This is a genomic window from Enterobacter soli, from assembly GCF_964208575.1.
GTDB lineage: Bacteria > Pseudomonadota > Gammaproteobacteria > Enterobacterales > Enterobacteriaceae > Enterobacter > Enterobacter soli_A.
In genome coordinates, this window is record NZ_CAXOFU010000010.1 from 1 (window position 1) to 57671 (window position 57671).

Sequence of the window (57671 nt, forward strand, 5' to 3'; positions counted from 1 at the left end):
ACTTTGATAAGAACCGCAACGCTAGAAATAGCTTGCGGTTTTTTTGTTTATTCATCCCCTTCCCTCTGCGTAACGCAGTCTGTTAGTCCAGACTTTGACCTTCATGTGAAGGCTCTCAATAGCACTTAATATATTCCCCAAAGAAAAGCCAAAACCAGGCAACAATAATCACTCCAGCTGGAAGTAATTCCCTGAAATCCCGTCGTTTTCTTAAAGCGTTCGCAAAGTGAAAAATGAAAGGGGTGATAAGCAAAAATGAAAAAGGTACCGTAACATCTCTCATGCTCTCTGTGTTTTCATCAGAGATAACGTCACAAACGTGATGAACAGCATCGTCACCGAACGTATCAACATCATCCAGAAAAGCCAGAAACCAAATAACAATAAAGCTAAATACATAATAAAAATAATATATTGGTTTAAGGAATTTATATTTATCTTTCATATCACATCCCCATGATTTTACGAACACGCTCGGCTCGTTTGATAATGGCAAGCCCATAAGATATATAATCTCGCTCAGGAGCGTGCTCTTTAGCTGACATGGCTTTAATAAAATCCTCTTTTTTTCGTTGAATCCCACGATTGTAACGGGAGCCGACTAAAATTGTTTGCTCCTGATTGAGATTTGCAGGGTCAGCTTTTGGATAATCAAATAAAATAAGATCTTTTAGATGTAAAGCAACCACCTTGATGTTAAAGTCATCACTCTGTAGACAACGGCTTAACTGTACCTGTAATTCTCTGGTAAGATTTTTAGGATCCACACCCAAAGATTCTGCCGCTGCCCGAATTTGTATTGCAATGATGCCAATAGAAACTCTGTTAGAGAAATCATTATTCACTTTCAAAGAATCAACAGCCTGCCTGAACGTCAAAATAAATGTTTTTAGCCGGTCCGGTTTGCCGCCGGCCTCCTGCCAGGCTACCCCGGCTAACAGTAAAGGATGGATTCCCGCTTCTTTAGCATATTTTATAATCGTGTCTTTATGGAATTTAAGATACGAATCTTTGTACAAATATAAATACGATTGGCCTTTATACTCTGCAGGATTGTCTTGCATCAGCCTCCAGACTAAAATATCAGCGCCGTTCCATCGTGGAAAAGAAGAAACTGTTGGTATACAAAACGGATTTTCCCTATTCATAACTAAATCCTTATAAATTCCATTTAATTATATAAGTTTCAAAATATTAAATTGGCAAGAATAGTAAAACAAACCTCAATCCATTAAATCGATGAATGAAACGCGCGTTTAATATCACTATGAAATATAAAAATAAGATTTTTGAAAAGTGTTTTTCCCTCAAGAATCAAAATCGTTCTTAGACAATTGTATTGCACTGCAGAAAAAAACATTTCAATATTGAAAAGATACTGCGTTGAGCAATTGTAGTGAAATATTATTTTTCTTTCCAGACACAGACTTGCAGCGAAAAGTCTTCTTTCGGATTATTCGATTTACGGAGCTTTTCTTTCACGAGATAATTTAAAATATTATCTTTCCCCAAAGAATAGCTTCTTATCCTACCCGGGGCGTTAGCCATCACTATGCTGACTAACGCCCCGGCCATCGCTTCTACCCTCTTCTGGCAAGCGTTGCGCCGTCTGAGAAATACGCCTTAATCCCCGCCAGAATGGACTCAGCCACTTCCTGCTGGAATTTCGCGGTCTTGAGCTTGCGCTCCTCTTCCACGTTACTGATAAACGCGGTTTCGACAAGAATGGACGGAATATCTGGCGCTTTGAGCACCGCAAAACCGGCCTGCTCAACGCTGTTTTTATGCAGCTTGTTGACGTTGCCGAGCTTGCCCAGCACCGCTTTACCAAATTTCAGGCTGTCGGTGATCGTCAGAGACTGCACCATATCGAACATGGTGTGATCGACATAGCGATCGCCGCTTTTACTGACGCCACCAATCAAATCCGAGGCGTTCTGCGTGTCTGCCAGATAGCGCGCCGCGGTACTCGTCGCCCCTTTGGTTGACAGGGCAAACACGGACGAACCGCTCGGCTGGCGGCTGGTAAAGGCGTCGGCGTGGATAGAGACGAACAGGTCCGCGCGCTGTTTTTGCGCTTTTGCTACGCGCACCTTCAGCGGGATGAAGATATCTTCGTTGCGCGTCATATAGGCGCGCATGTTGCCTTCTCTGTCGATAAGGGCCTTCAGGCGGCGGGCAATTTGCAGCACCACGTCTTTTTCTCGGGTGCGGTATTTCCCTACGGCACCGGAGTCCTCCCCGCCGTGCCCCGGATCGAGCATGATCACGATCGGGCGATCGCGCCCCGCTTTACCCGGCTTAGGGCCGCTTTGCGCAGGTGGAACCTGACGCTGAAGATCCCCTTTGTTGTAATCCTCAAGCAGCGCCAGCAGCGGATCCTGAATATCCGTCGCGTTCGACGGATAGAGATCCATCACCAGGCGCTCCTTAAAGGCGGCAACGGGCGCAAGGGCAAACAGCTGCGGCTTAACGTTCTGCTTAAGCTCAAACACCATACGCACGGTTTGCGGATCGAACTGCCCCACCCGGGCAGATTTGATAAAGGGATCGTCGCCGCGGATCTGCGCGCTCATGCCTTTCAGGACGGAGTTGAGGTTAACACCTTCGAGATCCACCACGACGCGTTCCGGGTTGCTCAGGGCAAACTGTTTGTATTTAAGCACCTGATTGGACTCTACCGTCACGCGTGTATAGGTCGACGACGGCCAGACGCGCACCGCCACTACCTGACTGATAGCAGCAAACGCAACCTGACTGACGCTGAGCAACCACATCGCCCCGGCCCCTTGTAGCAAGCGGCGGCGGCTTATTGCTGATTTGGATCCCGACATGCTTCTCCCGAGCAAGAAATCAAATTGATAATCAAAAATGCCAAATTGACCGAAAACTTTAACGAATGACGCATAAACTGTCATCTATAAAAGGGTAAACATTCATACGTTAACGCACAGATTACTTATTAATTTCTGTGGTTCGCAGAAAATTTAGGCTTGCACGCGCGGCATTAATCGAATAAAAATACAGAAATTACGAATAAACATTCATTAAGGGTTGTGCCATGGTGAAGGAACGTAGAACCGAACTGGTCCAGGGATTCCGCCATTCTGTTCCCTATATCAACGCCCACCGGGGAAAAACGTTTGTCATCATGCTCGGCGGCGAAGCCATTGAGCATGAAAACTTTTCCAGTATCGTCAACGACATCGGATTACTGCACAGCCTGGGCATTCGTCTGGTGGTCGTGTATGGCGCGCGCCCGCAGATTGATGCCAATCTCGAAGCGCATCACCACGAGCCGATCTATCACAAAAACACCCGCGTGACGGATGCTAAAACCCTTGAGCTGGTCAAGCAGGCCGCCGGGCTGCTGCAGCTGGACATCACCGCTCGCCTGTCAATGAGCCTCAACAACACGCCGCTACAGGGTGCGCATATCAACGTTGTCAGCGGCAACTTTATCATCGCGCAGCCGCTCGGCGTGGACGATGGCGTGGATTATTGCCACAGCGGTCGTATTCGTCGTATCGATGAAGAAGCCATCCACCGCCAGCTGGACAGCGGCGCCATTGTCCTGATGGGGCCGGTGGCCGTGTCCGTCACTGGCGAGAGCTTTAACCTCACCTCCGAAGAAATCGCCACGCAGCTGGCTATCAAGCTGAAGGCAGAGAAGATGATTGGCTTTTGCTCCTCCCAGGGCGTGGTCAACGACGAAGGGACGATCGTGCCGGAACTGTTCCCGAACGAAGCGCAGGCCCGCGTTGAAGCTCTGGAAGCCGAGGGCGATTACTACTCTGGCACGGTACGTTTCCTGCGCGGTGCAGTTAAGGCCTGTCGCAGCGGCGTGCGCCGCAGCCACCTCATCAGCTATCAGGAAGACGGTGCTCTGCTACAGGAGCTGTTCTCACGCGACGGTATCGGTACGCAGATTGTGATGGAGAGCGCCGAGCAGATCCGCCGCGCCACCATCAACGATATCGGCGGCATTCTGGAACTTATCCGACCGCTGGAGCAGCAGGGAATTCTGGTACGCCGCTCCCGTGAACAGCTGGAAATGGAGATCGATAAATTCACCATTATCCAGCGCGACAACCTGACCATCGCCTGCGCCGCCCTCTATCCTTTCCCGGAAGAGAAGATTGGCGAGATGGCCTGCGTGGCGGTTCATCCTGACTACCGCAGCTCATCGCGCGGCGAAATGCTGCTTGAGCGTGTGGCAGCCCAGGCGCGGCAGATTGGGCTCAGCAAGCTGTTCGTGCTGACCACGCGCAGCATTCACTGGTTCCAGGAACGCGGCTTTACGCCGGTGGATATCGATTCGCTGCCGGAAAGCAAAAAAGAGATGTACAACTATCAGCGGCGTTCAAAAGTGCTGATGGCCGATCTGGGATAAGGTTCAGCCCTCAACGCGTGAGGGCTGACGCTCAGTGCGCTTCAAATATCGCGCTTAAGCCGCTGCGGCGCTCGGTTCGGGTGGCAATGGCCTGCACCAGAATTCGTTCGTCGGCGTAAAGCGAAAGCCGCTGGCGCGCGCGGGTGATGGCCGTATAGATCAGCTCGCGGGTCACCACCGGGGAGAGCTGCGTCGGCAGGATCAGCGCCGCATGGTTGAATTCCGACCCCTGGGATTTATGCACCGTCATCGCCCACGCCGTTTCATGCTCAGGCAAACGGCTAGGCTGTACCGACTTCACGCTGCCGTCCGGCATCTGGAACCACACGCGAAGCCCCTGCCCGCGATCGAGCGCGATGCCGATATCCCCGTTAAACAGCCCCAGCGCGCTGTCGTTTCGGGAGATCATCACCGGCCGCCCCTCGTACCAGCGCGAGTGCTGCGAACGGGCAATCTTGCGTTTTTGCGCCAGCACCTGCTCCAGCCGTTCGTTCAGACCTGCGACGCCAAACGGCCCCTCACGCAGGGCGCACAGTAGTTGGTACTCGCCAAACGCGGCGATAACCTGCTCCGGCGCGCTTTGCTGCTGCACGCGCGTCAGGAAATGCTGATAACCGTGCAGCGCGTCCTCGAGCATCGCCTGATACTCTTCGCCGCTTTGCAGCGATTTTTTCTCTATGTCGCCAAACGCGCCGCTGAATACCGTGCGCGTTGCCTGGCGATCGCCCCGGTTCACGGCGGCGGCAAGCTGCCCGATACCGGAATCGCTGCCGAAGCGGTAGCTTTTTTGCAGCAGGCACAGGCTGTCTCGAAGCGCCCCTGCGAGCGGATCGTCGTTGCCTTCCAGCGCACATCCGGTCAGGCGCGCCAGCTCCCCGGCGCGCGCCGGGGTGTATCCCAGGCTGGCGTAGGTACAGATATCCCCCAGCACCGCGCCGGCCTCAACGGAAGCAAGCTGGTCGCGATCGCCCAGGAAGATCACCCGCGCGTGCTCGGGCAGCGCCTCAATCAGGCGCGACATCATGGTGAGGTCAATCATCGACGCCTCATCCACCACCAGCACGTCCAGATGCAGCGGGTTGCCGGCATGGTAGCGCAGGCGCTGGCTGCCGGGCTGCGCGCCAAGCAGGCGGTGTAAGGTGCTGGCCTCTTTGGGGAACAGCGCAAGCTGGTCCTCCGTTAGCGGTAGCTTTTGCATCGCGCCGCCCAGGGATTCGGTCAGGCGCGCCGCCGCTTTCCCCGTTGGCGCAGCCAGGCGGATCCGGCACCTTTGCTCGCCCGAAAGCTGGATCAGCGCCGCAAGCAGCTTCGCCACGGTGGTGGTTTTTCCGGTGCCCGGCCCGCCTGAAATTACCGATATCCGTCGCGTCAGCGCCACGGCGGCCGCCACCTTCTGCCAGTCCAGCGCCTCCTGAGAGGCAAAAAGGCTGTCCAGGGTCTGGCGGACTCGGGCCTCGTCGCAGGGAAGCGGCGCGTTGGCCTCGCTAAAGTAGCGGGCGACGGTCAGCTCATAGCGCCAGAGGCGATTAAGATACAGGCGTCCGGCGGTGAGGATTAGCGGCGCCGGGCTTTCGCTACTGCTGACGGCAGGAGAACTGAGCAACGCGCTTTCCCAGTCCAGCGCCTCCCCCAGCAGGGCAAAACAGGCCTGCAGCGCGGCGTGGGTTTTGTCATCGCAGACCAGACGTGAAAGCGGCAGGCAGACGTGCCCCTCTCCCGCGTCTTTGCTCAGCATGGCCGCCGCCAGCATTACCGCGGGCTCTTCGCTGGCAACCATCAGCGCAAATTGCACGTCGAGCTGGCGCAGCTGACGCTGCTCGACGGCCTCAAGCAACAGTTTCTGCATCGTCATGCCAGCTCCTCCGTGCCTGCGGCAAACAGGTCATCCATTTTTTCAATCAGGTCAGCGTCCGGACGCGTCGTGAAAATGCCCGACTGCGGGTTATCGGCATCCACGCCGCGCAGGAACAGATAAATCACGCCGCCAAAGTGAGTGTCGTAGTCGTAATCGGCGATGCGATGCCGCAGATAGCGGTGCAGCGCAAGGGTATAAAGCTGGTACTGCAAATCGTAGCGATGGGACTGCATCGCCGCGGCCATGGCCTGCTGCGTGTAGGCCTCGCTGTTTTCGCCAAGCCAGTTGGATTTGTAGTCCAGGAGGTAATAGCGCCCGCCGTGGCGGAAGATAAGGTCGATAAAGCCTTTCAGCATCCCCTGCACCTGGCGGAAGTTGAGCGGCGGCGTACCGGCGGATAGCGGGTCGTAGGCGCGAGTCAGAGCGTCCAGCGCCTCGGCCTTAAGCGGGCTGGCGATCGGAAGATAAAACTCCATCTCAACCTGCTTGTCTTTCGCCGTAAGCTGGCTCAGCGAGAGGCCATCCTCCGTCAGCGGAGCCCGTAAAATCGCGCTTAACCACGAGGTCAGCACCGGCTGCCAGACCTCTTCGTAGCCGCCCTTTTGCAGCATCTCCAGCACCCAGTCCGGCGAAACGGGCTGGGTGAAATCCAGCTCCTCGAAGAGGCTGTGTAAAAACGTCCCCGGCGACGCCCCGCGCGGAAACTGGTGCGGCGTAAGCGCGGGTTCATGCGGAATATCGCCTACGCCTGCGGCGTCAACGTCCAGCTTTGGCATCAGATCCTGCGCGATGCTTTGCCCGTGCTGCTGCAGGCCGGAGTAGCTGGTCACGCGCCAGTCGTCCGCGATGGTTCGCGTAATCGTTCGGGCATCCAGATCCGGCTCGCGGTTTTCCGGCATCTCCCAACGCTGGCTGTCCGGCTGTCCTGGGATGTGAAGCGCAACGTGCTCGCTGCACAGGGAGTCAAGGCACTGGCGCAGGCCCGCGGCATCTTTTGGTTCGCCCTGCTGGATTAACCGCCCCACGGCGCTTAAGTGGAAATCGGACTCGCCGGCCTTTTCGCCGCGGCGGCGGAAAAGTGGCGCGACGCCGAGGCTGCAGTGCCAGACGGAGCGGGTTAGCGCCACGTACAGCAGGCGCAAATCTTCCGCGAGGCGCTCGGCTTCGGCAAGCTCCACGCTGGACTCGGCCTGGCTGAGATCGAGCACCGCGTCAAAGGAGTCGCGGTCGTGGTAAAACGCCTGATCCTGCGCGCGGTAATTGGCAATAAAGGGCAGCCAGACCAGCGGGTATTCCAGCCCTTTTGATTTGTGAATGGTGACTATTTGCACCAGATGCTTGTCGCTCTCCAGACGCATCTGCTGGCTTGAGGCGTTACTGTTGGGATCGGCAATATGCTGCGCCAGCCATCGCACCAGCGCATGTTCGCTTTCAAGCTGGGTGCCCGCTTCCTGCAGCAGTTCGCTGATGTGCAAAATATCGGTCAATCGACGCTCGCCGCCCGGGGTGGCAAGCATGTTTTCGGCAACCTGCCGCTGCGTCATGAGCTCGCGCAGCATCGCCATAACGCCGCGTTTTTGCCAGCGCTCGCGGTAGCGCACAAACTCGTCAACGACCCTGTCCCAGGCGACTTCATTATTGTTCAGGGCATCGATATCGCGGGCGTTCAGCCCGAGCATCGAGCTTGCCAGCGCGCTGCGAAGGGTACTTTCCCGCTCGGGTGACAACACGGCCTGCAGCAGCCAGAGCATCTCATGGGCTTCCAGCGTTTCAAAAACGCTGTCGCGATTCGACAGATAGACCGAAGGGATATTGAGTGACGTCAGCGCATCGCGGATCAGCGCCGCTTCCTGACGGCTGCGCACCAGCACCGTGATGTCCGAAGCCTTGACCGGGGCGGACTGCTCCCCTTTCCACAGCAGCGCCTCGCCGCGGGTGCCCGCGCTGAGCCAGTCGCGAATTTGCGCGGCACAGTGCTGCGCCATCGCATTCTGATAATCCGCAATGCCGTAGCCTTCCCCTTCCAGCAGCCAGAAGCTCATGGCGGGCTGCTGTTCACCTTTGAATTCAAAGCGCAGGGAGGCATTTTTAGGCGCGGAGTTAACCGGCAAAAAAGGAATGTCCCGGAACATAAACGCGGCGTCCATTCGCGCAAAGAGCGCATTGACGCTTTCGACCATGCCGGGAGACGAACGCCAGTTGGTGTCGAGGGTGTAGTGCGCGTCGACTTCGCTGCGGGCCTTCATGTAGGTGAAAATATCGGCGCCGCGGAAGGCGTAAATCGCCTGCTTCGGGTCGCCAATCAGCAGCAGCGCCGTGTCGGGCTGCCGGTGCCAGATTCGACGGAAAATGCGGTACTGCTGGGGATCGGTATCCTGAAATTCATCGATCATCGCCACCGGGAAGCGGGTGCGGATGGCGCTTGCCAGCGCTTCACCGTTTTCACTGCGCAGCGCCGCGTCGAGCCGACTCAGCATGTCGTCAAACCCAAGCTCGCCGCGACGGCGTTTTTCACGCGCCACGGTTTCGCGGATCTCCGCCATCGCCCGGACGATCATCAGATCGTTTAGGGTTAAGGGCTGCGCCAGCAGGTTTTCTATCGCGACAAAGAGCGGGTGCTCGGGGACGATGCCATCGGCTTTGGTGCGTTCCGTCAGAAAGCGCTGGGAGAATTTTTCCAGCGCGTCGGGAAGCTGATAGCCCCGGGTCTCTTCCTGTGCCCAGGCGCTGATTTTTTCGATCCACTTTGCCTGATTGCCGCGGTTGAACTTGCGTCTGTCGAGGCCTGAGTTTTCCAGGATAGCATCGATATCCGCGACCGCGTCGTTCCACTGCTGCTTGAGCGCGGCAATCTGCGCGATGATTTTTTCATGGCGCGAGGCGAGCGTTTCGTCAGCCGGAGGCGGGGATTTAATCACCGGCGCTTCGCCCTGCAAATAGCGGTCGATAGCGCGCAGAAGCGCCTCCGGGCCTTTCCATAATGCATGAACGGCTTCGGCGATATCGCGCGGCAGCGGATAGCAGTGGCGGCGCCAGAAGTCGGCGCACGCCTGATACCGCAGCTCAGATTCGTCTTCAATAAGCTGCAGTTCAAACAGCATCCCAGATTCAAACGCATTCAGGCTCAGCATGCGCTGACAGAAGCCGTGGATGGTGAATACGGCAGCCTCATCCATTTGCCGCTCAGCCAGCAGCAGCCACTGCGCCGCCTGCTGCCTGTCGACAATCTCTTCAAGAAGGCGCGCGTAAAGAGGGTTGTCCGTGCTTTCGCGCAGGCAGGCGATGCGCAGCTCGTGAATATTGGAACGAATACGGCCGCGCAGTTCGGCGGTGGCGGCTTCGGTGAAGGTCACCACCAGCAGCTCTTCCACACTCAGCGGGCGTGAAAAAGCCGCGTCTTTCCCGAGCCCCAACAGCAGGCGAAGATAGAGCGCGGCAATAGTGAAGGTTTTTCCCGTTCCCGCTGAGGCTTCAATCAATCGTTCACCCTGTAACGGCAAACGTAAGGGATCAAGGGACTCAGCGGTATCGGTCATTCTTTCTTACTCCAGGGCATAGATTGCTGCAATGCACTGACGCTCTTCCACACTTTCCAGCCTTTCGGGTCAACGTATTCCGCTTTCCCGTTCTGGCTGCCGGAAACCTGGGACAGGATGGCCATTCCCTGCGGTTTAACCACCGCCTGATGGAAGAAATCGGCAACCTTTTGAGGCGTCAGCTGTTTTATCTCGGCCACTACTTTATCACGCGAATCGAAGCGCATATTACCGCGATCGAAATCTTTGCTCAGCTGTGATGCTTCTTCACCCAGCGTCTGCGGTGGCTGCATGACCTGAGCGATAACCGCCTGCTGGATCTGGGCGAACTCTTCCGGCTTCATCGCCCGCAGCTTTGCTTCCGCCTGCGGGAAGAACGCCTGATAGCGTTTCCAGAGATACGCTGGCTGTTTATCGCTGCTTTGCAGCAGGAAACCTAACCCCCACTGACGGCCCACGTTCATTGAGAAGGCAAAGACCGCGTAGCCAAGCTGCTCTTCCGTACGCAACTGATTGTAGAACCACGGCTGCACGATCTGCCCGAGTACCGCGCTCTGGGCGGAGCTGGAGAACTCGTCATAGCCTGTCGGGACAAACACGGCAGCCAGCGCGGAGTCGGTGCTGGTTCCCGGCTTTTCAAAAATCACGTTCTGCTTTTTCTCAACCAGAACGTCCTGATTACGGCACCAGACTTCACCCTTCGATCCCAGCTGGGTACGCACGTTCTGAGCCAGCGTTTTGGCCTGAGCTTCGCTCATGTTGCCGACAATCAGGAACTCCGGCCGGGTGTTGGTTTTCAGTGAATTACGATAGTCCAGCACGTCTTTCAGCGAGATAGACGGCAGAAGCGCACGCCTGTCTTCGCGCTGGAAATAAGGGATTTGCGATACCATCTGCGCCGGCATGATGGCCTGGTCGTAGGCTTTGCCCTTCTCCGCCGAGTCCATCATTTGCGCATACCAGGATTTCGCCTGCTCAAGCTGCTCCTGGGTTGGCGTATAGCTGAAATAGCCTTCAAGCAGCGCCTGGAACAGCTGAGGCAGGCGCTGGGTATAGCCGTTGGCGTTGACCATCAGGCCATTATTCGCGTTGGTTGAGAAGCTAATGCCCCCCACTGCCGCCTGGTTACTGAGCTGGTCCAGCGCAATTCCGGCCAGGTAGTCGTTGAGCGCGAAAAGTACCTGGTTTTTAGCGCTGTCCATCGCTTTTGGATTGCGCAGCACCACGCTGACGTCGGCTTTAGGCTCGCTCGCAAAATAGCGGCTCGGGGCGTAAACGACGCGAAGGGTTGGCTCATCAACGATAAGCTCCGGGTGCGGGTACGCTTTTTCCGGTTTGATCAGCGAGAAGTAATCCGGGATATAGGGGTTCAGCTCGGGCAACTTCAGCGCGATTTCGCCCGCTTTTTTCTGCCAGTCGGCAAAGGTTTGTTCGCTGATTTTATCGACCTGATACGGCGCATCGACGAAATAGGCCGTTTTATTGTGCGGCTCGTTCGGGCTGATGTACCAGATGCGGGCATTCTGCGGGGTCATCATCGCCAGGCGCGCCTTCACCGCGTCGGCATCGTACCGATCGGCAATATTCACCGCGTCCAGCGTATGCGCAACCGGCACGCGGATCATGGTATCCGCCAGCCATTCGACGTAGTCCATGTCACGCGTGATCGACGGATAGCGGAAGTCGAGATCCAGCACGTGGGCCAGCTCGTCGAAATAGCGTTTATCGATGCCCTTATCGCGCAGCAGGGAGAGGTAGCTGAAAATAGCCGCAACCACTTCATCGCGGTTCGCCTGGCCTTTGTCAGTCAGGGTCGCGGAGATAGCCAGCACGCCGCTGTTGCCGTTCACAACCGGGTCGGAATCAGCGCGGATCCCTTCCACCAGCCCCTGATTTTGCAGCCAGTCGGACAGCGTTCCCGGGCTGCGGTTGCCAATCAGATAGGTCACCAGTTCGTCGGTCTTGCTGCGAAACTGCGCCGTGTTGTTGTCAATGCGGAACTCGACGCGCAGCACCTTGCGCGGCATCGCCGGTACGTAGTGGATAACAATCCCTTTCTGCGCGTCGGTCACCACTGGCACGTCAATTTTTGGCAATTCGATGTTTTTATCAGGCACGCGACCAAAGGTCTGGGCGGCCATATTGGCCAGCTCGGGCAGCGGTTTATTGCTGTAGATAACCGCTTTCATCAGGTTGGCTGAGTAGTATTTATCGCGAAACGCGTGCAGGGCATCCAGCACCGGGCTGTTGGGCTTGTCGCTTAAGGTTTCGAGGTTACCGCCCGAGAAACGCGAGCCGGGGTGCGCCGGGTTGATGGTTTCGGCGCTGACCTGCGCCATGCGCATACCGTCACGGGTACGCGCCATGGTCAGTTCGGCATTGACGGCATTGCGTTCGCGATCAGCGTACTTTTTATCCAGCAGCGGCGCGGCAATTGCGTCTGCCAGGCGGTCAACGGCCCCTGCCAGCGCATCGTTTTCTACCTCAAGATAAAATGCGGTGCGGTAAGGCGCGGTACTGGCATTGTGGCTGCCGCCGTGCATTTTCAGGAATTCGGACAGGCTATCCGGCTGCGGGTATTTTTTTGAACCCATCAGCGTCATATGTTCAAGGTAGTGCGCAAGCCCGGGATGGGCTTCAGGATCTTCAAGCGACCCTACCGGCACAACCAGCGCGGAGAGCGATTTCACCGCCTGCGGGTCGGAAACCAGCAGCACGGTCATCCCGTTATCAAGGCGGATCGCCTGATACTGGCGGGTATCTTTTTCGCTCTTACGGATAGTTTCCTGAACGGGTTGCCAACCGGAATCTGCCTGAGTGACGGGAGCCCAAAGGGCGACAAACAAAACGAACGCTTTGAACAAGGTGCTGCCTGGCATTAACGACCTCTTTATCACGGCTACATCATTAACAAACTACGTGCTGGACGCGCCAGCATCTCTTTCTTTAGGTACATCAGTCCGTGATAAGGAGTGCATAATAAATGAACGCCAAAACTTGCGCAATTTTTATACAGCCATCAGGACTGATTAAATCTGAACAACGGTAAAAGATAGCGTTGTGCTTCTTCCGTGATAGCGTCGAAGTATTCTGGCTCAAGCGTTCTCCATAAACGTTGATACCAGACATCTTCTCCTTCGCCGCGGACAATCATGTTCCCTTCGTAGGCCTGCACAAATTTGCTGCGCGCTTTTTGCAGCGTGGCATCGTCCGTTAACATGGCATCATTCTGCGCGTCATAACAGGCTTTTATCCACGCCCCTCCACTTTCTGGGAGGAGAAGGAGCGGTTTGTTCATCCCTTTCAGATAGCCCTCCACGTAGAGTGACAGATACTCCCGCGCCTGTTCGGCCTCCATTGGCGGGAAGCGCCATTCGCCGTCCTTGCGCACGAACAGCCGGCTTTCGCCCTGATTGCCACTAGCACTGTAGACAAGGTGTTCGAGCCAGAGTTGCAAACCTTGTGAAACGCTTAGCATTGAAGGCCGCCAGCGTAAGAGCCCATCCTCCTGCACCTGAGGAAGCCATCCCGTCAGCTGGACGCCGTTACAGTTCAGATCGATTTCAATGCTTTTGCCCGGCTGGCGGCACTCAACCACGCGCTCTGCGAGCGCCTGCATCTCCTGGCACTGCGCATCCCAGGCGATTTCGCCAAAGGCCCCGTACGGCAGCAAACCCGCCGCCCGGTAGCGACGAAATAGCGCGGTGGCATCTTCTTGTTCAACCAGCGCATTCAGCAGCTGCAGATTGAGCTTGTAGCGTTCGAGCCCGTCCAGGGTAAACGGCTCTGAGTCAGGAATTTCGCTCTCTTCGGAACGGAAATTGACCTGCAGCCGCTGCTGGAAGAATGCCCGTACCGGATGGCCCCAGAACCGCTGTAGCTGTTCAAAGGTCAGCGTGTCGCAGACGCGTGGCTCCAGCTCCTGAATAAAATCAGCGTGCGCCGCCCCTTCGTTTTTCGCCGCAGGCAGCCATTCCCGGGCGTAGCTCTGGTGTTCATGCGCGGCGTAGTTCACCGGGTCGAACGGCATACGGGTATGGCAGCAGGTGATATGCGCCTTGACCCGCTTTTCGCTCTCATCGCAGTTGCATGCTTCGTCACCCGGCAGATAGTGACTCTGCCCAATGTAGTCCACCAGCTCCTGCACCAGCACGGACGGGAAGCGCTCGCTGTTATCCTGGATTGAGCGGCCGATATAGCTGATATTGAGCTTATTCTGGGCGGAAATCAGCGCTTCGAGGAACAGGTAACGGTCGTCATCACGACGGCTACGGTCGCCGCGCTTCGGCTGCGGGCTCATCAGATCGAACCCAAGCGGAGGCAGCGCGCGCGGATAGATACCATCGTTCATACCGAGCAGGCACACCACCTTAAAGGGGATCGAGCGCATTGGCATCAAGGTACAGATGTTGATTGGCCCTGCGAGGAAGCGCTGGCTGATACGCTCCTGATCCAGGCGCTGCGTAAGTTCGTCGCGCAGCAGAGAAAGCGGCACCGCGTCGGTATAGTGCGAGCCCACACCCTCTTCCACGATGGCCTGCCACTGCTTCTCTATCAGCGCCATTGCCGCTTCGGTTTCGCTGTCAGGCAGGAAGAAATCATTGAGCATTTCGCGGCAAACCGGCAGCCACGCCTCCAGCGGACGCGGCTGCATCAGCTCGCGCCGCCAGCGGTTAAGCTGCATCAGCAGCGAGGCCAGATGGCCCACCAGCTCGGCAATCAGGCCGCTGGATTCATCGTAGGGCAGCACCTCATTCCACTCGCCCTGGCTGCTTTCCATTGCATAGCCAAGCAGCATACGGGTCAGGCCAAACTGCCAGGTGTGCTGCCCGGTTGGCGGCAGCTCAAACTCCTGAACGTTATCGTCGTCAATGCCCCAGCGAACGCCGGACTCGTTAACCCACTGACGCAGATACCGCAGGCCGTCTTCGTCGATGTCAAAGCGCGCGGCGAGAACGGGAACGTCCAGCAGGGCCAGCACGTCTTCAGAGATAAAGCGGCTGTCCGGTAACGACAGCAGGCTGACAAACGCCTGCAATGCCGGATGAGACTGGCGCGCGCGGCGGTCAGAAATGGCGTAGGGCAGATAACGATCTCCCGTCGCGCTACCGAAGACCGCCTGAATAAACGGACTGTAGCTGTCGATGTCCGCCACCATCACCACGATATCGCGCGGCGTAAGGGTAGGATCGTCCTGCAACATCGCCAGTAAACGGTCGTGGAGGATCTCAACCTCACGCTGCGGGCTGTGGCAGACGTGGATAGCGATACTGCGATCCTCAGGATCGAGCCTGCGTTTGCCGTCGCTACGCTCAAACTCCTGAGCCGTAATGCCCATGACCGCGCGGTTTTCGAGATCCAGAATATCCAGCTGAATGTTGTGCAGAAGGCTGTCCGGCGTGATTTCAGCGAAGGCGTCCACGTCCCCCTCTCCCGACGAGGTGATATCAGAGAGCATGTGGATATAGTCGCGCCCCAGCTTGCCCCAGGAGGCCAGCAGAGGATTGGGCAGGTTCTGAATCCCCTCCTCATCGAAAAGCTGTGAAGCCGTTGCGCTGTCTTTAAACAGCGGAACGGTGCGCTCTTCAAAGAGACGCTTTCTCTGGCGGGTCACCAGCCGCGAAAGCCAGCGCGCGTCCTGAATGTCACCCCAGTAGTGCCGGCAAGGGTTGGTGAACAAAATATGGATATCGATATGTTTGCCCAGTGCTTTCAGGGCATTCAGATAAACGGGCGGTAGCGCGGAGATGCCGCAGATAAACACGCGCGGCGGTAACCCCGCGGGAGGCTCAGAGGCGGCTTCCAGAACAGAGATAAATTTGTCGTAGAGGTTCGCACGGTGCCACTGCGGCTGGCCCAGCGCCTCGGTATGCTCCACCAGCGCTTTCCACAGCGGAGCCTGCCAGACCTGCGCCTCCGGCAGCCCTTCAACCCGTCCCCCCGATTCCCAGCGCGTCAGCCAGTCCGGGCGATAAACCAGATACTGGTCATAGAGGTCGGCAGTACGAGAGGCGAGCTGGAACAGCTTACGCTTGTCGGTATCGTCAGTGAGGTAATGGCGAAGCATGGCGAACTCGTCGCGCGGGAGCATACCCGGCAACAGCGACATCAGCTTCCAGCTCATGCTTTGTTTGTTGAACGCGCTCTGCTTTGGAATGTCCGGCAGCACGCGAACAAACATGTCCCAGATGAAGCTCGCAGGCAGCGGAAACGCAATGTTGGCCGCAATGCCAAACTTCTGCGACAAGGACATCTGCAGCCACTGCGCCATACCGGTACTTTGCACCAGCACCATTTCTGGCTCAAAAGGATCGTCAAGACGCTCTCGCTCAACGATAAATTCCATCAGCGCTTCCAGCACATCCAGACGATTTGAGTGGTAGACCCTTAGCATAAACGCTCCCGACTACTGGCTAACCGGGCAGTGCAGACGTGTCATCTCGCCGCGCTGCCCCAGAGGAGAAATAATAATAGCCGTGATGCTGACACATCCCGACTGCAATGTCTCCACCCGACTCACCTGCCAGCCCGCAGGCAGCGGATGGATATCCATCTGAGATTGATTCCAGGCATGATGCCAGAGCTGACGATACTGGTTGAGCGCGCTAAACCGCAGCGCCAGCGCCCGGTGGTAGCCTGACAACGTCGTGACGATTGCCACCAAAAGCACCATTGCCAGCAGCGCCTCAACCAGGCTAAACCCACGCTGTCTGTTTATGGCAGCTGACATAATGCGTTCTCCTTTAGCGGGCAAAAGTCACTCCAGCCGTGGGGGGAAAAACGTACCCGTCCGTCGATAACGTGTCCTGAACGCCACAGCCGCCGCTCGCCTTTTCCGGCGATGAGCAACACGTTCCCCTCCTCCAGCAATCGCAAACAGACCCGCCACGGCGGTGATGCCTGCCGACACTGAAGCTCAGGCTCCAGCGACCATCGCTGAACTTTTCCCCATTCCAGCGACGACTGTAGCCCCGCCCGTTCTCGCATGGCCTGGCTTTCACTCCTGACCAGAGCGCTGAAGGTTTCAAGCTGCTGATTCAGACCGGCGAGGATCGTGCCGGCAAGCATCAGCACCAGCAGAACCATCGCCAGCGACGACATGCCGCGTTGTCGGTTCACAGGTTAAACCCCGTCACCACATGCCGGGCCAGATAAGCGATTGCTCGTTCGCCCTTTCGTATGGCGGACAGCTCAATGCTGAACTCAGGTGCGAAACCCGCGCGCTCGCGCTTGCTGACCACGAACGTCTGGACGATAAGCCTTTCCGGATCCGTGAGTTTCTCCCACCCTTTGCCTTCGCAGGAGGTTGCTCCGCGCTGCAGCTCCAGCGAGCCCGACTCAAGGCGAAACCCCGTGCTGTCGTTTTCAGCTGCCGTGACATCCCACACGCCATTTCCGTTTGCATCCCATTGCACTATCACGCAGCCTCCCTGCCTGCCGATGACCAGCCCTTGCCCCTGACAGTTGCCCGCGCAGAACCCGGCGCGCTGGATCTGCTTACCCACCGCAAAAAGGCGCTGCCAGATCTCTTCCTCCAGCGCCTGCTTTGCCGATAGCGACAGCACCGCTTTCTCCATGGCGGGCAAGAAGCGCGAGGTGCCAAGCAGCAGAATACTGCTAATTACCATCGCAATAAGCACTTCGGTAAGGGAGAAGCCCTTCTGTTTTAACGGCATGCGTTTCCTCCCGCGGTATTGCACATCCTGATGCGCCCTGCGTTAGAGACCATCACCAGCCACTCTCCGGCGGGGCTATGCACGCGCACGCGCCCGGCCCATGCCGTGTCTCTGAGCCCGAAAAACCCCAGTGAAGGCGTGACGTCGCTGAACGTCACTTCCCGCCACTGAGATTTCAGAACAAACGCGCCGCCTGCATTACAGTGCACTGCTCCGGTACTTGCCAGACACCCGCCAGCCCCGTTTTCAACAAATGAAATTTTATGGTCGCGGTTGTGCCTGTTGGCATCGTTACGCAGGAACACAAGGTAATCACGCACCTGGCTGGCGGTCTGCCATAAGCGCTGCTGCTGTTGCCAGCGGTTCCAGCTGTAAATCCCCGAGGTACTGAGAATGACCACCAGTGAAATGGCGACCAGGGTTTCAATCAGCGTAAAGCCTTTCTCGTTTTTCATGGCCGGAGTGTGACGAAGCCAAAAGGCGCTGGCGAGAGAAAGATGAGCGATTTACGAGGCGCTTTCCAGTGAAGTTATCGCGTTGCAGGGCGTTGCAAAAAAGCTGGATAACGGCTCGAGATACGGGTGAAAGGCGAAAAAAAACCGGCGCTAAGAAGCACCGGCTGTGTCAGGATTTGCCGTATCAGATAGCGACAGGGGCTTTGATTCCCGGATGCGGGTCGTAACCCTCAATCTCGAAATCGTCGAAGCGATAGTCGAAGATAGATTCAGGTTTGCGTTTGATCACCAGCTTCGGCAATGCACGCGGTTCACGGGTCAGCTGAAGATGCGTCTGTTCCATGTGGTTGCTGTACAGGTGGGTATCGCCGCCAGTCCAGACGAAATCGCCCACGTCCAGATCGCACTGCTGAGCCATCATGTGTACCAGCAGCGCATAGCTGGCGATGTTGAACGGCAGGCCGAGGAACACGTCGCAGGAGCGCTGGTAGAGCTGGCAGGAGAGCTTCCCGTCAGCAACGTAGAACTGGAAGAACGCGTGGCAAGGTGCCAGCGCCATTTTATCCAGCTCACCCACGTTCCACGCCGAAACGATAATACGGCGCGAGTCCGGATCGTTTTTCAGCTGGTTCATCACGGTGGTGATTTGGTCAATATGGCGACCGTCTGGCGTTGGCCACGCACGCCACTGTTTACCGTAAACCGGGCCAAGGTTGCCGTTCTCATCTGCCCACTCGTCCCAGATTGAGACATTGTTTTCGTGCAGATAGGCAACGTTGGTATCGCCTTGCAGGAACCAGAGCAGTTCATGAATGATCGAGCGCAGGTGGCAGCGCTTTGTCGTCACCAGAGGGAAGCCTTCTTGCAGATTGAAGCGCATCTGGTGGCCAAAAATGGAGAGCGTACCCGTGCCGGTACGGTCGTTTTTCGGCGTGCCCTCGTCGAGCACTTTTTTCATCAATTCAAGATACTGTTTCATGGTTCCTCAGGAAAATTGTTGCTGTGAGCGACGACGATACGCCCAAATCATCATAATGGCACCCGCGACGATCATCGGGATAGAGAGAATCTGCCCCATGCTGATGTACTGCACCCATTCGCCGGTAAACTGCGCGTCCGGCTGACGGAAGAACTCAACGATGATACGGAAAGCACCGTAGCCGATCAGGAACAGACCGGAGACCGCCCCCATTGGACGAGGTTTGCGGATAAACAGATTCAGGATGATAAACAGCACGACGCCTTCCAGCGCCAGCTCATAGAGCTGAGACATGTGGCGCGGCAGCACGCCGTAGGTGTCGAAGACAGACTGCCACTCAGGGTGTGAAGGCAGCAGCGCCATATCTTCCGCGCGAGAGCCCGGGAAGAGCATGGTAAATGACACGTTCGGGTCAACGCGGCCCCACAGCTCGCCGTTGATAAAGTTGCCCAGACGGCCAGCCCCCAGCCCAAACGGGATCAGTGGCGCAATGAAATCAGAGACCTGGAAGAAGTTGCGTTTGGTGCGCTTGGCGAAAATCACCATCACCAGGATCACGCCAATCAGGCCGCCGTGGAAGGACATACCGCCATCCCAGACGCGGAACAGATAGAGCGGATCGTTCAAGAACACCGGGAAATTGTAGAACAGGACGTAGCCAATACGACCGCCGAGGAAGACGCCGAGGAAGCCCGCGTACAGCAGGTTTTCAACTTCGTTCTTTGTCCAGCCGCTGCCAGGACGGCTGGCGCGACGACCAGCAAGCCACATGGCAAAGATGAAGCCCACCAGATACATCAAACCGTACCAGTGAAGCGCAACAGGTCCAATAGAGAAAATGACCGGATCAAATTCCGGAAAATGCAGATAACCACCGTTCATCTGTCACCACAAGATGTTGTTATTCCGCTGAAAGTGGACAGCGGTAGAAATGCGCCCTTGCCGCTGGCAGGTGCTCCAAAGTTGCGAATCATAGCATAAGCCAGAGGTTGAGGATGCGCCTCAGTTGTAAAAGATGTGTATAGAGTGTTGTGCAGGTTGTTGCCCTCTCCAGCGAGAGGGCAATGCAGAGACTAGCGGCCGCCGCGGATCAGGCCACCCATGCCGCGTCGCTCCATAAAGGCCGCGACCTGATGGCGCACCTCTGTTGCCATCTGCGCATCAAGGCAGCGGGCTGCCAGCTCCCGGGCATCTTCGTGTTCGATATGGCGCAGCAGGTATTTCACGCGCGCCACGGAACGTCCGTTCATGGACAAATGACGGAAGCCAAGGCCGATAAGAATGGCAACGCACATGGAGTCCCCCGCCATTTCACCGCACAGACGCAGGTCAATACCGTACTGGTCAGCTTCGCGGGCAATCAGGGATAGCGCGCGCAGCATAGCGGGATGCAGGCTGTCGTAGATGCTGGCAACCCGGGTGTTGTTGCGATCGACCGCTAAAATGTACTGCGTCAGATCGTTGGTGCCAACGGAGATAAAATCGACGCGATTCGCCAGCTGCGGCAGCATGAAGACCATGGAAGGGACTTCAAGCATCACGCCGATACGCGGTTTGGGAATAGCGTAGCCGATCATCTCTTCCACTTCGCGGCCCGCACGTTCGATCAGGCGCCGGGCTTCATCGATCTCGTCGATGCTGGTGATCATCGGCAGCAGAATGCTGAGGTTGCCCGTTGCCGCATTCGCACGCAGCATGGCGCGCACCTGGATCAGGAAGATCTCCGGCTGATCGAGCGTGATACGAATCCCGCGCCAGCCGAGGCACGGATTCTCTTCGCTGATCGGCATGTACGGCAGCTGTTTATCCGCCCCGACGTCGAGCGTGCGCAGCGTGACGGGCTTGTCGTTGAACATCTGCAGCATGCCCTGATACTGGGCGACCTGCTCTTCTTCCGACGGAAAACCGCTTTGCAGCATGAACGGGATTTCGGTGCGATATAGCCCGATGCCATCGATGCGGCTGCCGAGTTTTTCCTCGTGCTCCGGGCTTAAGCCCGCGTTGAGCATCACTTTGACCCGCTCGCCGCTCTTAAGCTGCGCAGGCAGGTTGACGTCGTCTTCCGCCAGCTTGCTGAGCTCATTCTCTTCGCTGATAAGGCGCTGGTATTCCTGCAGCAGCACCGGCTCAGGATCGACCAGCAGCTCGCCGCGATAGCCGTCCACGACAAGCGTACGCCGATGCAGCACCGAGGGCTGGATATCTGCCCCCATCACGGTTGGAATGCCGAGCGCGCGCACCATGATGGCGGCATGGGAGTTGGCCGCGCCATCGCGTACCACGACGCCCGCAAGTCTGTCCTGAGGCAATTCGGCGAGCGTGGTGGCCGAAAGTTCATCTGCCACCAGCACAAAGCGTTTAGGCCAGGCATTCGCTCCCTGAATGGAATCATCGAGATGGAACAGCAGGCGCTGCCCCAGCGCACGCAGATCGCCCGCGCGCTCTTTCAGATAGCCGTCGGTCAGCGCGGCAAACTGCTCGGCAAATTTTTCGATGACCTTTTTAACGGCCCATTCGGCAACCGAGCCTTTATCCACCTCGGCAAACAGCTCCCGGCGCAACCGCGCATCGGAAAGCAGGTGCGAATAGAGGTCAAAAATGGCGGCGGTCTCTTTCTGCGCGCCCGCGGCAAAGCGTTTGCTGTAGCGGCGAAATTCGTTCGCGGCCTCTTCCAGCGCGGCGGTAAGGCGCTCGCGCTCGAGGGCTTCATCAAGCGTTGAGGCTTCGTAGACCTGCTCCATCAACGGCAGCGTGGCGTCCATCCAGCCTTCGGCGATGGCGACGCCCGGTGAAGCCGGCAGCGCGCGGATCCGCGTATGGCGGTACTGACCAAAAAGGGCGGCGAGCTGAGACTGCGAAAGAATGGCCGCCATTTGGGTGGCGAGCGTGACCAGGAATGACTCTTCGCTTTCATCGTACTGGCGCAGCTCGCGCTGCTGAACCACCAGTACGCCAAGAAGCTGACGACGCTGAATAATCGGAACGCCGAGGAAGGCTTTGAAGCGCTCCTCTTTTACGGAAGGAATGTATTTAAAGCTGGGGTGTTTTTGCGCATCGGCAAGATTTATCGGCTCGGCGAGCCGTCCAACCAGGCCAACGATGCCTTCGTCAAACGCGAGCGTAACGGTGCGTCCGCGCGGTTTTTTCAAACCACGCGTTGCCATCAGGTAATAGCAACGCCGGTCATGATCGGCCAGATACACCGAACAGACCTCGGTTTCCATCGCAAGACAGATGTCAGTAACCAGAATATTCAGCGCCTCGTTGAGGCGAGGCGCACTGGCTACCTTCTCGACTATTTCTCGCAGGCGGGTGAGCATGATTTGCGTTGCTTAACCTCTTTTACGTCGCCAGGCAGGTGCGCTTTGCGGCTTAGGAGGCGTTTCCTGAAGCGACATCACAACACTTGCGAACTCTTTCATCACCCTACGGTAAACATCGCGTTTAAATGACACGACCTGACGAACAGGATACCAATAGCTCACCCAACGCCAGCCATCAAACTCGGGCGTACTGCTGGTTTGCATGTTGATATCTGAATCGTTGCCCACCAACTGCAACAGAAACCACTTCTGTTTCTGGCCGATACAAACCGGCTTTGTGTCCCAACGCACCAAACGTTTCGGTAACTTGTAACGCAACCAGTTGCGGGTTGAAGCCAGGATGCGAACATCTTTCCGGCTTAAACCGACCTCTTCAAACAGCTCCCGGTACATCGCTTGTTCTGGGGACTCCCCTGGATTGATCCCGCCTTGCGGGAACTGCCAGGAGTGCTGACCATATCGCCTGGCCCACATGACCTGACCCTGACGATTACAAATTACAATTCCTACGTTTGGGCGGTAGCCATCGTCATCAATCACCGGACTACCCCAAACTAAACCTTATATATGAATGATTGTTTCACACTCCAGGGAGGCGGTAAACCACTCTCTTACAGGGCTGCAACCTAATAACATTTGAATAACTCACAAATATCAGCCGAGTTATAAACAGATGAGGGGCCGTAACGGCAATTTTATTCACGTTTTCTGTGGATATAGTTGTGAAGAAGTACGGAATTACCCATGAACAACCTCAGCGGACGATGATATCCCCTGAACGGGGTGTAAAAATAAATCTATACTATTCATAACAATAGCGTTATTCACAGGGCATAAAACCGCGATAACGTGACGATCGTCACACCCGAGATCGTCGAGCTGATGAAAGATCGAACAGCGTCGGTTTTATCCACAGATTGTGCCAATAAGTTAGACACAATTTGTGTGAAAATTCGATTTTCGTCGCACGTCAAGGCTGTAAATTGAAACAGTAGTCAGGGTTATTCCCAGTTATCCCACTTTTCTGTGGATAACATGGTGTAAGATCCTGTTTATTGTCAGTGACCAGATTTGAACAACCTGTTTTCTGCGGCAAATTGATTTCGGTATAAATGTCAAAATCACATTAAAATCATGCACATGGCATATTAGTACAGAAAAAGTTAAACTCTATCCACAAGGTGAAAAAACTTAGTTCATTTTTTAATCAAAAGGTTATCCTCATGCAATCGCTCACGCCGCTGCTCTCTCCTCCCTCCAGCGAAGAACAACTCCTGCACCAGGCCCAGCGCCTGGCGGGCTATTCGCTGGGCGAGCTGGCGGCGATGGCGGGCTTGCCCATTCCCAACGATCTGAAACGCGATAAAGGCTGGATCGGTATGCTGCTGGAGCTGTGGCTAGGCGCCAGCGCGGGCAGTAAGCCGGAGCAGGATTTCGCGGCGCTGGGCGTGGAGCTGAAAACGATCCCCGTTGATAGCCTTGGAAAACCGCTGGAAACCACCTTTGTGTGCGTGGCGCCGCTGACGGGCAACACGGGCGTCACCTGGGAAACCAGCCACGTTCGCCACAAGCTCAAGCGCGTTCTGTGGGTTCCCGTTGAAGGTGACAGGCAAATCCCGCTGGCCGCGCGCCGCGTGGGGGCGCCGCTGCTCTGGAGCCCGGATGAAGAGGAAGAGAGGCAGCTTCGCCTGGACTGGGAGGAGCTGATGGACATGATTGTGCTCGGGCAGGTCGAACGGATCACCGCCCGCCACGGCGAAGTTATGCAGCTTCGCCCAAAAGCGGCCAACAGTAAGGCATTAACGGAGGCGATTGGCGCAAAAGGTGAGCCCATTCTGACGCTTCCGCGCGGCTTTTACCTGAAGAAGAATTTCACCGGAGCCCTGCTTGCCCGACATTTCTTACTAAAAACATAGTTTTTTAACGAAATTTGCGCGGTATCAAACATAATCACCTGGTTTTTAAGATTTTACCGCTTTCTCCTTTCGTTATAACAGGTTATTACTACACTATGATTTGATACGAGCCAGGTGAGGATGATAACGATGAAAAAATGGGCGGTGTTGATCTCTGCAGTCGGTTTAGCGTTTGCCGTGTCGGGCTGTAGCAGTGATTATGTGATGTCGACAAAAGATGGACGCATGATCCTGACCGATGGCAAACCCGAAGTTGACGACGATACCGGATTGGTCAGCTATCGCGACCAGGAAGGCAATAAAATGCAGATCAATCGCGACGAAGTTTCTCAGATTATCGAGCGATAAACAGATAAAGGTCAGTGGCTTGCTGGCCTTTTTGATTTTTTTCTTCCCCTTTTGCTTCCCCTCTGCCATGTTTATATTCCTTCGTCGGGGAGTTCCTGACGCCCATTGTAAAGGAAGCCGGCTATGCATTATCACCGTATCCCCCACAGCTCTCTGGAGATAAGCCAACTGGGGTTGGGCACGATGACATTTGGTGAACAAAACAGCGAAGCCGATGCCCATGCACAACTCGACTATGCCGTCAGCCAGGGCATTAACCTGATTGACGTGGCAGAGATGTACCCTGTTCCTCCGCGTCCGGAGACTCAGGGTTTGACCGAAACCTACGTCGGCAACTGGCTGGCGAAACGCGGCAATCGTGAAAAGCTGATTGTCGCCTCCAAGGTAAGCGGCCCTTCACGCAACAACGATGCCGGGATCCGCCCGAATCAGGTGCTGGATCGCAAAAACATCCGCGCCGCGCTCGATGAGAGCCTCAAGCGTCTGCAAACCGACTACCTCGATCTTTATCAGGTTCACTGGCCGCAGCGCCCGACCAACTGCTTCGGCAAGCTCGGCTACAGCTGGACCGACAGCGCACCGGTCGTCACCCTGCTCGAAACCCTGGAAGCGCTGGCCGAGTGTCAGCGTGCGGGTAAAATCCGCTACATCGGCGTGTCGAACGAAACGGCCTTTGGCGTGATGCGCTATCTGCATCTGGCAGACAAGCACGATCTGCCGCGCATCGTCACCATCCAGAACCCGTACAGCCTGCTGAACCGCAGCTACGAAGTGGGCCTGGCGGAAGTGTCGCAGTATGAAGAGGTCGAGCTGCTCGCCTATTCATGCCTGGGCTTTGGCACCCTGACCGGAAAATACCTGAACGGCGCGAAGCCTGCCGGGGCGCGTAACACCCTGTTCAGCCGCTTTACCCGCTACAGCGGCGAGCAGACGCAAAAAGCCGTTGCGGCCTATGTGGATATCGCGAAACGCCACGGTCTCGATCCTGCCCAGATGGCGCTGGCCTTCGTGCGCCGCCAGCCGTTCGTGGCAAGCACCCTGCTGGGCGCGACCACGATGGAGCAGTTGAAAACCAACATTAAGAGCTTCCACCTCAACCTCAGCGAAGAGGTGCTGGCGGAGATTGAGGCGGTGCATCAGGTTTATACCTACCCGGCACCCTGACAGATGCAAAACGGCAACCCAGGTTGCCGTTTTTAATGTTTCGGGCCGCAGATATTATCGACGACGCTGCCAGATCCACAGCCCGGCAATCGCCAGCGCAAATATTCCCCCGAACCCAACGCCAATGCCCACCACGGGCACACCCACCTTCACGGCCAGCGAGTAAAGACCCAGCATCAGCAGCATGGCGGTGTTTTCACCCAGGTTTTGCACCGCAATGGCATTCCCGGAGCCGACGGTCTGCTTACCGCGATCCTGCAGCAGCGCGTTAAGCGGCACCACAAAGAACCCGCCGAGAATACCGATCAGAATAAGCAGGACGTACGCCGGAAGCAGAGCGTGCTGCAAGGCGAAAATAAGCACCCCCAGGCCAATCAAAATCCCCGCAGGCATACAGCGCGCGACGGTGTCCAGCGTGACCAGCTTCGCCGCCGCACCGGCACCCGCAACGATCCCGATCGCCACCATCGCGTTAAGGTAGGTTGGCGTGGCGTTGTCGGTAATGCCAAGCGCCGTGGGCACCCACAGAACCAGCAGGAAGCGCAGCGTCACCCCCGCGCCCCAGAACATGCTGGTGCCCATCAGGGAAAAGCGCGTTTCGCCGTTACGCCACAGCACGCGGCAGGCGTTGAAGAAGCTCGCGGTCATGGGCGTGAAGCGCCAGGATTGCCCCGGTCGGGCTACCGCCAGCCTCGGGATAAACAGGTTCGCCACCACCGCCGCGCCGTAGACCACGGCACACACGCCGAGCGCCGCCAGAACGTGCCAGTCAGCCAGCACGCCGCCCGCCACGGAGCCGAGCAGGATAGCCGCAATGGTGGATGATTCCATCAGGCCGTTGGCTTTCACCAGCTTGTCCCCGGTGGTCAGCTCGCCCAGGATGCCGTACTTCGCCGGAGAGTAGGCTGCGGCGCCGATGCCCACCAGCGTATAGCCGATAAACGGGTTGAAGCCAAAGCAGATGCTCGCCGCGCCCAGCAGCTTCAGGCTGTTGGCGAACATCATCACCCGGCCTTTCGGGAAGCTGTCCGCCACCTGCCCGACAAACGGCGCAAAAATGATGTAAGCACCCACAAACACCATCTGGAGGATCGGCTGGCTCCAGTCGGGATAGAACTCCGCTTTCAGCAGCGCCAGCGTGGCAAACAGCAGCGCGTTATCGCCAAACGCAGAGAGAAACTGGGCGGCAATCACCGCCATCATGCCTTTCGACCAGATTGAGGTGTTAGTGTGCGCTGACTTATGCATTTTGCTGTTCCGCCTCTTCGACCATGCTTTTCAGGGTAACGAAATCGGGCTTGCCGCTGCCCAGTACCGGCAGCTGTTTCAGATAGCGGATATCGCGGGGCACCGCCAGCTCTGGAATGCCGTTCGCGCGCGCATACTGCAGCAGCTGTTCGCGCTTAAGCTCGCCGTCGGTGGTGAACAGCACCAGGGCTTCACCTTTGCTGGCATCGCTTTTCACCACGGTCGCGTGAAGTTTTTCCGCCGACACCGCCGTCGCCAGCTGTTCCACCATCTCCAGCGACACCATCTCGCCGGCAATCTTGGCGAAGCGTTTGGCGCGCCCCTGGATTTGCACAAAGCCCTGCTCGTCGAAGCGAACGATATCGCCCGTGTCGTACCAGCCCGGCTCCATTTCCCCGTCGACGTTTTCCGCCACCGGCGCTTCCAGCACGCCCGGATTTTCCACGCGCAGATACCCGTTCATCACGTTTGGCCCTTTCAGCTGCAAGCGCCCGCCCTCTTCAATGCCCGGCACGGCCATCAGGCGCGCGTCCATTCCCGGCAGAATACGGCCAACGGTGCCCGGTTTTGCCGCCATCGGCACGTTGATGGACACCACCGGCGCGCACTCGGTCACGCCGTAACCTTCAAGGATGCGCAGGCCAAACTTGTCCTGCCAGATCTGACGGGTGCTGTCCTGCAGCTTTTCCGCCCCCGCCACCACGTAGCGCAGGCGGTAGAAGTCGTACGGATTGGCAAAACGCGCATAGTTGCCGAGGAAGGTGGATGTCCCGAACAGCACGGTGCAGTTACGGTCGTACACCAGCTCCGGCACCACGCGGTAATGCAGCGGGCTTGGATAAAGGAACACTTCCGCGCCGGTGAGCAGCGGCGTAAACAGCCCCACGGTCAGGCCGAAGGAGTGGAACAGCGGCAGCGCCGACATAAAGCGGTCGTTGGCGGTAAAATCCGCGATGGTTTTGATCTGCTCGACGTTGGCCAGAATGCTCTTGTGGCTGTGAACCACGCCCTTCGGATTGCCTTCTGAACCGGAGGTAAAGAGGATAATCGCCGCGTCTTCCGGCTGCTGTTTTACCTGTGCCAGGCGCGGAGCCAGCAGGTGCGCGAAGATCCACACCTTGTCGGCGGTGGTCACGTCCGCTTTCAGATCTTCCAGAAATACCCAGCGAACCTGCGTCAGCTGCTCCGGCAGGTGCCACAGCTTGCCCTTATCGAGGAACTGGCGCGAGGTGAAGATAGTGTTGATCTGCGCCGCGGTGATGGCGCTGGTCAGCCCTTTGACGCCCGCGGTGTAGTTCATCATCGCCGGAATACGGCCCCGGCAGACGGCACCGAAAATCACCGCCGCGCTGATCCCCGCGTTGGGCAGCATCAGGCCTATCTTTTCGCCCTGCTTGCTGTATTTCTCCAGAATGCGGGCAACGAACAGCGTCTTGGTCAGCAGCTTGCGGTAGGTGTCCGGGGTGAAATTGACGTCTTCGATGCAGTTTTTCTTCGCGCCGTAGCGGTTCTGCGCCGACAGCAGCGATTCGTAGAGCGTTTCGCGCGGACGGACGGCCATGCGCGCTTCCATCATAATCTGGTGCAGCATCTCCCCGGCGATTTTACGGCGGTCGCGGGCGCGCGGCGCGTCGGGCATCGGCAATGAGGTCGGCGGCAGAATATGCAGGGTAATTTTCGGGAACATGCGCTGCTTCACCAGCCCTTTCAGGCGGCTGGTGTAGTTCAGCTCTGCGCCTTCGATACGCATCGGCACCACGGTGGCCTTTGATTTCGCCGCCACGAATCCCGCGCCGTCGTAGATTTTCATCAGCGAGCCGGTCACCGAAATACGCCCTTCCGGGAAGATCACCACCGGGCGGCCCTGCTCAATCAGGCGCACCAGATGTTTGATCATCATCGGCTTGGTGGGGTCGAGCGGCACGAAATCAATGAATGGCGTAAGCCAGCGCATAAACCACTGCTGGCTGATCGAGGTATACACCGCAAATACCGGACGCACGGGCAGGAAAAGCGCCAGCAGGATGCCGTCAATAAACGAAACGTGGTTTGGTGTAATAAGGACGCGTTCGCCGCTTAGCGCACGGGTATCGCCCGTCACGCGGATGCGAAAGAGAATACGGAAAAGTGTGCGAAAGAACCCAAAAAGCATCTCAACTCCCTTTGCCAGCCAGTGTGGGATAGTCAATAAATGGTGGCAGATTACACGAGAAGTGCAGCAGGAGCGATAGCAAAAACCGGACGAAAAAAAACCTGCGCATCCGCGCAGGTTGGTGCAAGAGAAGAGTACGGGATGCGTACTAAGAATTCTCACCAATCAATACCTCTGGGATCTTGATTGTGGCTTTTCGGCAGTGGCTTCGCCAGCGGGAAAACGCAAGGGAATGAGCCGAAATGCAACCAGGTGTGAATATTCTCTTTTGCTGTTACAGGTTGAACTGTGAGGCAAAAAAAAACCTGCGTATAAACGCAGGTTGGTGTAAATCGTGTTAATCAACCGGAGTTGATTCCACCTATCAATACCTCTGGGATCTCGACTCTAACAATCTCGCGCCGGACTTCGCTATCAGACAATCGCAACAGCCTGAGGCAAAGTGTAACTAAAGGTTCAGATTGACATTATTCCGTCACGCCCGCCCGTGTAACGATTACACGCGCGGGGCATGTTCTGCATCACGTTTGTGGAGGGCCAACACCCCCGCCCCTTGAATGCGCGTTACTTTTCCGCAACACTAGTTGGTGTGTAAACGCTTACCCCTAATAAGAAGGTATTAAATGGCGACAATAAAGGATGTGGCTCGTCTGGCTGGTGTTTCCGTCGCGACCGTCTCGCGCGTGATTAACGACTCCCCCAAAGCCAGTGACGCATCGCGCCAGGCAGTGCAAAGCGCCATGGAAACGCTGAATTACCACCCTAACGCCAACGCCCGCGCCCTTGCGCAGCAGTCGACGGAAACCGTTGGCCTGGTCGTGGGCGATGTCTCCGATCCCTTTTTCGGCGCGATGGTCAAAGCGGTCGAGCAGGTGTCTTACCAGACCGGCAATTTCCTGCTGATCGGCAATGGCTACCATAATGAACAAAAAGAACGCCAGGCCATCGAGCAGCTGATCCGCCACCGCTGCGCCGCGCTGGTGGTTCATGCCAAAATGCTCCCCGATGCCGAGCTTATTCACCTGATGAAGCAAATCCCCGGCATGGTGCTGATTAACCGCATTATTCCCGGCTACGAAAAACGCTGCGTCGCGCTTGATGACCGCTACGGCGCCTGGCTTGCCACCCGCCACCTGATCCAGCAGGGCCATACCCGCATCGGCTACCTTTGCTCAAACCATCCGATTTCAGACGCCGAAGATCGCCTCCAGGGCTACTACGACGCGCTGCGTGAAAACAACCTGCCGTGCAACGATCGTCTGGTGGCCTACGGCGAGCCGGACGAAAGCGGCGGCGAGCAGGCCATGACCGAGCTGTTAGGACGCGGGCGCAACTTTACCGCCGTTGCCAGCTATAACGACTCGATGGCCGCAGGGGCGATGGGGGTGTTGAACGATAACGGGATTGATGTTCCGGCAGAAATTTCGCTGATTGGCTTTGACGATGTGCTGGTGTCTCGCTACGTGCGCCCGCGCCTGACCACCGTGCGCTACCCTATCATCACCATGGCGACTCAGGCGGCAGAGCTGGCGTTAGCCCTGGCAGACAAGCGCCAGCCGCCAGAGATCACGCACGTGTTCAGCCCGACGCTGGTGCGCCGTCACTCCGTTGTGCCGCCCGCAGACGCCGCCAGCGAATAGCGGTACAGATGCACGGTTTTATCCGGGTATTCCAGCGCATCGCCAACGTACTGCCAGCCGTAGCGTTCGTAAAAATCGCGGCAGGCGGACCAGAGATGAAGCTCGCGATAACCGGCCTTCGCCGCGTAGTCCTGAACATAGGCCTGTAGCTGCCCCGCAAGACCCTTTCCGCGCGCGGCATCATCAACGTAGAGCGCCGCCAGCCACGGGCAGAGATCCTGGCGGGTAATCAAATCGCAGCGCCATAACCCCACCGTGCCGAGCAGCGTTTCGCCCTCAACGGCGATAAAGGTCAGCGGCAGCGCGCCGGGCGTCTGGCTGTGGTCAACCACGCTCTGGAAAAACGCGCGCGGCACGCCGTCGCCAAAGGCGGTCCAGATCCAGTCGATAACCTGCCCCGCAAACTGCGGCGCGGCGTAGAGCGGTACAATCTTCACACCAGCTTCCCCTGGAAAACGGGGACGGATTCAAAAAGATAGCCGTCAAAATCCGGCGCGTCTTCGTCGGAAAGCTCCAGCAGGCTCTTTTTCACGTTTTCCAGATGCTGGAACATGGCCTGCCAGGCACCCATCACGTCGCGGCGGCGCAGGGCGGCGAGAATGGTTTGACGGTCGCCCAGCCACTTCAGGCGGTACGCCCGGCTGGCGATATGCACGTTGAACTGCTGCCACAGCGGGCTGCTGTCCATGTGGTGCCAGACGCTCTCGACGGTCGCCAGCAGCATCTGGTTCTGCGTGGCGCCCGCCAGCACCAGGTGGAACATCTTGTTGTTATCCTGGCTGTTATCGTCCGCGGCAATCGCCCGCTGCTCCTGCTCGATAATGCGGCGCAGGTTGTCGATATCCGCGCGGGTCGCCATTTTTGCGGCGAAGGCGGCGATGTTGCTTTCCAGCAGCTGGCGCGCCTGCAAAATTTCGAACGGGCCGACGTCGCTGTTGAGAAAACGCTCTTCTTCGTTTTCATGCTCTTCGGGAATGCGCATCACGTAGACGCCCGACCCCTGGCGAATATCCACCGTGCCCTGAAGCTCCAGCATCAGCAGCGCTTCACGCACGATGGTGCGGCTCACGCCGTAGGTTTCCGCGATATTGCGCTCCGGCGGCAGGCGCGAGCCAACGGGATAATGACCCTGGATAATTTGCGCACGCAAATCCTCGCCAATTTCCTGGTACTGTTTCTTTTCCGGCAGGATGACAGCCTTATCCACGTAACCACCTGTTAATCAGTTAATGCGCAGGCCGGGCGTCCTCCCGGCCAGTTTGTGCGCTATTTTACCAGAAGCCGCGCGGTTTTCGCCTACTTCCATTCATCGTCAATCGAGAGCGTGAGCAGGCGCGCATCGCGTAGCTGCCGGAACCAGGAGGCGGACTTTTTCGCCCGGCGGGCGCGGTTATTTTCCAGATCGATTTCAATGAGCCCGTAGCGGTTCTTAAAGGCGTTCATCGGCGAAACGTTATCGGTGAATGCCCACAGCATGTAGCCGTGACAGTTTGCCCCTTCCTCCCGCGCCAGCAGCGCGTAGTAGAGGTGCTCGCTGATAAACGCGATGCGGTAATTGTCTTCAATTACGCCGTCGCGATTGCGGAACTGCGCTTCGTTTTCCACGCCCATCCCGCTTTCCGCCACGAACCAGTCGATGTTGCGATAGTCGTTTTTAATCCGCATCGCCATGTCGTAGATAATGCGCGGATAGATTTCCCAGCCGCGGGAGGGGTTCATGCGCCGCCCCGGCAGCTCGAAAGGCTCGTAATAGTACGCCGGATGGAAAGGCGTTTCCGGGTGCCAGGCGCGGGACGGCGCTTTAACCCGGTGCGGGTAATAGAGGTTGATCCCCAGCTCGTCGACGGTGTTGTCGGCGATAAGCTGTAGCTCCCCTGGCGAGTAGTTCCACTCAACCTGATGCTGCTCCAGCAGGGTGAACAGCTCTTGCGGATAGCGGCCGTGAACCAGCGGATCGAGGAACACCCGGTTGTAGAACAGATCGTAAATTTCTGCCGCCTTCACGTCGTGTGGCGCGCGGGATCGCGGGTAGGTCACTTCCGGGTTCAGAATGCAGCCCACCGAGCCGCGATAGCCCTTCTCGCGGAACAGCTTCACCAGCTTCGCCGTGGCGAGCACCTTGTGGTGGTTCCACTGCATCCAGGTGCCGGTGTTCTGCTCATAGGGCCAGCGCAGCGCGTCGAGGTAGACGCGGGTTTGCACCACAATCGGCTCGTTAAAGCTAAACCAGCGCGTCACTTTGGTGTGGTAGCGGGCAAAGACCTTCTCCGCATAGCGCACGAATAGCTCGACCACGTGCTTCGACGCCCAGCCGCCGTAGGTTTCCAGCAGCACGCCCGGCAGCTCGTAGTGCTCCAGGCAGATCATCGGCTCAATGCCCTGACGGTGCATTTCGTCGAACAGCGCGTCGTAATACGCCGCGTACTCCTCGTCCACCGTCGCGTTTTCGTAGTCGGTCAGGAAGCGCGACCAGTTGATCGAGGTGCGGTAGTGGGTCAGCCCCGCCTGCTTCATCAGCGCCACGTCTTCGCGAAAGCGGTTGATAAAATCCGTCGCCACCGCCGGGCCGTAGCCCTTGTGCCAGACGTGCCTGTCGTTTTTGTACCAGAGATCGAGCCACGAATCCTGCCCCGGCTTTTTCCCGCTCCAGCCCTCGGTCTGCCAGGCGGAGGCCGCCGCCCCCAGAATGAAATCCTGCGGAATGGTTATCTGCTTTGTGCTCATGGCGTCCTCACGCGTTATTGGTAGCTTGCTGCAGCGCAGCCTGCTCTGCGCGGCGCGAAGCAATCTTCACAAACGGCAGATAGATAATGACGGCGGTCACGATGCAGACAAGCTGGGTTACCACCGCGCCCATCGAGCCCGCCGTGGAAAGCCAGGCGTTAATCAGCGGCGGGGTGGTCCAGGGCACCATCACCACGGCTTTTCCGGCGAACCCGGCGGCGGTGGCGAAGTAGCCGATAGATCCGGTGACCAGCGGGGTGATGATGAACGGAATGGCGAGGATCGGGTTGAGCATAATTGGCATCCCGAAAATCACCGGCTCGTTGATGTTAAACAGGCCCGGGCCAATGGAGAGCTTGGCGATCTCCTTCATCTCTTTGCGTTTGGTGGCGATCATCACCGCAATCAGCAGACCGATGGTCAGCCCCGACCCGCCGATGCTCATGTACACGTCCCAGAACGGCATGGTGATGATGTTCGGCACCTCTTTGCCCTGCTCGAACGCGCTCATGTTGACGGTGATCGCCCCCAGCAGCAGCGGTTCGCGGATGGGCTTGATCATCTGGTTGCCGTGGATCCCGATCACCCAAAAAAGCTGGGCGACAAACATCAGCAGCAGAATGCCCGGCAGGCTCTGCACCACGCGCTCCAGCGGCTGTTGCACCACCTGGTACACCGCGTCGTACAGGTACATGCCCGTGAGCTGGTGGAAGATAAAGCCAAAGGTCGCGATGGCGGTGGTGGTGATGATCGCCGGGATCAGCGCCGAAAACGACGCGGCGACGTTGGGCGGCACCGTGTCCGGCATCCTGATTTTCAGCCCCTTGCGGTTCTCCAGCCAGCAGTAAACCTCAACGGAGAGAATGGCGATAAACATGCCGAGGAACAGGCTGCGGGTATCGGAGAACTGGCGCAGCAGCACGTCTTTCACCACGTGCATTTCGCCGTCTACCAGCATTTCGACGGTGGTTGGCGTAACGCAGATAAAGCAGATCACCGCCAGCAGGCCGGGGAAAAGGGATTTGATGCCGTTAATGCGCCCCAGCTCCACGCCAATCAAAAACACCGCGCCGATGTTCAGGAAGTTAAGGGTGGCGTAGTTCAGCGCGCTGGTGATCGGCTTAAGCGCGGCGAGGAACGAGAGCGACTGGAAGCTCGCGAGGCCGTTTTTCGGATCCAGCACCATGTTGGAGATCAGCACCGAGAAGGCGCCCACGATGATGACCGGCATGAGGGTAATAAATGCGGACTTGATCGCCATGATATAGCGATAGCTATTGAATTTTGTGGCGAAACTGCCCAGAGCGTCGATCAGTTTTTCCTGCAATGCCATAGGGTTATACCTCAGTGAAGGGCTTTTATTGGAGTAGATCTACAGCCGCCTGTTATTGGCATACCAAAAATAGCTTTCAGACACCGATCGTTCTGTGATTAAGCTCCCAGAGTGGCAAGAGGTATTCCAAATCATGATTTATCACCACTTTGGTATGCCACTTGCTGCGTTTTATGCTGACGCGCCCCACCGTTGCCTGAAAGCGTGATCCTGATGGGGTTTTGCCCTCCCCGCTGCGCATATGTGCCTGAGCGACTGTGATAAACTTCGGGCGATTACGTGAATGCAGGAATTTCTAATGGCAACAATGCTGGATGTCTCACTACGCGCAGGGGTTTCAAAAGCCACCGTATCACGCGTGCTGAACGGCACAGGTCAGGTAAAAGAAAGCACGCGCCAGCAGGTGTTTAAGGCGATGGAAGAGCTGGGCTATCGGCCTAACTTTCTTGCGCGCTCGCTGGCGAACCAGACCAGCAACAGCATTGGTCTGGTGGTGTCGACATTTGACGGTTTCTACTTCGGACGCCTGCTGCAGCAGGCTTCCCGGCAAACGGAAACCCACGGCAAACAGCTGATCGTCACCGACGGCCACGACGCCCCCGAACAGGAAGAGATGGCGGTGCAGATGCTGGCGGACAGAAAGTGCGATGCCATCGTGCTCTACACCCGCTACATGAGCGAAAAGACGATCATGAAGCTCATCCACTCCGTGCAAACGCCGCTGGTGATCATCAACCGCGAGGTGAGCCAGGCGGCGGATCGCTGCGTCTTCTTCGAACAGCAGGACGCCGCCTTTAAAGCCGTGGATTATCTGATAGGCCAGGGCCACCGGGAGATCGCCTGCATCACCGTGCCTATCCACACGCCGACCGGGAAAGCGCGCCTGATGGGCTATCGCAAAGCGCTGGAAAAACACGGGATCGTCTGGGACGACAGGCGGGTGAAGTACGGCGATGCGGGAATGACGCGGGGCTATGAGCTGTGCAAAGAGCTGGTTGACGAGCAGGTGTCGTTTACCGCGCTGTTTGCCTGTAACGACGATATGGCGCTGGGGGCATCGAAGGCGCTACATCAGGCCGGGCTGCGTATTCCGCAGGATATTTCGCTGTTTGGCTTTGACGATGCGCCAAGCGCCAAATGGCTGGAGCCTGCGCTGTCGTCGGTCTATCTGCCTATCGATAATATGATCGTGACCGCGATCGATCAGGCGATCAGGCTGGCAAAAAACCAGCCGGTCGAAACGATCCCGCCGTTCACCGGCACGCTGGTGCTGCGCGACTCGGTGACCACGGGGCCGTATTTTCACTCAAAATAGCTCGAGCGCGAGCAGCTCCTGAATGGTCTGGCGGCGGCGAATCAGCCGCGCCACGCCGTTATCAAACATCACTTCCGGCAGCAGCGGACGGCTGTTGTAGTTAGACGACATCGACGCCCCGTAGGCCCCGGTATCGTGCAGCACCAGATAATCACCCGGCTTCACCTCCGGCAGCGCGCGGGTTTCCACTTTACCGCCCTCCTGCTGGGTGAAGACATCCCCGGATTCGCACAGCGGGCCGGCCACCACGGTTTCAACCCGCGGCACCTGGGTTAGATCGCGCCCGTCGGCGGCGAGCGCCGTGATGTGGTGATAGCTGCCGTACATGGCCGGACGCATCAGGTCGCTAAAGCCCGCGTCGATCAGCACAAAATGACGGCAGCCCATCTCCTTCACGCTGCGCACCTGCGACACCAGCACGCCGGACTCCGCCACCAGGAAGCGCCCGGGTTCAATTTCCAGCTTCACCGGATGCCCCAGATGCGCGGCGATTTTGTCGCGCGCGGCGCTCCACAGGCCGTAGTAGTGATCGGTGTCGATCGCCTCTTCCCCTTCACGATAAGGAATAGACAGCCCGCCGCCGGCGGAGATGGCCTCCATGTCCTGACCGAAGTCGATCACCTGGCGCACCATCGCGCCACACACCTGCTCCAGATGACCGTAGTCCACGCCGGAGCCGATATGCATGTGAATACCCACCAGCTTCAGGCCGTAGCGCTGGAGCACCTCAAGCGCGGCGGGGAGGTCGGTATACCAGATGCCGTGCTTGCTGTTTTCGCCGCCGGTATTGGTTTTTTGGCTGTGCCCGTGACCAAAGCCGGGGTTCACGCGCAGCCACACGCGATGGCCGGGAGAGACCTGGCCGAGCTGTTCCAGCATGTCCACAGAGCCGGCGTTAACCGGAATTTGCAGCTCATGCACGCGCGCCAGGGTGGCGTCATCAATCAGATCGGCGGTGAAGACAATCGCATCGCTGTCGGCCTTCGGATCAAACCCCGCCACCAGCGCACGCTCGATCTCCCCAAGCGACACGGAGTCAACCTTAACCCCCTGCTCGCGCATCAGGCGCAGGATGTGAATATTTGAGCAGGCCTTCTGGGCGAAGCGCACCACGTCAAACTGATGCAGCGCGGCAATCTTCTCGCGAACGATCTGCGCGTCGTAGACCCACACCGGGCAGCCGAATTCGGCGGGCAGGCGCAGTAAGTTATCGGCGTTCAAATCGGTATCGGTCTGGCTGAGCGGGCGTGGCATGGTCTTCTCCGGGTCATCGTTCTTTTTTATGATTACGCCACAGCGCGAAGGGAATAAAAAATATCGTTTTATCGTGAGTCTATGCAAAAATGATATGGATTCCCCTTTTATTGTCAGGTGCGCTATGCCCGCCGTTAACTTACGCCATATCGAGATTTTCCACGCGGTGATGACCGCCGGAAACCTCACCGAAGCCGCGCAGATGCTGCATACCTCCCAGCCGACGGTGAGCCGCGAGCTGGCGCGGTTTGAGAAAGTGCTGGGGCTGAAGCTGTTTGAGCGCGCGCGCGGCAGGCTGCATCCGACGGTGCAGGGCCTGCGGCTGTTCGAAGAGGTGCAGCGCTCCTGGTACGGGCTGGACAGGATTGTGAGCGCGGCGGAAAGCCTGCGGGAGTTTCGCCAGGGCGAGCTGTCCATCGTCTGCCTGCCGGTTTTTTCCCAGTCGTTTTTACCGATGCTGCTCCAGCCTTTTCTGGCGCGTTATCCTGAGGTCAATCTCACCATCGTGCCGCAGGAGTCGCCGCTGCTGGAAGAGTGGCTTTCGGCCCAGCGCCACGATTTAGGCCTGACGGAAACGCTGGCGACGCCCGCCGGAACAACGCGCACCGAGCTGCTTTCTCTGGATGAGGTGTGCGTCCTGCCCGCCGGGCACCCGCTTGCCGGCAAGCCCGTGCTGACGCCTGCGGACTTCCACGGGCAAAATTACATCAGCCTGTCCCAGACCGACAGCTACCGCCAGCTGCTGGACTCGCTGTTTGCCGACCATCAGGTTAAGCGCCGAATGGTGGTGGAAACCCACAGCGCCGCGTCGATTTGCGCGATGGTGCGCGCGGGAGTGGGAATTTCGGTGGTCAACCCGCTCACGGCGCTGGATTACGCCGAAAGCGGCATTGTCATTCGCCCCTTCAGCGTGTCGGTTCCTTTTACCGTGAGCCTGGTGCGTCCGCAGCATCGCCCGGCGTCCGCGCTGGTGGAGGCCTTTAGCGAACATCTGCTGACGCACGCGCGTCAGGTCGCGTTGCGCTTGCCTGAGCTTATGACAGCATAAATTCCACCGCGTCGGCGGCGTGGATCGCCGCGGTATCAAACACCGGGATCGGGCTGCGCTCGACCGGCACCAGCAGGCCGATTTCGGTGCAGCCGAAGATAACCCCCTCCGCGCCCTGCGCGGCGAGCTTCTCAATCACGCTGACGTAAAACGCCCGGGACGGCTCGCTGAACGTGCCGAGGCACAGCTCTTCAAAGATGATCTGGTTGATGCGCGCCCGGTCAGCTTCGTCCGGGATCGGGCTTTCAATCCCAAACTCGCTGCTCAGGCGACCGCGGTAAAAATCCTGCTCCATGGTATAGCGGGTGCCCAGCAGCGCCACGCGTGACATGCCCGCCGCGGCTATCGCCCGCCCGGTAGCGTCAGCGATGTGCAGGAAAGGCAGCGCGCAGCGCGCTTCGATGTGCGACGCCACTTTATGCATGGTGTTGGTGCAGAGCAGAATGCCCTCGGCGCCAGCACGCTCCAGGCCGAGCGCGGCCTGCGCCAGGATCTCCCCGGCTTTATCCCACTCGCCGCTCGCCTGGCAGGCTTCGATGTCGTGGAAGTCCACGCTGTGCATCAGCAGGCTGGCGGAGTGCAACCCGCCGAGACGTTGTTTAACCCCTTCGTTAATCAGGCGGTAATAAGGAATGGTGGATTCCCAGCTCATTCCGCCCAGCAGACCGATCGTTTTCATACTCTCTCCTTTGCGTTTGCTCCAGTGAAGCAAACTTGTGATCCGCTTTCCAGTTCTTTGGCGACACGTTTCTTTTTAATCGGCAGTAATATAAATTAAATGAAACATTGTTTTAATTAAAACTGGATCTGACTATGTTTATTTTTCACAAACAGACCACGCTTGAGGATCTGGGCAACGGCGTGACGCGCCGTATTCTGGCACATGACGGTAAGATGATGGCGGTTGAGGTGAATTTTGAGCAAGGCGCCGTCGGCCCTCTGCATAACCACCCGCACGAGCAGCTAACCTATGTGCTGTCGGGGGAGTTCGAGTTCACCATCGGGGAAGAAAAGCACGTGGTCACCGCGGGCGATACGCTCTATAAAGAGCCGCACGTGATGCACGGCTGCGTGTGCCTGAAGCCGGGCACCCTGCTCGATACCTTTACCCCGGTGCGGGAAGATTTTCTGAAATAAAAAAAGGGCGGTGTTGACCGCCCTTTTTTATTAATTTTCCGTCACCGGAACGGGAACCGGAAGAGGCTCCGGCAGCGGCTGACGCATTTTCATGGCATGGTTCAGCAACACGCTACCGCAGGCGAACAGGCCACCGACCATCAGCGCCAGCAGCAGGATCAGCGCCTTGCCCGGGCCATCTTTTTTCACCGGCATCGACGGCGAAAGCTGATACTTAAACGGCTCAAGCTTCACGTCTTCGATGGACAGCTTCTGCAGCTGCGCCAGGTGGTATTCGCGGTTCTGGAAATCAGCGTTCAGCTCTGCCACGTCTTTAATCGATTTTTCGATTTGCAGCTTCTGGGCAATGCCGTCCGCACCCAGCGCCACCGAGTAATCCGGATCGTCCTTCACCGCCTGGCCGTTGCTGTAGACCGGCTTCTTGATCCCGGCGGCGTTCGCCACTTCCAGGGAGTAGTTCAGACGCTGCAGGTTGGTATTGTGAATGTTGGTCAGGCGAACCCGATCCAGATCCAGCTGCTCTTTCTCCAGGCGCGTTTTCAGGGTGATTTGGTTGCGGATGTTCTGCATGGTTTCTTGCTCAACCAGCGCCGAAATGAACTGGATGTAGCCTTCCAGCACCGTTTGCGCATCGGCAGCCGTTGGCGCGGTAAAGCTCAGCGTCCAGGAGGAGTACAGCGCTTTTTCGGCATCTTTCGCCGCCGTGTTATCCACCGCCTTCATCTGTTCGGCGATATTCACCACCGCGCGGTGCAGCTCCAGCGGGTCAATATCCGCCCCTTCAAGCTGGGCCATCACGAACGGAGAAGAAGTCATGTACTCTTCGAGCAGCGACTGGGACTGGAATTTTTTGATGAACAGGTTGAAGACTTCCGGGCGCGAAATTTTCACGTCCACGTCCAGCACCTGCAGCGCAACCATCATCTGGCGCAGCGGGTTCCACTGGGTCTGTTCCGCCGGCGTGATGACGGCTTTACTGGTCCACTTTTGCGGCATGATAAACGCCACGGCCAGCCCGGCTAACCCGAACGCGAGCGTGGTGAGCACGATGCGTTTTTTGGCCGATAACAAGACGCTCAGTAATCCGAAAAGGTCGATTTCTTTGTATTCATGTGTCGGAGAGGCGTGACGGGAGAAATCCACATCCGTATTTTTCTTAAAATCCATGACTGACATAGCAATTCTTCTTTTTGATGGCGCAATAAATCTGCCTGAGAGGTCCCTGTTACCCGATGATACAAGAAAGTAAGAATTATCTGAATGTCGAAAGGCATTTTCTTTGGGGTATCTATCAAATTTAGTAGTTAGCTTTGAACCTCTTCCATTGTTATTACTCTTCTGCTTTTACCCCGCTTACGCTGACGTTCCGCCCGGCCCAGTTTCACTTAAGAATGCCAAAACTGCCACCTTCCTCACCTTATTGAAACAGCGTTTCGACCGCGATCACATTTCCATCATTAAGCGAATGACGCGGAAACAAATAGCAATAAAATAAAATAAAACGATGTTTTAGTATTCAAGAACAGCGGTTCGCGAGTTTTTAAAACCCTGACAGGACGCCGCCGCCAGGCCCAAGGAAAAGTCATTTAAAACAAGAGGTAATGGAGTAACCGTAACGCGTTTCATACCGAACACACATCCCCTCGCCTGCCTCCGGGCGCGGGGTTACAGCAGCACAATCGGATTCCGTATTAAAAACCATTGATTGCCAGGTAGGTATGTATGAATGAAAACAAAATGCTGGGGCTAGCGTGGATATCACCCTACATCATCGGGCTGATACTCTTTACCGCGTTTCCCTTTGTCTCATCGTTCTTTCTCAGCTTTACTGATTACGATCTGATGAGCCCGCCGGTGTTTAACGGCATCGATAACTATCGCTACATGTTTACGGAAGATACCCTCTTCTGGAAATCCATGGGCGTGACCTTCGCCTACGTATTTTTGACCATCCCGCTGAAGCTCGCTTTCGCATTAGGGATTGCGTTTGTCCTTAACTTCAAATTACGCGGCATCGGCTTCTTCCGTACCGCCTACTATATTCCGTCCATTCTCGGCAGCTCCGTGGCAATTGCCGTTCTGTGGCGCGCGCTATTTGCCATTGACGGCCTGCTGAACAGCTTTATTGGCGTGTTCGGTTTCGACCCGGTGAACTGGCTTGGCGAACCTTCGCTCGCGCTGATGTCCGTGACGCTGCTGCGCGTCTGGCAGTTTGGCTCTGCGATGGTGATCTTCCTCGCCGCCCTGCAAAACGTGCCCCAGTCGCAGTATGAAGCCGCGATGATCGACGGCGCGTCCAAATGGCAGATGTTCATGAAAGTGACCGTGCCGCTGATTACGCCGGTGATCTTCTTTAACTTCATCATGCAGACCACTCAGGCGTTCCAGGAATTTACCGGCCCATACGTCATCACCGGCGGCGGCCCGACCTATTCAACCTATCTGTTCTCGCTCTACATCTACGACACCGCGTTCAAGTACTTTGACATGGGTTACGGCGCAGCGCTGGCCTGGATCCTGTTCCTGGTGGTCGCCGTCTTTGCCGCCATCGCCTTTAAGTCTTCGAAATACTGGGTGTTCTACTCCGCCGATAAAGGAGGCAAAAATGGCTGATATCCAACAACTCTCCACGGCGCGAAGCATTGCCGAGCGCGAGGTGGCCCGCACGCTGCGCAAAGAGAAGATCAACGCCAGCGTTCGCTACGTGATTCTGCTGATCGTTGGCCTGCTGATGCTCTATCCGCTGGTGTGGATGTTCTCGGCGTCGTTCAAACCGAACCACGAGATCTTCACCACGCTCAGCCTGTGGCCGGCGCACGCCACCTGGGACGGCTTCGTGAACGGCTGGAAAACCGGCACCGAGTACAACTTCGGTCATTACATGCTGAACACCTTTAAGTATGTGATCCCGAAGGTGATCCTGACCATTATCTCCTCCACCATCGTGGCGTACGGCTTCGCCCGCTTCGAGATCCCGTGGAAGAAGTTCTGGTTCGCCACGCTTATCACCACCATGCTGCTGCCAAGCACCGTACTGCTGATCCCGCAGTACCTGATGTTCCGCGAAATGGGCATGTTGAACAGCTATATGCCGCTGTACCTGCCGCTGGCCTTCGCCACGCAGGGGTTCTTCGTCTTCATGCTGATCCAGTTCCTGCGCGGCGTACCGCGCGACATGGAAGAGGCCGCGCAGATTGACGGCTGTAACTCCATTCAGGTGCTGTGGTACGTGGTCGTGCCGATCCTGAAGCCGGCCATTATCTCCGTCGCCCTGTTCCAGTTCATGTGGTCAATGAACGACTTTATCGGGCCGCTGATTTACGTCTACAGCGTGGATAAATATCCGATTGCACTGGCTCTGAAAATGTCCATCGACGTCACCGAAGGTGCGCCGTGGAACGAAATTCTGGCAATGGCGAGCATCTCCATTCTGCCATCCATCATTGTCTTCTTCCTGGCACAGCGCTACTTCGTACAGGGCGTAACCAGCAGCGGAATTAAAGGTTAAGAGGGAAATATCATGGCTGAAGTTATCTTCAACAAACTGGAAAAGGTTTACTCCAACGGCTTCAAAGCGGTACATGCTATCGACCTGAAAATCGCTGAAGGGGAATTCATGGTGATTGTCGGGCCATCCGGCTGCGCCAAGTCCACCACCCTGCGCATGCTGGCGGGTCTGGAAACCATCAGCGGCGGTGAAGTCCGCATCGGCGAGAAGATTGTGAACAACCTCGCGCCGAAAGAGCGCGGGATCGCGATGGTGTTCCAGAACTATGCGCTTTACCCGCACATGACCGTGCGTGAAAACCTGGCCTTTGGCCTGAAGCTGAGCAAGATGCCGAAGGAGCAGATTGAGGCGCAGGTGAACGAAGCGGCCAAAATTCTGGAGCTGGAAGAGCTGCTCGACCGCCTGCCGCGCCAGCTTTCCGGCGGCCAGGCGCAGCGTGTGGCGGTAGGCCGCGCGATTGTGAAAAAGCCGGACGTGTTCTTGTTCGACGAACCTTTATCCAACCTGGATGCCAAGCTGCGCGCGTCGATGCGTATCCGCATTTCGGACCTGCACAAGCAGCTCAAAAAATCCGGCAAGCCGGCGACCACCGTTTACGTTACCCACGATCAGACCGAAGCGATGACCATGGGCGACCGTATCTGCGTGATGAAGCTCGGCCATATCATGCAGGTGGACACGCCAGACAACCTCTACCACAAGCCAAAAAACATGTTCGTGGCGGGCTTTATCGGCGCGCCGGAGATGAACATCCGTAAAAGCAGGCTGGTAGAAAAAGAGGGAAATCTGCACATTGCCATCGGCGATGAAACCATGCCGTTAAACGCGGAGAAGCGGGAGAAAGTCTCCGCCTACGCGGGTCAGGAAGTCTTCTACGGCGTGCGTCCGGAATTCGTGTCGCTTTCCGACGAACCGTTCACCGACGGCGGCTGCAGCGGCGAGATGGTGCGCGTGGAAAACATGGGCCACGAATACTTCGTCTACCTGAAGGTTGCGGACTACGAACTGACCGCCCGAATTCCTTCCGATGAAGCTAAGCCAATGATTGATAAAGGCCTTCATCGCAAGGTGTATTTCAAGTTTGATATGAATAAGTGTCATATTTTTGACGCAAAAACCGAGCAGAACATCTCTCTTTAATGGAGCTATAAAAATGAAAAAAGTGCTTTTAAGCGCCGCTATCTCCGCAACTCTGGGCCTTACAGCTTTGCCATCGATGGCACAAAACGTTGATTTACGCATGTCCTGGTGGGGCGGGAACGGCCGCCATCAGGTGACCCTGAAAGCGCTGGAAGAGTTCCACAAGCAGAACCCGGATATTAACGTGAAGGCGGAATATACCGGGTGGGACGGTCACCTGTCCCGTCTGACCACGCAGATCGCGGGCGGCACCGAGCCGGACGTGATGCAGACGAACTGGAACTGGCTGCCGATCTTCTCCAAAACCGGGGAAGGTTTCTACGACCTGAACAAAATGAAGGACGTGATAGACCTGTCTCAGTTCGATCCGAAAGAGCTGCAGTCCACCACGGTGAACGGCAAGCTGAACGGGATCCCGATCTCCGTGACCGCGCGCGTCTTCTACTTCAACGACGAGACCTGGAAAAAAGCGGGCGTTGAGTATCCGAAGACCTGGGACGAGCTGATGGCCGCCGGGAAAGCGTTCGAGAGCAAGCTCGGCAAGCAGTATTACCCGGTGGTGCTGGAGCATCAGGACACCCTGGCGCTGCTGAACTCGTACATGATCCAGAAGTACAACATCCCTGCCGTTGACGAGAAGACCAAAAAATTCTCCTACAGCAAAGAGCAGTGGGTGGAGTTTTTCCAGACCTATAAAAAGCTGATCGACAGCCACGTGATGCCGGACACCAAATACTATGCGTCGTTTGGTAAGAGCAACATGTACGAGATGAAGCCGTGGATCCAGGGCGAATGGGGCGGCACCTATATGTGGAACTCCACCATCAACAAATATTCCGATAACCTGAAGCCGCCGGCAAAACTGGAGCTGGGCAGCTACCCGATGCTGCCGGGCGCAACGGATGCGGGCCTGTTCTTTAAACCAGCGCAGATGCTGTCGATTGGGAAATCAACCAAAAACCCGGAAGCCGCCGCGAAGCTGATTAACTTCCTGCTGAACAGCAAAGAGGGGGTGGATACGCTGGGTCTGGAGCGCGGCGTGCCGCTGAGTAAAGTCGCGGTGCAGTACCTGACCGAAGACGGCACCATTAAAGAGAGCGACCCGTCGGTGGCGGGCCTGCGTCTGGCGCAGTCTCTGCCGGCGAAACTCTCCGTATCACCATACTTTGACGATCCGCAGATCGTGGCGCAGTTCGGGACGTCGCTGCAGTATCTCGACTATGGTCAGAAAACCGTGGAAGAGACGGCGGCGGATTTCCAGCGCCAGGCTGAGCGTATTTTGAAACGCGCGATGCGTTAACCTCAGTTGTAAAAAGGCCGGGTGGCAGCGTCGCCTTACCCGGCCTGATGTTGTGCGGTCTGATGCCCTCACCCTAGCCCTCTCCCACGGGGAGAGGGAACCGATCGAGTGTTTAGCAAGTACAGCGATTCCATTGCCAACATAGAAGAAAAGCTCAAAGCGACGCTCTGTTCCGGCTGAAAATCGCCGAAGCGTTTACGGAAGGCCGGGGCGACGCGCATGGATGCGCGGCGAGGGCGGGTTTACAGGGACGTTTCATCCGCCCGTCCCCGATAAGCCTGGAGCAAACGCTGAGGGCACCGCGAAGCGGCGATTTTCTTGCCGGGAGCCCGGGTGGTCAGGGCGGCGGCGACTGAGCCGCCCTGACACGTTCACAGGTATTGTGATGACAGAGAAGCAAGAAACGTGAAGTGAACGGAATGACCGCCAGTGCCGTATGTTCTCTTCACCTTATTATTCTGTGCACAGCAAAGCGTTACTCACGCATCACACGCCAATATCCCGCAGCTTCTCCCCTGCCATCAGCTTACGTTCAATGTGCTCCAGCGTAACACCCTTGGTTTCAGGAATAAGCCAGAACGTCACCCCGATAAACGCCACGTTCAGCACCGTGTAGAGCCAGAAAGTTCCGGCGGCGCCGATGGCGTCGAGCAGGGTCAGGAAGGTCGCGCCGATGATCATGTTCGACACCCAGTTGGTGGTGGTGGAACAGGTGATGCCAAAGTCGCGGCATTTCAGCGGCTGGATCTCCGAGCACAGGATCCACACCACCGGCGCGGCGCTCATGGCGTAACCGGCGATACACATCATCGTCATGCCGACGGACAGCCAGGACAGCCCGCTTGACGCCGTGCCGTTGTCAAACTGCATCAGGCAATAGCCGAGGATCAGCGTGCCGAGCGCCATCACGCTAAAGCCGATTTTCAGCGCCGGTTTGCGCCCGGCTTTATCGACGGTGAACACCGCAATAAAGGTAGCGAACATAAAGGTCAGCCCCACCACCAGCGTGGCGATCATCTGCTGTTCGGTGGTGGTAAACCCGGCCATTTTGAAGATGCGCGGGGCGTAATACATGATGATGTTCATACCTGTGAACTGCTGCATCGCCTGCAACAGCATGCCGAGGAACACCGCGCGGCGCACGTTGCGGTTGGCTTTGAACAGCGACCAGCCGCCCTGCTTCAGCTTCAGGCTCTCGCGGATTTCGTTCAGCTCGTCGCGGGCCTTTTCCGAGGTGTCGCGCAGCATCCGCAGCACCTCTTCCGCCTCAACGTGCCTTCCCTTCTGCGCCAGCCAGCGCGGGCTGTTCGGCAGGAAAATCACCAGCACAATCAGCACCAGCGCAGGCAGCGCCAGCACCCCGAGCATCGCCCGCCAGTTGCCGCTGTAGCTGAAATACGTATCCGACAGGAACGCCAGCACGATGCCGAGCGTCACCATCAGCTGGTACATACTGATCATCTTGCCGCGCACGTTCTCGCTCGCCATCTCTGAGAGATAAAGCGGCGCGGTGTAGGAGGCAATCCCCACCGCCACGCCGAGCAGCACGCGGGAAAGCAGCAGCACCTCCACGTTAACGGCGAATGCCGAGCCAATGGAGCCCGCGACAAACAGAATCGCCCCGACCATCAGGCTGTATTTACGCCCCAGGCGGAACGAGAGCCAGCCGTTGAACAGCGCGCCGATGGCCGCGCCGAGCATCATGCTGCTCACCACCCACTCCTGCAGGCGGCTGCTTAAGGTGAAGTGATCGGTAATAAACGGCAGCGCGCCGGCGATGACGCCGATATCCAGACCAAACAGCAAACCGGCCACGGCGGCGGCAATAGAGACAAACTGATTCATGCGGCGCGTGTCGCGCAGCGCATTGGGCATGAGGGTAGAGTCATTTATAGATGTCATATTTTCCTGCCTGAACAGCGAATTTCGTTAACTGAAATTACGAGATGGCGAAAAAAAGTGTCAGGCGGGAACTGGTGAAGATATGGACTATTTCGCTGTGGCACAGCGTTATGTGATGGACATTACAATTTCAACTCATGCTGAAAAATCCGCTGATTAGACTAATCACCTAATTTATAAGCAATAAAACTGTGATGCGCGTCATTCATGGTTTTTCAGTATGGATATTTCGTGTTTATCGATATGGATAAGGCAATTTTTGAGCAAAAAAAACCTCCGCCCGAGGGCAGAGGTTGTTGCGTCGGGCGTGAATTAACGCGCCAGCCAGCCGCCGTCAACCGCCACGGTGTAGCCGTTGATGTAGTCAGACGCCGGTGAGGCGAGGAACACGATCGGCCCCATCAGGTCGCTCGGCAGACCCCAGCGCCCGGCCGGGATACGGTCGAGAATTTCCGCGCTGCGCTGCTCGTCGGCGCGCAGCTGCTGGGTATTGTTGGTTGCCATATAGCCCGGCGCGATGGCGTTGACGTTGATGTTGTGCTTCGCCCACTCGTTCGCCAGCAGACGGGTCACGCCCATAACCGCGCTTTTTGACGCGGTGTAAGACGGCACGCGGATACCGCCCTGGAAGGAGAGCATAGAGGCGATGTTGATGATCTTGCCGCCGTTGCCCTGCGCGATAAAGTGCTTCGCCGCCGCCTGAGACATAAAGAACACGCTCTTGATGTTCAGGTTCATGACGTCGTCCCAGTCGCGCTCGCTGAAATCGATGGCGTCTTCGCGGCGGATCAGACCCGCGTTGTTGACCAGAATATCGATATGGCCGAACTCGGCAACGGCACGCTCCAGCAGCTCCGGGATCGCGTCGATTTTACGCAGGTCAGCGGTCAGGCTCAGGAAGCGGCGGCCCAGCGCGGTAACGCGCTCGATGGTTTCAGCAGGTTCAACGATGTTAATGCCGACGATGTCGCAGCCCGCTTCCGCCAGGCCTAACGCCATGCCCTGACCCAGACCGGTGTCACAACCGGTCACTACGGCCACTTTACCCTGCAGAGAAAATGCATCCAGAATCATGTTTGTTCCTTAATCTTTCAACGCCTGTCACGAACAGGCAGGTTTAGTTAACTGCCCGCGACTAGCGCAGATCCTTAACGGCAACGTGGTCCATGTCATCAAAGACCTGGTTTTCGCCGACCATACCCCAGATAAAGGTATACGCACGGGTGCCCACGCCTGAGTGAATAGACCAGCTCGGAGAAATCACGGCCTGCTCGTTGTGCATCACGATATGACGCGTTTCCTGCGGCTGCCCCATCATGTGGAACACGCAGGCGTCTTCTTCCATGTTGAAGTAGAAATAGACTTCCATGCGGCGCTCGTGGGTATGGCACGGCATGGTGTTCCACAGGTTGCCCGGCGCCAGCTCGGTCAGCCCCATGCTGAGCTGGCAGGTTTCCAGCACGTCGGGAACAAAGTATTTGTTAATGGTGCGGCGGTTGCTGGTGAGGTTATCCCCCAGCGTCACCGGGGCGACATCGGCAGGCGTGACTTTTTTGGTCGGATAGGTGGTGTGTGCCGGAGCGCAGTTGTAGTAGAACTTCGCGGGCTTGCTGCAATCAACGCTTGCGAACACCACCTCTTTCGCGCCCTTACCCACGTACAGCGCGTCGCGATGGCCAATTTCATGGCACTGACCGTCAACGGTGATGGTGCCCGGCCCGCCGATATTGATAACACCCAGCTCGCGGCGCTCCAGGAAGTAGCTCACCCCAAGCTGTTTACCCACTTCACCGCCAACCGAAACCGTTTTGCCCACCGGCATAATGCCGCCAACGATAATGCGGTCGATATGGCTGTACACCATGGTGTAAGCGTCGGCTTCAAACACTTTCTCAACTAAAAACTCGCTGCGCAGGCCCTGGGTATCCAGCGTCTTAGCGTGCGCACTGTGGATGCTTTGTCTGATGTCCACACTCCCCTCCAGAATTGATCGCGCCCTGAGGCAAAGATGATTAACGAAACGACGTTCCGTTTTGTCGATGAGCACATAGTATCCGCAGAGAAATGGGTTTTCAATTACATTTAAAACAACGTTTCACTTTTTCTGCATCTTAATACCAGAAATGCAGTTGCGATCACGATTGTTGCGATTTAACGCGGGAAGAAGAGGAGATTTAATGCGAAGCAAAAAGAATATTAATCATATTAAACAACGCATTATAAAACCTTTAAGTTTTGACGGCGGGGGAAACATTCCGCGTTGAAAAACAAAGATGACATCACGCGCGTCAATTAATCTTACAATTTGCGCCATCAGTCACACATATTGAAACGTTGTTTTGATAATTTAATACCCAGTTTTTAACTCATCTTATTTCGCGATCAAGGAGCACATTATGGCTAAAGGTATGCGGGTCAAGCTGAACTACGAGGTCAGCCGCGATCCGGATACGGGCGTGGAAGTCACCCGCCTGACCCCACCTGAAGTAACCTGTCACCGCAATTACTTCTACCAGAAGTGCTTCTTTAACGACGGTAGCCACCTGCTGTTCGCCGGGGCGTTCGACGGCAACTGGAACTACTATCTGCTGGATCTGCAAAACGCCGAGGCCGTTCAGCTGACCGAAGGCTGCGGTGACAACACCTTTGGCGGGTTCCTCTCACCAGACGATAAATCGTTCTACTATGTGAAGAACGACCGCACGCTGCTGGAAGTGGATCTGCAAACGCTGGTCGAGCGCGAAGTGTACCGCGTGTCGGATGAGTGGGTCGGGTATGGCACCTGGGTTGCCAACAGCGATTGCACCAAACTGGTGGGGATCGAGATCGCCAGAAGCGACTGGACGCCGCTGAACGACTGGAAGATTTTCCACGACTTTTTCCACAAGGGGCCGCACTGCCGCCTGCTGCGCGTTGACCTGAAAACCGGCGCAAGCTCGACCATCCACGAAGAGAAAAACTGGCTCGGTCACCCGATCTATCGCCCGTTTGACGACAATACCGTGGCCTTCTGCCACGAAGGGCCGCACGACCTGGTGGACGCCCGCATGTGGCTGGTCAACGAAGACGGCAGCAACGTGCGCAAAGTTAAAGAACACGCGGAAGGCGAAAGCTGCACCCACGAGTTTTGGGTGCCGAATGGCTCCGCGCTGGTGTATGTCTCCTACCTTAAGGGCCAGCAGGGCCGCACCGTTTACAGCTATAGCCCGGAAACCGGCGTGAATGAGGCCATCATGCAGATGCCGTCCTGTTCGCACCTGATGAGCAACTTCGACGGCACGCTGCTGGTGGGCGACGGCTCCGGTACGCCGGTCGACGTGAAGGACACCGGCGGTTACACCATCGATAACGATCCTTATCTGTATGCCTTTGACGTGGCGAAAAAAGCCTACTTCCGCATCGCCCGTCACGATACCTCCTGGGCGACGGTGGAGAACAGCCGCCAGGTCACCCACCCGCATCCGTCCTTTACCCCGGACGATAAAGCGGTGCTGTACAGTTCCGATAAAGACGGCAAGCCTGCGCTCTATATCGCGAAACTCCCCGAGCAACCTGAACTGTTGCGTGCATGATTTGAGTTAGTGTTTCTGTAACTGGCCTTGCCCTCCTTAGTGGAGGGCTTTTTTTTTGGACGCTGCCGCTGCGCGAGCCAACAAAAAAGCCGGCTCACGAGGAGCCGGCTTTTTCCCGGAGGTACTGCTTTATATTTTTAGAAGGAATAAGCCACGCCTAAACGGAAGCGGGTCTGGCGTTCGTCGGTCTCTTTAACGCCCACGTTACCCACCTCTACGTATGGCGCCCAGTTTTTATCCCATTTGTAGGCCAGCTTGGCGTTATATTCGTTTGAGTAGTCTTTATTGTTATTACGAATCATGCCTTCCGAGCTTTTGGCGTAAACATAGTTAAGCTCGGTGCGGAAATCACCTAACACCCAGCCAACCCACGCATCGCCGCGGTTAACTTTATCATCTTCTTTATTTGAGCTTGACGGGTAGCGGGTATATTCATAGCGGTAACGTGCGGCAACGTAGAATCCATTATCGAAGCTATATTGCATGTGCAGGTTCGGTTTATAAATCGTGCGGCTGTCGTTACTCTCAATAGTAAATGCAGGCGTCAGTGAAATATTGTTCGTGGCCTTCCAGCGCCAGCTAATCTGGTCTTCGTGACCGTTGCCCACCACGTCCGCAAACGGCTGGTCAGCCTTGTCGCCGCCGGACTTCCACTTTGCTTCCACCGAAAAACCTAACCCGTTATCAAAGCGATGCGACACCGATACGCGGTCTGCGTTGGAGCCGCTATCGATATATTCGTGACGCAGATCGACGGTAACGGCCTGGGCCGCAAAAGACGCACTAACAAGGGACGCAATCGCCAGAGATTTCTTTAACATGAAAAAACCCTCAATTAAAATAACGTTTCGTTTTTATGAAACTGAAGTTTATTTTTTAAATAACGCTATTTTAGTGACCAGGATCGTAATTATTTGTTTCATTTTTTTTGGCAAAGAGGGACGTGACTCCCGTCAACAAAAGGGGGAGCCTAAGGGTAAATTTCAGGAGAGAGATCACACAAAGAAGTTAGCGAGGAATATAGTTAAGCGCGCAAGCATTACTGATAAGATGAGATTTAACGTAAAAGTGTAAGAATATAATGTGGGCGTCACAAAAAAGCCTCCGGGAGGGAGGCTTTGGTGTTAAGGAGGTCGGTAATTATCGCTCAATGGCTAACGCCACGCCCTGCCCGCCGCCGATGCACAGCGTCGCCAGCCCCTTGCGAGAGTTACGCTTCATCATCTCATGGACTAACGACACCAGAATTCGGCAGCCGGATGCGCCAATGGGGTGGCCGAGCGCGATGGCCCCGCCGTTGACGTTGACCCGCAGCGGATCCCACTCCAGCATTTTGCCCACCGAGATCGCCTGCGCCGCAAAAGCCTCGTTGACTTCAATCAGATCCACTTCGTCGAGCTGCCAGCCTGCACGCTCCAGGCAGCGGCGGGTCGCGTAGACCGGGGCGATGCCCATCAGCGCAGGATCCACGCCCACGCTGGCAAAGGCTTTGATCCGCGCCAGCACCGGCAGATCCAGCTCCTGCGCTTTACTTTCGCTCATCATCATCACCGCGGCGGCGCCGTCGTTAATCGATGAGGCGTTTCCGGCGGTTACCGAGCCCAGGGTTTCAAACGCCGGGTTAAGCATCGCCAGCCCTTCCGCGCTGGCGTCGGTGCGCGGCTGTTCGTCGGTATCGATAACCGCCGATTCGCCGTTCTGCCGCAGCGCGCTGACGGGGACAATTTCATCGCGAAAACGCCCGGAATCGATAGCCGCGCGGGCTTTTTGCTGCGAGCTGAGGGCGTAAGCATCCTGCAGCTCGCGGCTGATGCCGTATTCGCGCGCCAGGTTTTCCGCCGTCACGCCCATGTGGTAATCGTTGAAGGCATCCCACAGGCCGTCGTGTACCAGGCTGTCGATGAGCTGGCTGTTGCCCAGCTGCGCGCCGGTTCGGCTGTCGGTGAGAACGTGCGGGGCGCGGCTCATGTTTTCCTGCCCCCCGGCAATCACCACGTCCGCTTCGCCGCACTGGATCGCCTGGGTCGCAAGATGGAGCGCCTTCAGGCCGGAGCCGCAGACGTCGTTGATGGTAATGGCAGACACGGTGTTCGGCAGGCCGCCCTTGAGCGCCGCCTGTCGCGCAGGGTTTTGCCCGGCACCCGCCGTCAGCACCTGCCCGAGGATCACCTCGTCTATTTCATGCGCGGCGATCCCGCTGCGTTCCACCAGCGCCTTCACCACCACGCTGCCGAGATCAACGGCAGAGTGGCGCGACAGTGCCCCCTGAAAACAGCCGATAGCCGTACGCAGCGCACCCACTATAACGACATCTTTCATCACGACCTCTGGGTAAAATGACATGACGATAGTAGAGTATTGTTATCAACAGTTGACGCAATTGTTTAAAAAAAGTGAGATTAGTCACAGGATTAGCGCGCGTCCTGAAGATACTGCCGCAGCCAGCTTCCGGCGATGCCGGGCGGGGTGCGTTTATTCCACAGCAGATCGATAGCGATCGATCGCGGCCATCCGGGAACGTTCAGCTGCACCAGGGATTTCGCCGCCGCGAACTCGTCCACCAGCGCACAGGGCAGCGCGCACCAGCCAAAGCCCTGCACCGCCATACTCAAGAGTAACAGGTAATTCGGCGCTGACCACACCGGCCCCCGCGCCAGGGCGGGCTCGCGTTCGAGATAGGTGTTGAGCCGCAGCTCGCGCCAGCCGTGCAGTTCGTCCGCTTCGGTATGCGGCTGCCCGGCCAGCGGATGGGTGGTGGAGACATAAATCGCCATGCGGGTCTGCACGGGGAGCCGAATCGCGCCAATGCCGGTCGGGTAGCTTTCACGCGCCTCCGTCAGCCCCACCTGCGCCCTCTCCTTTTGCAGAAGATCGATCACATCCTCTTCTTCGCCAACCAGGCATTCGAATTCCGTATGGGGAAAACGCCTGTCGAACTGGTTCATCAGATCTTCCAGCACGTCGGGGTTGAGGGTATCGGAGAGCACAAAGGTCAGGCGCGCTTCGGTTTGGGCCGTCAGGGACACCGCCAGCTCGTCGAGCCGCGCGCTGGCGGCGAGGATCGACTGCACGTACCCGAGCACCTGCTCTCCCTGCGCGGTCAGCACCGGCTGGCGCGCCGAGCGGTCGAACAGCTCAATGCCCAAATCGGCCTCAAGATTCGCCACCGCCGTGCTGATGGTGGACTGGCTTTTACGCAGGCGGCGCGCGGCGGCAGAGAACGAACCGGCGGCAACCGTTTCAACAAATGCGGTAAGGGCTTCGGGGGAGTAGCGCATGATGTATCTATTTTATCGATGGATACCATCTTTTATATATCATCTTTAGCGATAAAAATAGGCCGCATCACCGCCCATCCTGGCGAATTACTGAGGTCACTATGCAACATCAAGATACACTCCAGCGCAAACTCCCGGAGCGCATCTTCCATGCCGTCTGCTTTGAAGGTATTGCCACGGCGATCCTCGCCCCGACAGCCGCGTGGCTGATGCAACGCTCCGTGGTGGAAATGGGCGGCCTGACGATTATCCTGGCCACCACGGCGATGATCTGGAACATCATCTACAACTTTGGATTTGACCGTTTCTGGCCGGTGCAGCGCGTAACCCGCACGGCAAAAGTCCGCGCCCTGCACGCGCTGGGGTTTGAGTGCGGCTTTATCGTGATTGGCGTGAGCATCGTTGCGGCGGTTCTCGGCGTGACGCTGCTTCAGGCATTCACACTGGAAATAGGTTTCTTCCTGTTCTTCCTGCCGTACACCATGTTCTACAACTGGGCGTATGACATGCTGCGCGAGAAAATTATCAAGCGTCGCCAGCAGCGGCGCGCCCTCGCAGGCTAATCCTCCTCTGGCCGGACGCCCGTTCCGGCCAAACTCCCTCGAAGCAACTGCGCCCTCCTCTCATAATTATGGTAAATTGCACTCCTTTTTGTTCGTTTTATAGTTGATACGTTGCTCTAATGTCGAAAATTTGGTCAAAAGAAGAGACTCTCTGGAGTTTCGCCCTCTATGGCACTGCCGTGGGCGCAGGAACCCTGTTCTTGCCTATTCAGCTCGGCTCCGCAGGCGCGATCGTCCTGCTTATCACCGCGCTCGTGGCGTATCCGTTAACCTACTGGCCGCACAAAGCGCTGGCGCAATTTATCCTGTCGTCGAAAACCAAAGGCAGCGAGGGGATCACCGGGGCCGTTACCCATTATTACGGTAAGAAAATCGGCAGCCTGATCACCACGCTCTACTTCGTGGCGTTTTTTGTGGTGGTGCTGATCTACGCGGTGGCGATCACCAACTCGCTCACCGAACAGCTGGCAAAGCGCATGACGGTCGACACCGGCGTGCGGGTGATGGTGAGCTTTGGCGTGGTGCTGGCGCTGAACCTGATCTTCCTGATGGGCCGTCACATCACCATTAAGGTGATGGGTTTTCTGGTCTTTCCGCTTATCGCCTACTTCCTGTTTTTATCGATTTACCTGACCGGAAGCTGGCAGCCGTCGCTGCTCACCAGCCAGATGGCGTTCGATCGGCATACGCTGCACCAGGTGTGGGTTTCGATCCCGGTGATGGTTTTCGCCTTTAGCCATACCCCGATTATCTCGACGTTCGCCGTCGATCGTCGCGAGAAATACGGTGACGAGGCCATGGGTAAATGCAAAAAAATCATGAAGGTGGCCTACCTGATTATCTGCCTGAGCGTGCTGTTCTTCGTGTTCAGCTGCCTGCTGTCGATTCCGCCGTCCTACATCGTGGCGGCCAAAGAGGAAGGGGTAACGATTTTATCCGCCCTCTCCATGATGCCGTCGTCCCCTGCCTGGCTGGGCATTTCCGGGATTATCGTCGCCATTATCGCCATGTCGAAATCGTTCCTCGGCACCTATTTTGGGGTGATCGAAGGGGCAACCGAGATCGTGAAGACCTCCCTGCACCAGGTGGGAGTGAAGAAAAGCCGCGCCTTTAACCGCGCCGTTTCGATTCTCGGCGTGTCGCTAATCACCTTCCTGGTGTGCTGCATTAACCCGAACGCGATTTCGATGATTTATGCCATCAGCGGGCCGCTGATTGCGATGATTTTGTTCATCATGCCGACGCTGTCAACGTACCTTATCCCGTCCCTGAAGCCGTATCGTTCGGTAGGGAATTTGCTGACGCTGATTGTTGGGGTGCTGTGCGTGTCGGTGATGTTTGTGGGTTAAATAAAGCCTGCGTACCCGGATTGCGAACAGGTACGCAGTGTTGATCTTTTTACCGGTTTTTCATCTCCTTAATACCCGTACGTTTATTGACTAAATAGTTACGCTCGGGTAGTTTTATCCCCGTCCCGGACGACACATTGTCGTCATCGGAAAGACATTGTTAAGGAGGTTATGATGAAGAAAGCACATGACGAGTTTGACGGCTTCTGAGCCGCGCTAGCCTCTTGTAAGGCGGGGATTTCAACCCCGCCTTTTTCATAGCGCTTTTTCATGGATGAAAAAATGATAATAGATGCAAACGCCCTTCAAATCGTCAGTAACGCGCTACTCCTTCTTGGCGTTGAAGTCGCCGTTGGCACCATCATTTACAATGTCCGAACGGCGAAGAAGACGCAAACTGCAAACTTCCTCTTTGAAAGCCGCCAGGATCGTCAATATACAGAATCGCTGCATGTCCTTAAAAAGATTCACCGTTCAGGAAAATCTTTCCGCTCCTACGTATTCCCGGCAGAGGGACACGCCATCACCGAAGACGAGATGGAGGAACGCAGGAAATTTCAGTACATACTCAATTTTTACGAGCGTGTCGCCGTCAGTATTCGCGAAGGTATTTACAGCGAGAAGATGATCAAACGGACATCGTTCACAACCGTGATAGAGACTTACGACATTGCTGAACCGCTAATCAAGGCCATCCGGGAACACATTAAATCAGAGACTACTTACCAGGAATTTGAATGGCTGGTCAGGCGATGGAAAGCCAGCCCACTGAAGAAAAACAGACCGCTATAGCAGCTTTTTCTCAGTTAACTCTCTGATTGGGCATCAGAAAGAAGCCGGGTGGCGGCGTCGCCTTACCCGGCCTACACGTTCAGTCTTGCGGGTAGTTAGTCATGCCCGAATATCATCATATTCCCGCGTATTATCAAACTCATGCTTCGCAAACGGGCACAGCGGGATAACCTTGCGGTTCTCGGCGCGCATCTTCTCGACCACTTTCGCCACCAGCTGCTTGCCCACCCCCTGCCCCTTCAGGCTCGGGTCTACGTCGGTATGTTCGATAATGCTCAGATGCTCACCGGTCGGGACAAAGACGATCTCCGCGACCTGATTGCCGTCCGCGTCGTTCACGTAAAACTTGTTATGGCCTTCCAGAATATCCATAGTTCCTCGCTTATTTTTGGCGATACTTCAGCGCACCGCTTGGGCAGGTATCAATGACACGAATAACCGTTTCCACATCCACTTCGTCCGGAACGATCCAGGGTTTGCGCTTCAGATTGAATAGCTTCGCGCTGCCGCGCACGCAGTTCCCTGAGTGCTGGCAGATCCCGGTGTTGAAGTAGACGTCAATTTTTTCACCGGTGTAGGCCCGGTACCCCGCTTCCAGTAGCTCTTTATCCATGACATTGCCTCTGTAGTTATTATGATGCTGAATGAATCATAGCCCTGTGGGATCCCGATGGCTATTGGTGCCAAAACGAAAAGCCAGCTCACAACTCTGTTTTTGTCAGATTGCGCGCCTCATTTCTCCATGTCAGGCTCCGCAAATATATCGTTTAT

At 56.7% G+C, this 57671-nt stretch carries 48 protein-coding genes and 1 pseudogene; 17 read left to right on the top strand and 32 right to left on the bottom strand.

The genetic code is table 11. The features are described from left to right. Positions 1-115: 115 nt before the first annotated feature. From AB6V08_RS11920 to amiC, 3 genes are all read right to left on the bottom strand, one after another. Positions 116-445, bottom strand: coding sequence for a DUF2645 family protein (locus tag AB6V08_RS11920; RefSeq protein WP_368542842.1), 330 nt, complete (start codon positions 443-445; stop codon positions 116-118). A 1-nt stretch (position 446) separates the two neighbouring features. After that, positions 447-1148: a hypothetical protein gene (locus AB6V08_RS11925; RefSeq protein WP_368542843.1), complete on the bottom strand. Its 702-nt coding sequence runs from the start codon at positions 1146-1148 to the stop codon at positions 447-449. Positions 1149-1580: 432 nt separating this feature from the next. After that, positions 1581-2834, bottom strand: a complete 1254-nt coding sequence (gene amiC / locus AB6V08_RS11930; RefSeq protein ID WP_368542844.1) for an N-acetylmuramoyl-L-alanine amidase AmiC — start codon at positions 2832-2834, stop codon at positions 1581-1583. 227 nt (positions 2835-3061) lie between these two features. Between amiC and argA the strand changes: the two genes are divergently transcribed. Continuing rightward, positions 3062-4393 (top strand): amino-acid N-acetyltransferase, encoded by a 1332-nt coding sequence (gene argA / locus AB6V08_RS11935; protein ID WP_368542845.1) that lies wholly within the window; start codon positions 3062-3064, stop codon positions 4391-4393. A 31-nt stretch (positions 4394-4424) separates the two neighbouring features. Here argA and recD read toward each other — a convergent pair whose 3' ends face one another. From recD to rppH, 12 genes are all read right to left on the bottom strand, one after another. Then, positions 4425-6245 (bottom strand): exodeoxyribonuclease V subunit alpha, encoded by a 1821-nt coding sequence (gene recD, locus AB6V08_RS11940; RefSeq protein WP_368542846.1) that lies wholly within the window; start codon positions 6243-6245, stop codon positions 4425-4427. Next, the gene (recB, locus tag AB6V08_RS11945) at positions 6242-9784 is read right to left on the bottom strand and encodes an exodeoxyribonuclease V subunit beta (protein WP_368542847.1); all 3543 of its coding nucleotides are present in this window, start codon (positions 9782-9784) and stop codon (positions 6242-6244) included. The genes recD and recB overlap by 4 nt, the downstream gene beginning before the upstream one ends. Beyond that, a complete protein-coding gene (gene ptrA / locus AB6V08_RS11950) occupies positions 9781-12663 on the bottom strand; it encodes a pitrilysin (protein WP_368542848.1) in 2883 nt (960 codons plus the stop codon). Before ptrA ends, recB begins: the two co-directional genes overlap by 4 nt. A gap of 140 nt (positions 12664-12803) precedes the next feature. Beyond that, positions 12804-16178, bottom strand: coding sequence for an exodeoxyribonuclease V subunit gamma (recC, locus tag AB6V08_RS11955; protein ID WP_368542849.1), 3375 nt, complete (start codon positions 16176-16178; stop codon positions 12804-12806). Between the two features lie 12 nt (positions 16179-16190). Next, positions 16191-16514 (bottom strand): prepilin-type N-terminal cleavage/methylation domain-containing protein, encoded by a 324-nt coding sequence (locus AB6V08_RS11960; RefSeq protein WP_368542850.1) that lies wholly within the window; start codon positions 16512-16514, stop codon positions 16191-16193. Next, positions 16499-16903, bottom strand: a complete 405-nt coding sequence (locus tag AB6V08_RS11965; RefSeq protein WP_368542851.1) for a DUF2509 family protein — start codon at positions 16901-16903, stop codon at positions 16499-16501. Before AB6V08_RS11965 ends, AB6V08_RS11960 begins: the two co-directional genes overlap by 16 nt. Next, positions 16900-17460, bottom strand: coding sequence for a prepilin peptidase-dependent protein (locus tag AB6V08_RS11970; RefSeq protein ID WP_368542852.1), 561 nt, complete (start codon positions 17458-17460; stop codon positions 16900-16902). The genes AB6V08_RS11965 and AB6V08_RS11970 overlap by 4 nt, the downstream gene beginning before the upstream one ends. Then, on the bottom strand, positions 17451-17915 hold the full coding sequence (locus tag AB6V08_RS11975) for a prepilin peptidase-dependent protein (protein WP_368542853.1): 465 nt from the start codon (positions 17913-17915) through the stop codon (positions 17451-17453). The genes AB6V08_RS11970 and AB6V08_RS11975 overlap by 10 nt, the downstream gene beginning before the upstream one ends. A 184-nt stretch (positions 17916-18099) precedes the next feature. Next, complete coding sequence (gene thyA, locus AB6V08_RS11980; RefSeq protein WP_368542854.1) at positions 18100-18894, bottom strand: thymidylate synthase; 795 nt, start codon at positions 18892-18894, stop codon at positions 18100-18102. Positions 18895-18900: 6 nt separating this feature from the next. Beyond that, on the bottom strand, positions 18901-19776 hold the full coding sequence (lgt, locus tag AB6V08_RS11985) for a prolipoprotein diacylglyceryl transferase (protein WP_368542855.1): 876 nt from the start codon (positions 19774-19776) through the stop codon (positions 18901-18903). A gap of 191 nt (positions 19777-19967) precedes the next feature. Further along, positions 19968-22214, bottom strand: a complete 2247-nt coding sequence (ptsP, locus tag AB6V08_RS11990) for a phosphoenolpyruvate--protein phosphotransferase (RefSeq protein WP_368542856.1) — start codon at positions 22212-22214, stop codon at positions 19968-19970. A 12-nt stretch (positions 22215-22226) separates the two neighbouring features. Further along, positions 22227-22757, bottom strand: a complete 531-nt coding sequence (rppH, locus tag AB6V08_RS11995) for an RNA pyrophosphohydrolase (RefSeq protein WP_014071600.1) — start codon at positions 22755-22757, stop codon at positions 22227-22229. A 442-nt stretch (positions 22758-23199) separates the two neighbouring features. Here rppH and AB6V08_RS12000 point away from each other — a divergent pair. The 4 genes and pseudogenes from AB6V08_RS12000 to AB6V08_RS12015 form a co-directional block, all read left to right on the top strand. Next, positions 23200-23286 (top strand): annotated as a pseudogene (locus AB6V08_RS12000) (hypothetical protein); the annotation flags it as partial. Positions 23287-23440: 154 nt separating this feature from the next. Then, positions 23441-24133: a DNA mismatch repair endonuclease MutH gene (gene mutH / locus AB6V08_RS12005; RefSeq protein WP_368542857.1), complete on the top strand. Its 693-nt coding sequence runs from the start codon at positions 23441-23443 to the stop codon at positions 24131-24133. Between the two features lie 129 nt (positions 24134-24262). Next, positions 24263-24481 carry a YgdI/YgdR family lipoprotein gene (locus AB6V08_RS12010; protein ID WP_014071602.1) on the top strand — a complete coding sequence of 73 codons (219 nt, stop codon included), beginning with the start codon at positions 24263-24265 and terminating at the stop codon, positions 24479-24481. Positions 24482-24604: 123 nt separating this feature from the next. Further along, complete coding sequence (locus AB6V08_RS12015) at positions 24605-25645, top strand: NADP(H)-dependent aldo-keto reductase (protein WP_368542858.1); 1041 nt, start codon at positions 24605-24607, stop codon at positions 25643-25645. 54 nt (positions 25646-25699) lie between these two features. Here AB6V08_RS12015 and lplT read toward each other — a convergent pair whose 3' ends face one another. Further along, positions 25700-26893 (bottom strand): lysophospholipid transporter LplT, encoded by a 1194-nt coding sequence (gene lplT, locus AB6V08_RS12020; RefSeq protein ID WP_368542859.1) that lies wholly within the window; start codon positions 26891-26893, stop codon positions 25700-25702. Beyond that, a complete protein-coding gene (aas, locus tag AB6V08_RS12025) occupies positions 26886-29045 on the bottom strand; it encodes a bifunctional acyl-ACP--phospholipid O-acyltransferase/long-chain-fatty-acid--ACP ligase (protein WP_368542860.1) in 2160 nt (719 codons plus the stop codon). The genes lplT and aas overlap by 8 nt, the downstream gene beginning before the upstream one ends. A gap of 623 nt (positions 29046-29668) precedes the next feature. On the opposite strand from aas, the gene galR reads away from it, so the two are divergent. Next, positions 29669-30685, top strand: coding sequence for an HTH-type transcriptional regulator GalR (gene galR, locus AB6V08_RS12030; protein WP_368542861.1), 1017 nt, complete (start codon positions 29669-29671; stop codon positions 30683-30685). Here the strand turns inward: galR and AB6V08_RS12035 are convergent. From AB6V08_RS12035 to AB6V08_RS12050, 4 genes are all read right to left on the bottom strand, one after another. Further along, a complete protein-coding gene (locus AB6V08_RS12035; protein WP_368542862.1) occupies positions 30646-31122 on the bottom strand; it encodes a GNAT family N-acetyltransferase in 477 nt (158 codons plus the stop codon). The two genes, galR and AB6V08_RS12035, sit on opposite strands and share 40 nt — an antisense overlap. Next, entirely contained in the window at positions 31119-31892 is a 774-nt protein-coding gene (locus AB6V08_RS12040) for a GntR family transcriptional regulator (RefSeq protein WP_234670939.1), read from the bottom strand. The genes AB6V08_RS12035 and AB6V08_RS12040 overlap by 4 nt, the downstream gene beginning before the upstream one ends. 89 nt (positions 31893-31981) lie before the next feature. Then, on the bottom strand, positions 31982-33409 hold the full coding sequence (locus tag AB6V08_RS12045) for a glycoside hydrolase family 1 protein (protein ID WP_368542863.1): 1428 nt from the start codon (positions 33407-33409) through the stop codon (positions 31982-31984). A gap of 7 nt (positions 33410-33416) precedes the next feature. Further along, positions 33417-34742, bottom strand: a complete 1326-nt coding sequence (locus tag AB6V08_RS12050) for a PTS sugar transporter subunit IIC (protein WP_368542864.1) — start codon at positions 34740-34742, stop codon at positions 33417-33419. A 298-nt stretch (positions 34743-35040) separates the two neighbouring features. Between AB6V08_RS12050 and AB6V08_RS12055 the strand changes: the two genes are divergently transcribed. Then, a complete protein-coding gene (locus AB6V08_RS12055) occupies positions 35041-36057 on the top strand; it encodes a LacI family DNA-binding transcriptional regulator (RefSeq protein ID WP_368542865.1) in 1017 nt (338 codons plus the stop codon). On the opposite strand, the gene lysA is transcribed toward AB6V08_RS12055, so the two are convergent. Further along, entirely contained in the window at positions 36049-37311 is a 1263-nt protein-coding gene (gene lysA, locus AB6V08_RS12060; protein WP_368542866.1) for a diaminopimelate decarboxylase, read from the bottom strand. The two genes, AB6V08_RS12055 and lysA, sit on opposite strands and share 9 nt — an antisense overlap. Positions 37312-37435: 124 nt before the next feature. Here lysA and AB6V08_RS12065 point away from each other — a divergent pair, with 124 nt between their 5' ends. Further along, positions 37436-38359, top strand: coding sequence for a LysR family transcriptional regulator (locus tag AB6V08_RS12065; RefSeq protein WP_368542867.1), 924 nt, complete (start codon positions 37436-37438; stop codon positions 38357-38359). On the opposite strand, the gene AB6V08_RS12070 is transcribed toward AB6V08_RS12065, so the two are convergent. Then, on the bottom strand, positions 38346-39038 hold the full coding sequence (locus tag AB6V08_RS12070) for an aspartate/glutamate racemase (protein ID WP_368542868.1): 693 nt from the start codon (positions 39036-39038) through the stop codon (positions 38346-38348). The genes AB6V08_RS12065 and AB6V08_RS12070 overlap by 14 nt on opposite strands. A 134-nt stretch (positions 39039-39172) precedes the next feature. Between AB6V08_RS12070 and AB6V08_RS12075 the strand changes: the two genes are divergently transcribed. Continuing rightward, complete coding sequence (locus tag AB6V08_RS12075; RefSeq protein ID WP_368542869.1) at positions 39173-39496, top strand: cupin domain-containing protein; 324 nt, start codon at positions 39173-39175, stop codon at positions 39494-39496. Between the two features lie 30 nt (positions 39497-39526). Here the strand turns inward: AB6V08_RS12075 and wzz(fepE) are convergent, their stop codons facing one another. Next, the gene (wzz(fepE), locus tag AB6V08_RS12080) at positions 39527-40672 is read right to left on the bottom strand and encodes an LPS O-antigen length regulator Wzz(fepE) (protein WP_368542870.1); all 1146 of its coding nucleotides are present in this window, start codon (positions 40670-40672) and stop codon (positions 39527-39529) included. A 546-nt stretch (positions 40673-41218) separates the two neighbouring features. Here wzz(fepE) and AB6V08_RS12085 point away from each other — a divergent pair. The 4 genes from AB6V08_RS12085 to AB6V08_RS12100 are packed head-to-tail and all read left to right on the top strand — an operon-like array spanning position 41219 to position 45444. Then, positions 41219-42109 (top strand): carbohydrate ABC transporter permease, encoded by an 891-nt coding sequence (locus AB6V08_RS12085; protein WP_368542871.1) that lies wholly within the window; start codon positions 41219-41221, stop codon positions 42107-42109. Next, positions 42102-43004: a carbohydrate ABC transporter permease gene (locus tag AB6V08_RS12090; RefSeq protein WP_368542872.1), complete on the top strand. Its 903-nt coding sequence runs from the start codon at positions 42102-42104 to the stop codon at positions 43002-43004. Before AB6V08_RS12085 ends, AB6V08_RS12090 begins: the two co-directional genes overlap by 8 nt. Positions 43005-43016: 12 nt before the next feature. Then, positions 43017-44144: an ABC transporter ATP-binding protein gene (locus AB6V08_RS12095; RefSeq protein WP_368542873.1), complete on the top strand. Its 1128-nt coding sequence runs from the start codon at positions 43017-43019 to the stop codon at positions 44142-44144. A gap of 13 nt (positions 44145-44157) precedes the next feature. Next, positions 44158-45444, top strand: a complete 1287-nt coding sequence (locus AB6V08_RS12100; protein WP_368542874.1) for an ABC transporter substrate-binding protein — start codon at positions 44158-44160, stop codon at positions 45442-45444. Between the two features lie 486 nt (positions 45445-45930). On the opposite strand, the gene araE is transcribed toward AB6V08_RS12100, so the two are convergent. The 3 genes from araE to kduI form a co-directional block, all read right to left on the bottom strand. Further along, positions 45931-47364, bottom strand: a complete 1434-nt coding sequence (gene araE / locus AB6V08_RS12105) for an arabinose-proton symporter AraE (RefSeq protein ID WP_368543064.1) — start codon at positions 47362-47364, stop codon at positions 45931-45933. A 294-nt stretch (positions 47365-47658) separates the two neighbouring features. Beyond that, positions 47659-48420, bottom strand: coding sequence for a 2-dehydro-3-deoxy-D-gluconate 5-dehydrogenase KduD (kduD, locus tag AB6V08_RS12110; protein WP_234670874.1), 762 nt, complete (start codon positions 48418-48420; stop codon positions 47659-47661). A gap of 61 nt (positions 48421-48481) precedes the next feature. Then, complete coding sequence (gene kduI / locus AB6V08_RS12115) at positions 48482-49318, bottom strand: 5-dehydro-4-deoxy-D-glucuronate isomerase (RefSeq protein ID WP_368542875.1); 837 nt, start codon at positions 49316-49318, stop codon at positions 48482-48484. A gap of 424 nt (positions 49319-49742) precedes the next feature. Here kduI and AB6V08_RS12120 point away from each other — a divergent pair, with 424 nt between their 5' ends. Further along, complete coding sequence (locus AB6V08_RS12120; protein ID WP_368542876.1) at positions 49743-50918, top strand: oligogalacturonate lyase family protein; 1176 nt, start codon at positions 49743-49745, stop codon at positions 50916-50918. 137 nt (positions 50919-51055) lie between these two features. On the opposite strand, the gene AB6V08_RS12125 is transcribed toward AB6V08_RS12120, so the two are convergent. The 3 genes from AB6V08_RS12125 to AB6V08_RS12135 all read right to left on the bottom strand — a co-directional run bounded on the left by AB6V08_RS12125 (position 51056) and on the right by AB6V08_RS12135 (position 54196). Next, complete coding sequence (locus AB6V08_RS12125; protein ID WP_368542877.1) at positions 51056-51739, bottom strand: oligogalacturonate-specific porin KdgM family protein; 684 nt, start codon at positions 51737-51739, stop codon at positions 51056-51058. A 319-nt stretch (positions 51740-52058) separates the two neighbouring features. Next, positions 52059-53237, bottom strand: a complete 1179-nt coding sequence (locus AB6V08_RS12130) for an acetyl-CoA C-acetyltransferase (RefSeq protein ID WP_368542878.1) — start codon at positions 53235-53237, stop codon at positions 52059-52061. A 92-nt stretch (positions 53238-53329) separates the two neighbouring features. Then, positions 53330-54196 carry a LysR family transcriptional regulator gene (locus AB6V08_RS12135; protein WP_368542879.1) on the bottom strand — a complete coding sequence of 289 codons (867 nt, stop codon included), beginning with the start codon at positions 54194-54196 and terminating at the stop codon, positions 53330-53332. A gap of 101 nt (positions 54197-54297) precedes the next feature. On the opposite strand from AB6V08_RS12135, the gene AB6V08_RS12140 reads away from it, so the two are divergent. The 3 genes from AB6V08_RS12140 to AB6V08_RS12150 all read left to right on the top strand — a co-directional run bounded on the left by AB6V08_RS12140 (position 54298) and on the right by AB6V08_RS12150 (position 56900). Beyond that, positions 54298-54759 carry a multidrug/biocide efflux PACE transporter gene (locus AB6V08_RS12140; protein WP_368542880.1) on the top strand — a complete coding sequence of 154 codons (462 nt, stop codon included), beginning with the start codon at positions 54298-54300 and terminating at the stop codon, positions 54757-54759. 119 nt (positions 54760-54878) lie between these two features. Beyond that, positions 54879-56108 (top strand): amino acid permease, encoded by a 1230-nt coding sequence (locus AB6V08_RS12145; protein WP_368542881.1) that lies wholly within the window; start codon positions 54879-54881, stop codon positions 56106-56108. A gap of 282 nt (positions 56109-56390) precedes the next feature. Continuing rightward, positions 56391-56900, top strand: a complete 510-nt coding sequence (locus AB6V08_RS12150) for a DUF4760 domain-containing protein (protein WP_439649881.1) — start codon at positions 56391-56393, stop codon at positions 56898-56900. Between the two features lie 99 nt (positions 56901-56999). On the opposite strand, the gene AB6V08_RS12155 is transcribed toward AB6V08_RS12150, so the two are convergent. Together AB6V08_RS12155 and yjdI are read right to left on the bottom strand one after the other, a co-directional pair. Next, positions 57000-57272 carry a GNAT family N-acetyltransferase gene (locus AB6V08_RS12155; RefSeq protein WP_368542882.1) on the bottom strand — a complete coding sequence of 91 codons (273 nt, stop codon included), beginning with the start codon at positions 57270-57272 and terminating at the stop codon, positions 57000-57002. Positions 57273-57282: 10 nt separating this feature from the next. Then, the gene (yjdI, locus tag AB6V08_RS12160; protein ID WP_368542883.1) at positions 57283-57513 is read right to left on the bottom strand and encodes a 4Fe-4S mono-cluster protein YjdI; all 231 of its coding nucleotides are present in this window, start codon (positions 57511-57513) and stop codon (positions 57283-57285) included. Positions 57514-57671: the final 158 nt, after the last annotated feature.

Excerpts from the sequence above, each read along its gene's own strand:
- argA (WP_368542845.1), top strand. The coding sequence starts at position 3,062 with ATGGTGAAGGAACGTAGAACCGAACTGGTCCAGGGATTCCGCCATTCT.
- thyA (WP_368542854.1), bottom strand. The coding sequence starts at position 18,894 with ATGAAACAGTATCTTGAATTGATGAAAAAAGTGCTCGACGAGGGCACG.
- AB6V08_RS11920 (WP_368542842.1), bottom strand. The coding sequence starts at position 445 with ATGAAAGATAAATATAAATTCCTTAAACCAATATATTATTTTTATTAT.
- ptsP (WP_368542856.1), bottom strand. The coding sequence starts at position 22,214 with ATGCTCACCCGCCTGCGAGAAATAGTCGAGAAGGTAGCCAGTGCGCCT.
- lgt (WP_368542855.1), bottom strand. The coding sequence starts at position 19,776 with ATGAACGGTGGTTATCTGCATTTTCCGGAATTTGATCCGGTCATTTTC.
- AB6V08_RS11960 (WP_368542850.1), bottom strand. The coding sequence starts at position 16,514 with ATGTCAGCTGCCATAAACAGACAGCGTGGGTTTAGCCTGGTTGAGGCG.
- ptrA (WP_368542848.1), bottom strand. The coding sequence starts at position 12,663 with ATGCCAGGCAGCACCTTGTTCAAAGCGTTCGTTTTGTTTGTCGCCCTT.
- amiC (WP_368542844.1), bottom strand. The coding sequence starts at position 2,834 with ATGTCGGGATCCAAATCAGCAATAAGCCGCCGCCGCTTGCTACAAGGG.
- yjdI (WP_368542883.1), bottom strand. The coding sequence starts at position 57,513 with ATGGATAAAGAGCTACTGGAAGCGGGGTACCGGGCCTACACCGGTGAA.
- AB6V08_RS12155 (WP_368542882.1), bottom strand. The coding sequence starts at position 57,272 with ATGGATATTCTGGAAGGCCATAACAAGTTTTACGTGAACGACGCGGAC.
- AB6V08_RS12090 (WP_368542872.1), top strand. The coding sequence starts at position 42,102 with ATGGCTGATATCCAACAACTCTCCACGGCGCGAAGCATTGCCGAGCGC.
- AB6V08_RS11970 (WP_368542852.1), bottom strand. The coding sequence starts at position 17,460 with ATGCCGTTAAAACAGAAGGGCTTCTCCCTTACCGAAGTGCTTATTGCG.
- kduD (WP_234670874.1), bottom strand. The coding sequence starts at position 48,420 with ATGATTCTGGATGCATTTTCTCTGCAGGGTAAAGTGGCCGTAGTGACC.
- AB6V08_RS12070 (WP_368542868.1), bottom strand. The coding sequence starts at position 39,038 with ATGAAAACGATCGGTCTGCTGGGCGGAATGAGCTGGGAATCCACCATT.
- AB6V08_RS12100 (WP_368542874.1), top strand. The coding sequence starts at position 44,158 with ATGAAAAAAGTGCTTTTAAGCGCCGCTATCTCCGCAACTCTGGGCCTT.
- AB6V08_RS11975 (WP_368542853.1), bottom strand. The coding sequence starts at position 17,915 with ATGAAAAACGAGAAAGGCTTTACGCTGATTGAAACCCTGGTCGCCATT.
- AB6V08_RS12140 (WP_368542880.1), top strand. The coding sequence starts at position 54,298 with ATGCAACATCAAGATACACTCCAGCGCAAACTCCCGGAGCGCATCTTC.
- AB6V08_RS12150 (WP_439649881.1), top strand. The coding sequence starts at position 56,391 with ATGATAATAGATGCAAACGCCCTTCAAATCGTCAGTAACGCGCTACTC.
- galR (WP_368542861.1), top strand. The coding sequence starts at position 29,669 with ATGGCGACAATAAAGGATGTGGCTCGTCTGGCTGGTGTTTCCGTCGCG.
- AB6V08_RS12055 (WP_368542865.1), top strand. The coding sequence starts at position 35,041 with ATGGCAACAATGCTGGATGTCTCACTACGCGCAGGGGTTTCAAAAGCC.
- AB6V08_RS12065 (WP_368542867.1), top strand. The coding sequence starts at position 37,436 with ATGCCCGCCGTTAACTTACGCCATATCGAGATTTTCCACGCGGTGATG.
- AB6V08_RS12145 (WP_368542881.1), top strand. The coding sequence starts at position 54,879 with ATGTCGAAAATTTGGTCAAAAGAAGAGACTCTCTGGAGTTTCGCCCTC.
- AB6V08_RS12075 (WP_368542869.1), top strand. The coding sequence starts at position 39,173 with ATGTTTATTTTTCACAAACAGACCACGCTTGAGGATCTGGGCAACGGC.
- aas (WP_368542860.1), bottom strand. The coding sequence starts at position 29,045 with ATGCTTTTTGGGTTCTTTCGCACACTTTTCCGTATTCTCTTTCGCATC.
- recC (WP_368542849.1), bottom strand. The coding sequence starts at position 16,178 with ATGCTAAGGGTCTACCACTCAAATCGTCTGGATGTGCTGGAAGCGCTG.
- recD (WP_368542846.1), bottom strand. The coding sequence starts at position 6,245 with ATGACGATGCAGAAACTGTTGCTTGAGGCCGTCGAGCAGCGTCAGCTG.
- lysA (WP_368542866.1), bottom strand. The coding sequence starts at position 37,311 with ATGCCACGCCCGCTCAGCCAGACCGATACCGATTTGAACGCCGATAAC.
- AB6V08_RS12135 (WP_368542879.1), bottom strand. The coding sequence starts at position 54,196 with ATGCGCTACTCCCCCGAAGCCCTTACCGCATTTGTTGAAACGGTTGCC.
- lplT (WP_368542859.1), bottom strand. The coding sequence starts at position 26,893 with ATGCATAAGTCAGCGCACACTAACACCTCAATCTGGTCGAAAGGCATG.
- AB6V08_RS12095 (WP_368542873.1), top strand. The coding sequence starts at position 43,017 with ATGGCTGAAGTTATCTTCAACAAACTGGAAAAGGTTTACTCCAACGGC.
- AB6V08_RS12125 (WP_368542877.1), bottom strand. The coding sequence starts at position 51,739 with ATGTTAAAGAAATCTCTGGCGATTGCGTCCCTTGTTAGTGCGTCTTTT.
- mutH (WP_368542857.1), top strand. The coding sequence starts at position 23,441 with ATGCAATCGCTCACGCCGCTGCTCTCTCCTCCCTCCAGCGAAGAACAA.
- AB6V08_RS12120 (WP_368542876.1), top strand. The coding sequence starts at position 49,743 with ATGGCTAAAGGTATGCGGGTCAAGCTGAACTACGAGGTCAGCCGCGAT.
- AB6V08_RS12130 (WP_368542878.1), bottom strand. The coding sequence starts at position 53,237 with ATGAAAGATGTCGTTATAGTGGGTGCGCTGCGTACGGCTATCGGCTGT.
- recB (WP_368542847.1), bottom strand. The coding sequence starts at position 9,784 with ATGACCGATACCGCTGAGTCCCTTGATCCCTTACGTTTGCCGTTACAG.
- AB6V08_RS11925 (WP_368542843.1), bottom strand. The coding sequence starts at position 1,148 with ATGAATAGGGAAAATCCGTTTTGTATACCAACAGTTTCTTCTTTTCCA.
- AB6V08_RS12085 (WP_368542871.1), top strand. The coding sequence starts at position 41,219 with ATGAATGAAAACAAAATGCTGGGGCTAGCGTGGATATCACCCTACATC.
- AB6V08_RS12050 (WP_368542864.1), bottom strand. The coding sequence starts at position 34,742 with ATGGCATTGCAGGAAAAACTGATCGACGCTCTGGGCAGTTTCGCCACA.
- AB6V08_RS12045 (WP_368542863.1), bottom strand. The coding sequence starts at position 33,409 with ATGAGCACAAAGCAGATAACCATTCCGCAGGATTTCATTCTGGGGGCG.
- AB6V08_RS12010 (WP_014071602.1), top strand. The coding sequence starts at position 24,263 with ATGAAAAAATGGGCGGTGTTGATCTCTGCAGTCGGTTTAGCGTTTGCC.
- AB6V08_RS12015 (WP_368542858.1), top strand. The coding sequence starts at position 24,605 with ATGCATTATCACCGTATCCCCCACAGCTCTCTGGAGATAAGCCAACTG.